The 55,531-nt window shown below is 73.1% G+C and carries 56 protein-coding genes, 3 pseudogenes and 1 riboswitch (2 of these 60 cut by a window edge); of the genes and pseudogenes, 22 read left to right on the top strand and 37 right to left on the bottom strand.

The window, feature by feature from the left end; all coding sequences use genetic code 11:
* The 3 genes in view from GA0070215_RS21305 to GA0070215_RS21295 are tightly spaced (each overlapping or abutting the next) and all read left to right on the top strand, a layout consistent with a single transcriptional unit that may run on beyond the window.
* A protein-coding gene (locus GA0070215_RS21305) for a sensor histidine kinase (RefSeq protein ID WP_091048946.1) crosses the window boundary here: on the top strand, positions 1–1,000 show its 3' end. 1,352 nt of this gene lie to the left of the window's left edge; only the last 1,000 of its 2,352 coding nucleotides appear in the window; its start codon lies beyond the left edge, outside the window; it ends in the stop codon at positions 998–1,000.
* On the top strand, positions 997–1,389 hold the full coding sequence (locus GA0070215_RS21300) for a roadblock/LC7 domain-containing protein (protein ID WP_018787377.1): 393 nt from the start codon (positions 997–999) through the stop codon (positions 1,387–1,389). Before GA0070215_RS21305 ends, GA0070215_RS21300 begins: the two co-directional genes overlap by 4 nt.
* The gene (locus tag GA0070215_RS21295) at positions 1,386–2,354 is read left to right on the top strand and encodes a TAXI family TRAP transporter solute-binding subunit (RefSeq protein WP_091048942.1); all 969 of its coding nucleotides are present in this window, start codon (positions 1,386–1,388) and stop codon (positions 2,352–2,354) included. Before GA0070215_RS21300 ends, GA0070215_RS21295 begins: the two co-directional genes overlap by 4 nt.
* Before the next feature lie 115 nt (positions 2,355–2,469).
* Here the strand turns inward: GA0070215_RS21295 and GA0070215_RS21290 are convergent, their stop codons facing one another.
* From GA0070215_RS21290 to ppdK, 10 genes are all read right to left on the bottom strand, one after another.
* Entirely contained in the window at positions 2,470–3,012 is a 543-nt protein-coding gene (locus tag GA0070215_RS21290; protein ID WP_018787375.1) for a hypothetical protein, read from the bottom strand.
* Positions 3,012–4,901: a DNA primase gene (gene dnaG, locus GA0070215_RS21285; RefSeq protein WP_091048999.1), complete on the bottom strand. Its 1,890-nt coding sequence runs from the start codon at positions 4,899–4,901 to the stop codon at positions 3,012–3,014. Before dnaG ends, GA0070215_RS21290 begins: the two co-directional genes overlap by 1 nt.
* 73 nt (positions 4,902–4,974) lie before the next feature.
* Complete coding sequence (locus tag GA0070215_RS21280; RefSeq protein ID WP_018787373.1) at positions 4,975–5,220, bottom strand: helix-turn-helix transcriptional regulator; 246 nt, start codon at positions 5,218–5,220, stop codon at positions 4,975–4,977.
* A gap of 10 nt (positions 5,221–5,230) precedes the next feature.
* Entirely contained in the window at positions 5,231–6,082 is an 852-nt protein-coding gene (locus GA0070215_RS21275) for an ABC transporter permease (RefSeq protein ID WP_018787372.1), read from the bottom strand.
* Positions 6,079–7,053: an ABC transporter ATP-binding protein gene (locus GA0070215_RS21270; protein ID WP_091048938.1), complete on the bottom strand. Its 975-nt coding sequence runs from the start codon at positions 7,051–7,053 to the stop codon at positions 6,079–6,081. The genes GA0070215_RS21275 and GA0070215_RS21270 overlap by 4 nt, the downstream gene beginning before the upstream one ends.
* A gap of 44 nt (positions 7,054–7,097) precedes the next feature.
* Positions 7,098–8,732 (bottom strand): BCCT family transporter, encoded by a 1,635-nt coding sequence (locus tag GA0070215_RS21265; protein WP_091048934.1) that lies wholly within the window; start codon positions 8,730–8,732, stop codon positions 7,098–7,100.
* 57 nt (positions 8,733–8,789) lie between these two features.
* Positions 8,790–9,626: a siderophore-interacting protein gene (locus tag GA0070215_RS21260; RefSeq protein ID WP_018787369.1), complete on the bottom strand. Its 837-nt coding sequence runs from the start codon at positions 9,624–9,626 to the stop codon at positions 8,790–8,792.
* 39 nt (positions 9,627–9,665) lie between these two features.
* Positions 9,666–10,901, bottom strand: coding sequence for a deoxyguanosinetriphosphate triphosphohydrolase (locus GA0070215_RS21255; RefSeq protein WP_091048931.1), 1,236 nt, complete (start codon positions 10,899–10,901; stop codon positions 9,666–9,668).
* A gap of 57 nt (positions 10,902–10,958) precedes the next feature.
* Positions 10,959–11,312, bottom strand: coding sequence for a VOC family protein (locus tag GA0070215_RS21250; protein WP_091048929.1), 354 nt, complete (start codon positions 11,310–11,312; stop codon positions 10,959–10,961).
* Positions 11,313–11,383: 71 nt separating this feature from the next.
* Positions 11,384–14,092: a pyruvate, phosphate dikinase gene (gene ppdK / locus GA0070215_RS21245; RefSeq protein ID WP_091048925.1), complete on the bottom strand. Its 2,709-nt coding sequence runs from the start codon at positions 14,090–14,092 to the stop codon at positions 11,384–11,386.
* A gap of 310 nt (positions 14,093–14,402) precedes the next feature.
* On the opposite strand from ppdK, the gene GA0070215_RS21240 reads away from it, so the two are divergent.
* Positions 14,403–16,163 (top strand): beta-N-acetylhexosaminidase, encoded by a 1,761-nt coding sequence (locus GA0070215_RS21240; protein ID WP_141708230.1) that lies wholly within the window; start codon positions 14,403–14,405, stop codon positions 16,161–16,163.
* A gap of 299 nt (positions 16,164–16,462) precedes the next feature.
* Positions 16,463–17,110, top strand: a complete 648-nt coding sequence (locus GA0070215_RS21235) for a C39 family peptidase (RefSeq protein ID WP_018787364.1) — start codon at positions 16,463–16,465, stop codon at positions 17,108–17,110.
* Positions 17,111–17,184: 74 nt separating this feature from the next.
* Here the strand turns inward: GA0070215_RS21235 and dusB are convergent, their stop codons facing one another.
* Positions 17,185–18,348, bottom strand: coding sequence for a tRNA dihydrouridine synthase DusB (dusB, locus tag GA0070215_RS21230; RefSeq protein WP_091048922.1), 1,164 nt, complete (start codon positions 18,346–18,348; stop codon positions 17,185–17,187).
* 178 nt (positions 18,349–18,526) lie between these two features.
* Here dusB and GA0070215_RS21225 point away from each other — a divergent pair, with 178 nt between their 5' ends.
* Complete coding sequence (locus GA0070215_RS21225) at positions 18,527–19,498, top strand: type IV toxin-antitoxin system AbiEi family antitoxin domain-containing protein (protein WP_091048918.1); 972 nt, start codon at positions 18,527–18,529, stop codon at positions 19,496–19,498.
* Between the two features lie 55 nt (positions 19,499–19,553).
* On the opposite strand, the gene GA0070215_RS21220 is transcribed toward GA0070215_RS21225, so the two are convergent.
* The 3 genes from GA0070215_RS21220 to GA0070215_RS21210 form a co-directional block, all read right to left on the bottom strand.
* Positions 19,554–20,933 (bottom strand): glycine--tRNA ligase, encoded by a 1,380-nt coding sequence (locus tag GA0070215_RS21220; RefSeq protein WP_018787361.1) that lies wholly within the window; start codon positions 20,931–20,933, stop codon positions 19,554–19,556.
* Positions 20,934–21,046: 113 nt separating this feature from the next.
* Positions 21,047–21,520: an Rv0361 family membrane protein gene (locus GA0070215_RS21215; protein WP_018787360.1), complete on the bottom strand. Its 474-nt coding sequence runs from the start codon at positions 21,518–21,520 to the stop codon at positions 21,047–21,049.
* 94 nt (positions 21,521–21,614) lie between these two features.
* Positions 21,615–21,956 carry an antibiotic biosynthesis monooxygenase family protein gene (locus GA0070215_RS21210; protein WP_018787359.1) on the bottom strand — a complete coding sequence of 114 codons (342 nt, stop codon included), beginning with the start codon at positions 21,954–21,956 and terminating at the stop codon, positions 21,615–21,617.
* A gap of 27 nt (positions 21,957–21,983) precedes the next feature.
* Here GA0070215_RS21210 and GA0070215_RS21205 point away from each other — a divergent pair, with 27 nt between their 5' ends.
* The 6 genes from GA0070215_RS21205 to GA0070215_RS21180 all read left to right on the top strand — a co-directional run bounded on the left by GA0070215_RS21205 (position 21,984) and on the right by GA0070215_RS21180 (position 25,957).
* Positions 21,984–22,247 (top strand): DUF6703 family protein, encoded by a 264-nt coding sequence (locus tag GA0070215_RS21205; RefSeq protein ID WP_018787358.1) that lies wholly within the window; start codon positions 21,984–21,986, stop codon positions 22,245–22,247.
* A gap of 81 nt (positions 22,248–22,328) precedes the next feature.
* Positions 22,329–23,312 (top strand): metal ABC transporter substrate-binding protein, encoded by a 984-nt coding sequence (locus GA0070215_RS21200; RefSeq protein WP_091048915.1) that lies wholly within the window; start codon positions 22,329–22,331, stop codon positions 23,310–23,312.
* Complete coding sequence (locus tag GA0070215_RS21195; protein ID WP_026268353.1) at positions 23,309–24,073, top strand: metal ABC transporter ATP-binding protein; 765 nt, start codon at positions 23,309–23,311, stop codon at positions 24,071–24,073. Before GA0070215_RS21200 ends, GA0070215_RS21195 begins: the two co-directional genes overlap by 4 nt.
* 1 nt (position 24,074) lies before the next feature.
* A complete protein-coding gene (locus tag GA0070215_RS21190) occupies positions 24,075–24,950 on the top strand; it encodes a metal ABC transporter permease (RefSeq protein WP_091048911.1) in 876 nt (291 codons plus the stop codon).
* Positions 24,951–24,993: 43 nt separating this feature from the next.
* On the top strand, positions 24,994–25,299 hold the full coding sequence (locus tag GA0070215_RS21185; protein ID WP_018787354.1) for an ArsR/SmtB family transcription factor: 306 nt from the start codon (positions 24,994–24,996) through the stop codon (positions 25,297–25,299).
* 52 nt (positions 25,300–25,351) lie between these two features.
* Entirely contained in the window at positions 25,352–25,957 is a 606-nt protein-coding gene (locus tag GA0070215_RS21180; protein ID WP_018787353.1) for a hypothetical protein, read from the top strand.
* A 183-nt stretch (positions 25,958–26,140) separates the two neighbouring features.
* On the opposite strand, the gene GA0070215_RS21175 is transcribed toward GA0070215_RS21180, so the two are convergent.
* From GA0070215_RS21175 to GA0070215_RS21160, 4 genes are all read right to left on the bottom strand, one after another.
* Positions 26,141–28,114 carry an acyl-CoA dehydrogenase family protein gene (locus GA0070215_RS21175; protein WP_091048908.1) on the bottom strand — a complete coding sequence of 658 codons (1,974 nt, stop codon included), beginning with the start codon at positions 28,112–28,114 and terminating at the stop codon, positions 26,141–26,143.
* A 108-nt stretch (positions 28,115–28,222) separates the two neighbouring features.
* Positions 28,223–28,726: a DUF6328 family protein gene (locus GA0070215_RS21170; protein ID WP_018787351.1), complete on the bottom strand. Its 504-nt coding sequence runs from the start codon at positions 28,724–28,726 to the stop codon at positions 28,223–28,225.
* A 92-nt stretch (positions 28,727–28,818) separates the two neighbouring features.
* Positions 28,819–29,568 (bottom strand): sugar isomerase domain-containing protein, encoded by a 750-nt coding sequence (locus tag GA0070215_RS21165; RefSeq protein WP_018787350.1) that lies wholly within the window; start codon positions 29,566–29,568, stop codon positions 28,819–28,821.
* Positions 29,565–30,401: an alpha/beta fold hydrolase gene (locus GA0070215_RS21160; RefSeq protein ID WP_208600392.1), complete on the bottom strand. Its 837-nt coding sequence runs from the start codon at positions 30,399–30,401 to the stop codon at positions 29,565–29,567. The genes GA0070215_RS21165 and GA0070215_RS21160 overlap by 4 nt, the downstream gene beginning before the upstream one ends.
* A 76-nt stretch (positions 30,402–30,477) precedes the next feature.
* Positions 30,478–30,584: riboswitch (TPP riboswitch) on the top strand.
* Between the two features lie 75 nt (positions 30,585–30,659).
* Between GA0070215_RS21160 and GA0070215_RS21155 the strand changes: the two genes are divergently transcribed.
* The 3 genes from GA0070215_RS21155 (at position 30,660) to GA0070215_RS21145 (ending at position 33,671) form a co-directional block, all read left to right on the top strand.
* Positions 30,660–31,250 carry an ECF transporter S component gene (locus GA0070215_RS21155; protein WP_091048901.1) on the top strand — a complete coding sequence of 197 codons (591 nt, stop codon included), beginning with the start codon at positions 30,660–30,662 and terminating at the stop codon, positions 31,248–31,250.
* 109 nt (positions 31,251–31,359) lie between these two features.
* Entirely contained in the window at positions 31,360–32,874 is a 1,515-nt protein-coding gene (locus GA0070215_RS21150; protein ID WP_091048898.1) for an ABC transporter ATP-binding protein, read from the top strand.
* A complete protein-coding gene (locus GA0070215_RS21145; protein WP_091048896.1) occupies positions 32,871–33,671 on the top strand; it encodes an energy-coupling factor transporter transmembrane component T family protein in 801 nt (266 codons plus the stop codon). The genes GA0070215_RS21150 and GA0070215_RS21145 overlap by 4 nt, the downstream gene beginning before the upstream one ends.
* A gap of 264 nt (positions 33,672–33,935) precedes the next feature.
* Here GA0070215_RS21145 and GA0070215_RS21140 read toward each other — a convergent pair whose 3' ends face one another.
* Positions 33,936–34,205: a hypothetical protein gene (locus GA0070215_RS21140; protein ID WP_026268351.1), complete on the bottom strand. Its 270-nt coding sequence runs from the start codon at positions 34,203–34,205 to the stop codon at positions 33,936–33,938.
* Positions 34,206–34,490: 285 nt separating this feature from the next.
* Between GA0070215_RS21140 and GA0070215_RS28500 the strand changes: the two genes are divergently transcribed.
* Together GA0070215_RS28500 and gndA are read left to right on the top strand one after the other, a co-directional pair.
* Complete coding sequence (locus tag GA0070215_RS28500) at positions 34,491–34,928, top strand: hypothetical protein (RefSeq protein ID WP_091048894.1); 438 nt, start codon at positions 34,491–34,493, stop codon at positions 34,926–34,928.
* A 224-nt stretch (positions 34,929–35,152) separates the two neighbouring features.
* Positions 35,153–36,595 (top strand): NADP-dependent phosphogluconate dehydrogenase, encoded by a 1,443-nt coding sequence (gene gndA / locus GA0070215_RS21130; RefSeq protein ID WP_091048991.1) that lies wholly within the window; start codon positions 35,153–35,155, stop codon positions 36,593–36,595.
* 60 nt (positions 36,596–36,655) lie between these two features.
* Here gndA and GA0070215_RS21125 read toward each other — a convergent pair whose 3' ends face one another.
* From GA0070215_RS21125 to recO, 4 genes are all read right to left on the bottom strand, one after another.
* Positions 36,656–36,880, bottom strand: coding sequence for a thioredoxin reductase (locus GA0070215_RS21125; RefSeq protein ID WP_091048890.1), 225 nt, complete (start codon positions 36,878–36,880; stop codon positions 36,656–36,658).
* Between the two features lie 147 nt (positions 36,881–37,027).
* Positions 37,028–37,213 carry a hypothetical protein gene (locus GA0070215_RS21120; protein ID WP_026268349.1) on the bottom strand — a complete coding sequence of 62 codons (186 nt, stop codon included), beginning with the start codon at positions 37,211–37,213 and terminating at the stop codon, positions 37,028–37,030.
* Between the two features lie 68 nt (positions 37,214–37,281).
* Positions 37,282–38,058: an isoprenyl transferase gene (locus tag GA0070215_RS21115; protein ID WP_018787341.1), complete on the bottom strand. Its 777-nt coding sequence runs from the start codon at positions 38,056–38,058 to the stop codon at positions 37,282–37,284.
* A gap of 32 nt (positions 38,059–38,090) precedes the next feature.
* Positions 38,091–38,963, bottom strand: coding sequence for a DNA repair protein RecO (recO, locus tag GA0070215_RS21110; protein ID WP_091048887.1), 873 nt, complete (start codon positions 38,961–38,963; stop codon positions 38,091–38,093).
* A 101-nt stretch (positions 38,964–39,064) separates the two neighbouring features.
* Here recO and GA0070215_RS21105 point away from each other — a divergent pair, with 101 nt between their 5' ends.
* Positions 39,065–39,880, top strand: a complete 816-nt coding sequence (locus tag GA0070215_RS21105) for a DUF4097 family beta strand repeat-containing protein (protein WP_244167083.1) — start codon at positions 39,065–39,067, stop codon at positions 39,878–39,880.
* Positions 39,881–39,902: 22 nt separating this feature from the next.
* Here the strand turns inward: GA0070215_RS21105 and GA0070215_RS21100 are convergent, their stop codons facing one another.
* The 10 genes and pseudogenes from GA0070215_RS21100 to GA0070215_RS21065 form a co-directional block, all read right to left on the bottom strand.
* A complete protein-coding gene (locus tag GA0070215_RS21100; protein WP_018787338.1) occupies positions 39,903–41,060 on the bottom strand; it encodes an acyltransferase family protein in 1,158 nt (385 codons plus the stop codon).
* Positions 41,061–41,212: 152 nt separating this feature from the next.
* Positions 41,213–42,109 (bottom strand): GTPase Era, encoded by an 897-nt coding sequence (gene era, locus GA0070215_RS21095; protein WP_091048884.1) that lies wholly within the window; start codon positions 42,107–42,109, stop codon positions 41,213–41,215.
* A complete protein-coding gene (locus tag GA0070215_RS21090; RefSeq protein ID WP_018787336.1) occupies positions 42,106–42,492 on the bottom strand; it encodes a hypothetical protein in 387 nt (128 codons plus the stop codon). Before GA0070215_RS21090 ends, era begins: the two co-directional genes overlap by 4 nt.
* Complete coding sequence (locus tag GA0070215_RS21085) at positions 42,485–43,894, bottom strand: hemolysin family protein (RefSeq protein WP_208600393.1); 1,410 nt, start codon at positions 43,892–43,894, stop codon at positions 42,485–42,487. Before GA0070215_RS21085 ends, GA0070215_RS21090 begins: the two co-directional genes overlap by 8 nt.
* The gene (gene ybeY / locus GA0070215_RS21080; protein WP_018787334.1) at positions 43,870–44,343 is read right to left on the bottom strand and encodes an rRNA maturation RNase YbeY; all 474 of its coding nucleotides are present in this window, start codon (positions 44,341–44,343) and stop codon (positions 43,870–43,872) included. Before ybeY ends, GA0070215_RS21085 begins: the two co-directional genes overlap by 25 nt.
* 39 nt (positions 44,344–44,382) lie before the next feature.
* A pseudogene (locus GA0070215_RS29250) lies at positions 44,383–44,745 on the bottom strand (PhoH family protein); the annotation flags it as partial.
* Between the two features lie 264 nt (positions 44,746–45,009).
* Positions 45,010–45,492: pseudogene (locus tag GA0070215_RS29245) on the bottom strand (LAGLIDADG family homing endonuclease); the annotation flags it as partial.
* Positions 45,493–45,765: 273 nt separating this feature from the next.
* Positions 45,766–46,512: pseudogene (locus GA0070215_RS29240) on the bottom strand (PhoH family protein); the annotation flags it as partial.
* 135 nt (positions 46,513–46,647) lie between these two features.
* Positions 46,648–48,021: a serine hydrolase domain-containing protein gene (locus GA0070215_RS21070; RefSeq protein WP_091048875.1), complete on the bottom strand. Its 1,374-nt coding sequence runs from the start codon at positions 48,019–48,021 to the stop codon at positions 46,648–46,650.
* The gene (locus GA0070215_RS21065; protein ID WP_013475524.1) at positions 48,018–48,362 is read right to left on the bottom strand and encodes a histidine triad nucleotide-binding protein; all 345 of its coding nucleotides are present in this window, start codon (positions 48,360–48,362) and stop codon (positions 48,018–48,020) included. The genes GA0070215_RS21070 and GA0070215_RS21065 overlap by 4 nt, the downstream gene beginning before the upstream one ends.
* A gap of 93 nt (positions 48,363–48,455) precedes the next feature.
* Between GA0070215_RS21065 and GA0070215_RS21060 the strand changes: the two genes are divergently transcribed.
* Entirely contained in the window at positions 48,456–49,217 is a 762-nt protein-coding gene (locus GA0070215_RS21060) for an SDR family NAD(P)-dependent oxidoreductase (RefSeq protein WP_091048983.1), read from the top strand.
* Between the two features lie 117 nt (positions 49,218–49,334).
* Here GA0070215_RS21060 and GA0070215_RS21055 read toward each other — a convergent pair whose 3' ends face one another.
* From GA0070215_RS21055 to hrcA, 3 genes are all read right to left on the bottom strand, one after another.
* A complete protein-coding gene (locus GA0070215_RS21055; protein ID WP_091048872.1) occupies positions 49,335–50,069 on the bottom strand; it encodes a 16S rRNA (uracil(1498)-N(3))-methyltransferase in 735 nt (244 codons plus the stop codon).
* Between the two features lies 1 nt (position 50,070).
* Positions 50,071–51,216: a molecular chaperone DnaJ gene (gene dnaJ / locus GA0070215_RS21050; RefSeq protein WP_018787329.1), complete on the bottom strand. Its 1,146-nt coding sequence runs from the start codon at positions 51,214–51,216 to the stop codon at positions 50,071–50,073.
* A gap of 73 nt (positions 51,217–51,289) precedes the next feature.
* The gene (gene hrcA, locus GA0070215_RS21045) at positions 51,290–52,312 is read right to left on the bottom strand and encodes a heat-inducible transcriptional repressor HrcA (protein WP_018787328.1); all 1,023 of its coding nucleotides are present in this window, start codon (positions 52,310–52,312) and stop codon (positions 51,290–51,292) included.
* Positions 52,313–52,543: 231 nt separating this feature from the next.
* Between hrcA and GA0070215_RS21040 the strand changes: the two genes are divergently transcribed.
* Positions 52,544–53,179, top strand: a complete 636-nt coding sequence (locus GA0070215_RS21040; protein WP_081635977.1) for a DUF4870 domain-containing protein — start codon at positions 52,544–52,546, stop codon at positions 53,177–53,179.
* 39 nt (positions 53,180–53,218) lie between these two features.
* On the opposite strand, the gene hemW is transcribed toward GA0070215_RS21040, so the two are convergent.
* Complete coding sequence (hemW, locus tag GA0070215_RS21035) at positions 53,219–54,442, bottom strand: radical SAM family heme chaperone HemW (RefSeq protein WP_208600391.1); 1,224 nt, start codon at positions 54,440–54,442, stop codon at positions 53,219–53,221.
* 19 nt (positions 54,443–54,461) lie between these two features.
* Between hemW and GA0070215_RS21030 the strand changes: the two genes are divergently transcribed.
* Positions 54,462–55,247 (top strand): enoyl-CoA hydratase-related protein, encoded by a 786-nt coding sequence (locus GA0070215_RS21030; RefSeq protein ID WP_026268344.1) that lies wholly within the window; start codon positions 54,462–54,464, stop codon positions 55,245–55,247.
* Between the two features lie 111 nt (positions 55,248–55,358).
* A protein-coding gene (locus tag GA0070215_RS21025; RefSeq protein WP_208600390.1) for a hypothetical protein crosses the window boundary here: on the top strand, positions 55,359–55,531 show its start. 688 nt of this gene lie beyond the right edge of the window; only the first 173 of its 861 coding nucleotides appear in the window; it begins with the start codon at positions 55,359–55,361; its stop codon lies off the right edge, out of view.

The following is a 55,531-nucleotide window of genomic DNA, read 5'->3' as shown; positions in this document are numbered from 1 at the left end:
CTTCGAGCGCGAGGAGACCGACCCGGACGCGCTGGCCCGGCTGTTCGCCCTGGACCACCTCGCCGCCCGGTTGCGCCGCAACGGGGAGAACCTGCTGGTGCTCGCCGGTGGCGAACCCGGCCGGGGACACGAGGGCGCGTTGCTGCTGGAGGACGTGGTCCGGGCGGCGGCCTCCGAGATCGAGGACTACCCGCGGGTGGAGATCGACGTGCCGACCGCGGCGGTGCACGGCGCGGCGGTGGGCAACCTGGTGCACCTGCTGGCCGAGCTGCTGGAGAACGCCACCGTCTACTCGCCACCGGAGGCCCGGGTGCTCGTCGACGGGCGTCGCACCGTCGACGGGCTGGTGCTGCGCGTCCACGACCAGGGCATCGGCGTCAGCGAGAGCCGGCTGGTCGAGATCAACGAACGGCTGGCCGCGCCGGCCATGCTGTCCAGCGCGGCGGCGGGCAGCATGGGCCTGCACGTGGTGGCCCACCTGGCCGCCCGGCACGGGATCCGGGTGCAGTTGCACGACCTCGGCACCGGCACCGGCACCGTGGCGCAGGTCGACGTACCGGAATCGGTGCTGACCCGGGTCGAGTCGGTGGCGTCCCGGCCGGCCGCCGAGCGGCGACCGCGCGCGGCGGCCTGGTTCAAGTCGGGGCCCGCCGCACGGCCGGCGGCCGGCGCCCGCAACCTCGTCACCAGCGCCTCGACCGTCGGCCCGGTACGCGGCGTCGCCGCCGTCCGCACGCCCGGAGGCGCGTTGCCGGCGCCGAGCGCGGCGCGGATCCGGCCGGTGAGCGTGCCGCCGACGCCGACCACCGCCGCCGGTCTGCCCCGGCGGCAGGTGGGCGGTCACCTGCCCGAGCCGATGCCGGACGCCACCGCGCCGCCGCCGGCTACCGACCTGCTCGACCCCGAAGTGGTACGTGCCCGGCTGTCCGCCCTCGCCGAGGGGGTGGCCAGCGCGACCCGCCGTGCCCCGACCACCACACACCACGGGAGAAGACCATGACCTCACCGTCCTCCACCGGCCTGGACTGGCTGCTGGCGAACTTCGCCGAGCAGGTGCCGGACGTCTCGCACGCACTCGCGGTCTCCGAGGACGGGTTGCGGCTGGCGTCCTCGCCGGACCTCGCCCCCGACCAGGTCGACCAGCTCGCCGCCGTGATCAGCGGGCTGGCCAGCCTGACCGTGGGCGCGGCCCGGCTGATGTCCGCCGGCCGGGTACGGCAGCAGATCGTCGACATGGACGGCGGAGTGATGCTGGTGATGGCCGTGGGTGAGCGGGCGCTGCTCGGCGTGCTGGCCGCACCCGGCTGCGACCTGGGCCAGATCGGCTACGAGACGGCGACGCTGGTGCAGCGGGTGGCGGAGGCGCTGGAACCGGCGGTCCGCCGGTGACCGGCCGCGCGCTGCGGCTGACCGCCGCGCTGATGTCGGCGATGCTGCTGGCCGGGTGCGCGGCCGAGGACTCCGCGCCGGAGGCGTGGCACGGCGGGCGGATCTTCCTGGCCACCGGCAACACCACAGGCGTCTACTACCAGCTCGGCGGCGGGTACGCCGACCTGATCACCCGCCACCTGCCCGGGTACGAGGCGCGGGCCGAGCCGACCGGCGCGTCGGTGGAGAACATCACCCGGGTGGCGAGCGGGGACATGGAGATCGCGTTCAGCCTGGCCGACACGGCGGCGGACGCGGTCGACGGGCGCGGGGCGTTCGACAAGCAGCCGCAGCCGGTACGGGCGCTGGCCCGGGTCTACAGCAACTACACGCACGTGATCGTCCGCACCGACGGCAAGATCGGCAGCTTCGCCGACCTGCGCGGCAAGCGCATCTCCACCGGCTCACCGAAGTCCGGCACCGACACCATCGCCGGACGCCTGCTCACCGCCGGTGGCATCCACCCGGACCGGGACATCCAGCGGTTCAACCTGTCGCTGCCCGAGACGGTCAAGCAGATGCGGGCCAAGGGCCTGGACGCCATGTTCTTCTCCGGCGGCCTGCCGACTCCCGGCGTCAAGGACCTGCTCTCTTCCGCACCCGGCACGTTCCGGCTGCTGCCGCTCGGCGATCTGATCGAACCGTTGAGCGCCCGGTTCGGCGCGGTCTACACCACGGCGACGCTGCCGAAGGAGGTCTACGGCACGCCCCAGCCGACGCCGACCATCACCGTGGCGAACGTGATCCTGGTGGCGGCGGACATGCCGGAGCAGCTCGCGTACGACCTGACCCGGGTGCTGTTCACCTGGCAGGGCGAGTTGATCCAGGTGCACCCGGAGGCGGCGAACTTCAACCGGTCCAGCGCCGCGGCGACCCGGCCGATCCCGCTGCACCCGGGCGCGCAGCGGTTCTACCGCACCGGCTGAGCCGCCGACTTCGGAATCGGCGCGTGACCCTGCTGCTGGACACCCCCGTCGCGCTCTGGGCCACCCGCGACGCCTCCATCCCGCTTACGAGGTAGACGTCCTCAAGGTGCAGGCTTCAGGCGTCGGCGGGGGTGGTGGCGGCCCGCGCCGCCGCGACCAGCCGGGCGGTCTCGGCGGTCACCGCCTCGTCGTCGGCGGGCGTCCCCGGGTCGTAGCGGACCGTCCAGGTCAGACCGTCGACGCCGGGCACCCGCCGGGCCGCGATCCGCCCGGAGCCGCCCGGCACCTCGTGGTGCGAGGTGTACGCCACCGAGCCGGTGACCCGGGCCCGGACCTGGTGCGGCAGGTCTCCCGGGTCGACGAGCAGGCACGTCTCGGGTAGGCCGTCCGCGACCACCAGGTAGCCGTCGTGCTCGGCGACCGGCTCGGCCGGGGTGACCGTGAGTTCGCGGCCGGACCAGACCGCCTTGAGGATGTCGTGCCAGCCGAGGCGGTCGACGCGGCCGGGCAGCCAGAGCCCCCGGTTGCTGGCGACCAGTACGCCGTCGTTGCCGCCCTCACCGGTGCCGGCGGCGGCCCAGGCGAGCACCCGCTCGTCGGCGGCCAGCGGCGGCCGGTCGGCCGAGGGCAGTTTCGGCCGGCGGTTGAACAGACCCATCACAAACCTCCGGCGGCCTGCTCGCGCAGTGCCCGTGCGTGCTGTTCCAGCGAGAGCAGTTCCCCGAACAGGGCGAAGTACTCGTCCTTGTTGCTCACCGGATTGATCCGCTGGATCTTCGACTTCAGGTCACGGATGCGGCCGGTGACCGAACTCCACTGGAGCCGGGCCATGGTGATCGAGACGTACCGCGGGTCGGGCTCGCCGTCGATGCGCAGCGGTTCCACCGCCAGCTCACCGACCAATGCCTGCCCGGCCAGGTCGTCGCAGGCGTCGCGGACCCGCTCGATCCAGACCGCGCCGCCGGTGGCGCCGGACGCCCCGCCGGCCGCGGCCACCGCGGCGCGTACCGCGACGTGCACCGGGTGCTGGTAGTCGGTCGCCTCGACCGCGTCGAACATCGGGCCGGCCAGGACCGGCTCCTGCAACGCCAGCTTCAGCGCCTCCCGCTCCACCATGGACCGGGGGCTGTCCACCGAGGGCACCCCCGGGCGAGCGGGCGCTGCGTGCGCACCGGCCGCCGGCTGCCCGTTCCCGGCGGCGAGCACCGCGCGCTGCACCGGCTCGATCTCCATGCCGAGGTCGCCGGCGAGTTTGCGCACGTACTCCGGGCGCTTCTCCCGGTCCTTGATCTTCGCGACCAGAGGCGCGGCGCGGCGCATGGCCTCGACCCGGCCGTCGACGGTGTCCAGGTCGAACCGGTTGATCACGTGCCGGAGCGCGAAGTCGACGAGCGGCTCACGGCGGGCCACCAGGTCGCGCACGGCCAGGTCGCCCTTTGCCAGGCGCAGGTCACACGGGTCCATGTTGTCGGGGCTGACCGCGATGAAGGTACGCCCCACGAAGCGCTGGTCGTCCTCGAAGGCGCGCAGCGCGGCCTTCTGCCCGGCCGCGTCGCCGTCGAAGGTGAAGATGATCTCCCCGGCCCGCTCGTCGCTGTCGAACAGCACCCGGCGCAGCACCGAGATGTGGTCGCCGCCGAACGCGGTGCCGCAGGTCGCCACCGCTGTCGGCACGTCGGCGAGGTGGCAGGCCATCACGTCGGTGTAGCCCTCGACCACCACCACCTTGCCCTGCTTGGCGATCTCCCGCTTGGCCTGGTCGATGCCGTAGAGCACGTGTGACTTCTTGTAGATCGGCGTCTCGGGGGTGTTCAGGTATTTCGGGCCGTCGTCGTCGTCGAAGAGCTTGCGGGCGCCGAAGCCGATCACGTCGCCGGTGATGTCCCGGATCGGCCACATCAGGCGCCGGCGGAACCGGTCGATCAGCGAGCCGGAGCGGGCCGGGCGGGACAGGCCGGCGGTGACCAGTTCGTCGTGGGTGAAACCCTGCTGGCGCAGGTGCTTGGTGAGCAGGTCCCACCCGTCGGGGGCGAAGCCGCAGGCGTACCGCTCGGCGGCGGCCCGGTCGAAGCCGCGCCCGGCGAGGAACTCCCGGGCCGGGCGGGCGCCGGCGGTGGTGAGCTGGGCCCGGTAGAACTCGACGGCGGCGGCGTGCGCGGCCACCAGGCGCTGCCGCTGCCCCTGCTGCGGCCGGGGACGCGGCGCGGACCTGTCGTCCTCGACGTAGCGCAACTGGATGCCGGCGCGGGCGGCGAGCCGCTCGACGGACTCGACGAAGCTGAGGTGCTCGGCGTCCATCAGGAACTTGATCGCGTCGCCGCCGACCCCGCAGCCGAAGCAGTAGAACACGTTGCGGGCGGGCGAGACGTTGAACGACGGGCTCTTCTCGTCGTGGAACGGGCAGAGCCCCTTGAGGTTGCCGCCGCCGGCCGACTTGAGCGTCACCACCTCGGAGATGACGTCCGCGATGGCGGTGCGCTCGCGGACCAGCGCGATGTCCTCGTCCCGGATCCGCCCCGCCATGACCGCCACCCCCTCGGCGTACATCCTGCCCTGCCGGACCGACGTCGCGGCGGCCGGGGGGACGGGCGTGTGGCCGGCCACGCCCGTCCCCGCCAGCTCAGGCCGAGCGGGCCGTCGCGGGGTCGCCGATGCGCGGGAACGGCTCGATGGAGAAGACCACCTCGACCGGCACCTCGAAGTACGCGGCGATGCGCAGCGCCAGGTGCAGGCTGGGCCGGAACTCGCCGCGCTCCAGGTAGCCGACGGTCTGGTAGTGCACACCGAGCGCGTCGGCCAGTTGCCGCCGGGAGATGCCCCGTTCGGCGCGCAGCACCGCGATGCGGTTGTGCACGGTCTCGCTCATCGACGCCCTCTCATCCGACCCGCTGCATGGCCCGCTCCCGCCGGGCCGCGACCCGCGAGCCGGACTCCCGGCGGGCCATCCGGCGCAGCACCACCGGGGCCAGCACCAGCCCGAGCACCGCCCAGGCACCGAGCACGCCGACCGTCTCCAGGTGCCGCCAGGAGCCGCCCAGTTCGACCGCCGCCAGGTCGCCCGGGAGCAGCGCCGAACGCATGCCCAAGCCTAGCCAGTAGAGCGGGAAGACCTGGGCGACGCCCTGGAGCCAGCCGGGCAGGCCGTTGATCGGGTAGAAGATGCCGGACAGCGCGATCAGACCGAAGATCGGCATCACCACCAGGCCCATGTTGCGCGGGTTCTCCACCAGCGAGCCGATCACCGCGCCCAGCGGCAGCGTCGCCACCAGCCCGAGCGGCACCACCCAGGCCAGCGTGAGCCAGGCGCCGGGGTCGCCGAGCCGCAGGCCGTCGAGGAAGAACAGCCCGGGCGTGAGCTGGATGACCACGCCGATCAGCGCCACCGCCGACACCAGCACGATCTTGCCGACCAGGTAGCCGAGCATGCCGTCCGGGATCGCCTTGGCGCGCAGCAGCGTGCCGTCCTCCCGGTCGATGACGAGCTGGTTGGCCAGGCCGAGCAGCCCGCCGAAGAGCAGGCCCATGCCGAGGGCGCTGGGCAGCGTACGGGCGCCGAGCGAGAAGTCGGTGCCGGGCACCGTCGAGCCGCGCATCCAGAACACGGCGATCAGCAGCACCACGGTGGGGAAGAAGTAGGTCCAGAGATCCTGGCCGTTGGTGAACGTGGCGCGCAGCTCGATCGCGCCGCGCCGCAGCCCGGCCCGCAGCGCGTTGGTGGTCGGGTTCATCGGTTCGCCTCCTGCTGCCACACCCGCTCGGCCCGGCCGGTACGGATGCCGGTCTCCTCCTCGTGCACCAGCGCCAGGTACGCGTCCTCCAGGCTGGCCCGGCGTACCTCCAGCTCGCGTATCCGGTCGCCGTGCTCACGGAGCAGGTCGCGCAGGAAGGCGGTGGCGTCGGCGGTGGCGTGCACGTACCGCTCGCCGTCGCGGGCCCAGCGCACCTCGGCGTCCCCCGCCACACGCCGGGCGAGCTGGTCGGGCGACCCCTCGGCGATGATCCGGCCGCCGGCCAGGATGAGGATGCGGTCGGCCAGCTTCTCCGCCTCGGCCAGGTCGTGCGTGGTCAGCACGATGGTGGTCTCGTCCAGGTCGGCCAGCCGGTGCACCAGCTCGTGGAACTCGCGCCGGGCGGCCGGGTCGAACCCGACTGTGGGCTCGTCGAGGAACAGCAGTTCCGGCCGGCCGACGATGCCGACCGCGACGTCGAGCCGGCGGCGCTGGCCGCCGGAGAGCCGGGCCACCCGGCTGCCGGCGTGCGCGCTCAGCCCCACCGTCTCCAGCAGCTCGTCGACCGGCCACGGGCGCGGGATCCGGTCGGTGGCGTACGGCGCGTAGAAGTCGCCGAGGTGGGCCAGCAGCTCCCGCACCCGCCACTTGCCGTGGTCGCGCCAGGACTGGAGCACCACGCCCAGCCGCGCGCGCCAGCGCTCGTCGCCCCGGGCCGGGTCGGTGCCGAGCACGCGCACCGTGCCGGCCGAGGGCAGCCGGAAGCCTTCGAGGATCTCGATGGTGGTGGTCTTGCCCGCGCCGTTGGGCCCGAGCAGTGCCACCACCTCGCCCCGCCGGGCGGTCAGGTCGACGCCGCGCAGCACGTCGACGGCGCCGTAGCGCATGCGCAGATCCCGCACGTCGAGGACGAGATCCTCGTCGGGAGGCCGGGGGGACGCGGCGGCCCACGGAAGTTCGACCACAGTCATACCGCGAAATGTAGCATCTCTACTACGAAATGAGGTACCCCCGCTCAGGGGCGAGGGCGATGGAACCAGCGCGTGACGGGAGCCGGATCCTCCTCCTCGTACGACCGCGCCGCGTTCACCGCGGCGGCCAGGCCGGAACGGCGGGGCCGGGGCCCGGCGCGCAGCATCGGATCGGCCGCCATCTCCCGGAGCACCGCGACGGCCAGACCCAGCATCACCACGACGAACGGCAGCGCGACCAGGATGGTCGCCTGCTGCAGTGCGGCCAGGCCACCGGCCAGCAGCAGCGCCGCCGCGACCGCGCCGATCAGCACGCCCCAGAGCACCACCACCCCGCGATGTGGCCGCAGCGCGCCGCGCGAGCAGAGCGAGCCGAGCACCAGCGACGCCGAGTCCGCGCTGGTGACGAAGTAGAGCGCGATCAGCACCATGGTGAGCACGCTCGTCAGCGTGGCCAGGGGCAGCGCGTCGAGCAGCCCGAACAGCGCCTGCTCGGAACCGGCGCCCACGTCCGCCACTAGGTCCCGGGTGCCAGTGGTCTGCGTACGCAGGGCGGTCCCGCCCATCACCGCGAACCAGACGGTGCTCGCGCCGCTGGGTATCAGCAGCACCCCGACGAGGAACTGACGGATCGTACGGCCGCGCGAGATGCGGGCGATGAACGTGCCCACGAACGGCGCCCAGGAGATCCACCACGCCCAGTAGAAGACGGTCCACGAGCCCAGCCAGGCCGGGTCGGAGAACGCCCCGGTACGCGTCGACATGCGCACCAGGCCGCTCAGATAGTCACCGACCGAGGCCGGCAGCACCTCCAGCGTGTAGACGGTCGGACCGACCACGAACACGAACAGCATCAGCGCGACGGCGATCAGCACGTTCGTGGTGGACAGCCACTTGACGCCCCGGTGCAGTCCGGAGAAGGCGGACACGACGAAGGCGAGCGTGAGCGCGCCGATGATCGTCAACTCGACGGTCCGGCTGTCCGGCACCCCGACCACCAGGTCGAGACCGGCCGCCACCTGGAGCGCACCCAGCCCCAGACTGGTGGCGGAGCCGAACACGGTGGCGAAGACGGCGAGCAGGTCGATCCCACGGCCGAGCGGGCCGTCGGTCCGGTCCCCGAGCAGCGGCGCGAACGCGGACGAGATCCGGTTGCCCCGCCCCTTGCGGAACGTCGAGTACGCCAGGGCCAGCGCCGCGATCGCATAGATGCCCCACGGGTGCAGCGTCCAGTGGAACAGCGTGTACTGCATGGCCGCCGAGGCGGCGGCGCCGGTCTGCGGCTCGACACCGGAGGCCGGCGGCGGCGTGGCGTAGTGCTGCATCGGTTCGGCGACGGCGAAGAACACCAGGCCGATGCCCATGCCGGCGCTGAACATCATGGCGACCCAGGCCAGGGTGTTGAACTCCGGCCCGTCGTCGTCGGCGCCCAGCCGGATCCGGCCGAACCGGGAGGCGGCCACGACGACCGCCAGCACCAGGAAGGCGTCGGCCGCGACCACGAAGAACCAGCCGAACGTGCTCACGGCCCAGGCCAGGCCGGAGTCGCCGAACCGGGCCAGTGAACCCCGGGCGAACACGCCCCACAGCACCACCGCCAGCACACCGGCGACCCCGGCGCCGAGCACCACCCGGTCGACCTGCTGGGCCACGGCCCGCCGCCCCGATTGTCCCGTCATGCCCCCATCGTCGGCGGGCCGGGCGCACCGCCGGGCCGGAATGCCGCAGGAACCGCGTCAGGACACGACGGCGGCTGCCTCCTCGGCCTCCACCGCGGCGTTCCAGGCCGGCTTGGTGGACCGCCAGCCCTCGTCGTCCATGCCGCGCCGCCAGTAGCCGGAGATGGACAGATCACCCCGAGGCACGCCACGCTCGACGCGCAGCAGCCGCCGCAGTTCCTTCATCGCGCCGGCCTCCCCGTGCACGAACGCGTGCACCCGGCCGGGCGGGAACTCCAGCGCCCGGACCGCCTCGACCAGCGGCTCGCCGAACGGGCGCCCGTCGCGGTGCAGCCAGCACACCTCGACCACACCCGCGCTGGTCAGGGGCAGCTCGTCGGCCGGGCCGCCGACCTCGACGTACACCTTGGCGGGCGCTCCCGCCGGCAGCCGTTCCAGGGCGGCGGCGATGGCCGGCAGCGCGCTCTCGTCGCCCGCCAGCAGGTGCCAGTCGGCAGCCGGGTCCGGCGCGTACGCGCCGCCCGGCCCGGCGAACAACACCCGGTCGCCGGGACGCAGCGCCGCCGCCCACGGCCCGGCCACGCCCTCGTCGCCGTGGTGCACCACGTCCACGGTCATCTCACCGGCAGCGGCGTCCCAGGCCCTGATCGTGTACGCGCGCAGGCGCGGCCACTGCTCCGCCGGGAACTCGAGCTTGATCGTGGCCAGGTCGACCGGGTACGGGTAGGTCACCCCGGCCGGCGGGAAGACGAACTTCACGTAGTGGTCGGTGTACGCGCCCACCGGCAGCCCGGCCAGCTCGGCGCCGCCCAGGACCAGGCGGATCAGGTGTGGGGTGGGCCGCGCGGTCCGGACGACCGTGGCGGCGGTGAACGTCTTCGGGCGATCCGTCATGCCGCTTAGGCTAGCCTAAGCTCCGCACGAGTGATCCGGTCAGTTCGGCGACACCAGCCGGGCGTGCCAGGCCAGCGCGGCCGGATCGGTGAGCGAGGCGACCTGGTCGATCACCACGCGCAGCCGCGTGGCGTCGTCCCCCGCGTCCCGCCACAGCGGCGCGAACACCGGGTCCAGCGCGTCCGGCGCCCGGTCCAGCAGCGCCGCGACCAGCCCGCACAGGACGTCGCGCTGCCGCGCGTACCGGTCCTGGGCGCCGGGGCGGCGCATCACGTACCGCAGCGCGATGCCCTTGAGCAGCGCGCACTGCGCCCGGATCCGGCGCGGCACCACCAGGTCGGCGTCGTAGCGGCGGTGCGGACCGGGACCGTGACGCTGCTCGGTCGCGGCCACCACCCCGGCGGCGAACCGGCCGGTGAGCACGCTCGTGGTGGTCTTCAACGCGGCGAGCGCGCGATGGCTGCCGTCGTACGCGGCCAGCGGAGCGAGCACCGGGTCGGCCAGCAGGTCGGCGAGCACCTCGCCCAGGTCCTCCGGCGCCTCACCCGAGTAGGCGGCGGCCACGTCCGCGCAGAGTGCCCGCCGCTCGTCCGCGTCGACCAGCAGCGGACGCAGGTCGACGTACCCGCCGTGGATGCCGTCCTCGACGTCGTGCACCGAGTACGCCACGTCGTCGGCCCAGTCCATCACCTGGGCCTCCAGGCAGCGCCGGGCACCGGGCGGGGCGCCCGCGCGCAGCCAGTCGAAGACCGGGCGGTCGTCGGCGTACACGCCGAACTTGCGCTCACCGGGCCGGCGCGGCCACGGGTACTTGCTGACCGCGTCCAGCGCGGCCCGGGTCAGGTTCAGCCCGGCCGAGCGCCCGTCCGGGGTGAACACCTTCGCCTCCAGCCGGGTGAGCACCCGCAGCGTCTGCGCGTTGCCCTCGAAACCGCCGCAGTCGGCGGCCAGCTCGTCCAGGGCGTACTCGCCGTTGTGCCCGAACGGCGGGTGCCCCAGGTCGTGGGCCAGCCCGGCGGTGTCCACCACGTCGGGGTCGCAGCCCAGCCGGGCACCCATCTCGCGGGCGATCTGCGCGACCTCCAGCGAGTGGGTCAGCCGGGTACGCAGGAAGTCGTTCGTCCCGGCGGTGTGCACCTGCGTCTTCGCCGCGAGCCGGCGGAACGCCGCCGAGTGCAGGACCCGGGCCCGGTCCCGCTCGAACGGCGACCGGCCGTACCCGGTGTCCTTCGGCGCCTCGTCGACGAGCCGGGCCGCCGCGTCAGCCCCGGTCACCGTTGCCGCGTTGGCGCAATGGCCGGAGGTCACGACTGCGGGGCTCGCAAGACCGGCTCACTCCTCGCGCTCCCGGAGAACGCAGAACTCGTTGCCCTCCGGGTCGGCCAGCACCGTCCACTCCACGTCCCCCTGCCCGATGTCGACGTGCCGGGCGCCCATGTCGACCAGGCGCTCCACCTCGGCCTCCAGGTCGGCCGGGCGCAGGTCGATGTGCAACCGGTTCTTTCCCTTCTTCGGCCCGGCGACCGGGACGAAGACGAGACCGGGCCTCGTGTCGGGGGTCCGGCGGATCTCCACCTCGTCCGGCTTGTCGGTGATCACCTGGTAGCCGAGCGCCTCCGCCCACCAACTGGCGAGCCGGGACGGATCCCGGGCGTCGATGGTCAGGTTCTCCCAGACGGCGGTCATGCGGCCACCCCTCCTGATCGACACGTGGCGGAAGCTCAGGTTACGCCGAGGGGGCCGGAAAGGCGCTCCGGTCAGCGGGAGTCCGAGCCCGTGGTGGTGATCGACGCGCGGCCCGCCTCCAGCCGGGCCACCGGCACCCGGAACGGCGAGCAGGAGACGTAGTCCAGTCCGACGGAGTGGAAGAAGTGCACCGAGTCCGGGTCGCCGCCGTGCTCGCCGCAGACGCCGAGCTTCAGCCCCGGGCGGGCCGCCCGGCCCTCCTCGGCGGCGATGCGGATCAGCCGGCCGACGCCGTCGGTGTCGATCGACTCGAACGGCGAGATGCCGAAGATGCCCAGCTCCAGGTAACGCCAGAAGAACGCACCCTCCACGTCGTCGCGGGAGAAGCCCCAGCCCATCTGGGTCAGGTCGTTGGTGCCGAAGGAGAAGAACTCGGCCGCCTCGGCGATCTGCCCGGCGGTCAGCGCCGCCCGGGGCACCTCGATCATCGTGCCGATCAGCACCTCGACGCCGCTGTCCCCGACCACCTCGGCGATGATCCGCTCGGCCTCGGCGCGTACCGTCTCCAGCTCCTGCACGGCCCCCACCAGCGGCACCATGATCTCCGGGCAGGCGGTGCCGCCGTCGCGGACGACCGCGACGGCGGCCTCCGCGATCGCGCGGACCTGCATGGCGAACAGGCCCGGGATGACCAGGCCGAGCCGGACGCCGCGCAGGCCCAGCATCGGGTTCTCCTCGTGCATCCGCCGAACGGCGGCGAGCAGCGCCTCCTCCTTCGCCACGTCCTCGCCGCGTTCCTGGGCCACCGCGACGTTGACCGCGAGCTGCTCCAGCGGGGGCAGGAACTCGTGCAGCGGCGGGTCGATCAGCCGCACGGTGACCGGCAGGCCGTCCATCTCCCGGAAGATCTCGACGAAGTCGGCCCGCTGCAGCGGCAGCAGCGCGGCGAGCGCGTCCTCCCGCTCCCGTTCGCCGGAGGCGAGGATGAGCCGCTCGACCAGCTCCCGGCGGTCACCGAGGAACATGTGTTCGGTGCGGCACAGGCCGATGCCCTCGGCACCGAAGCGCCGCGCCCGGGCCGCGTCCGCGCCGGTGTCGGCGTTCGTGCGTACCCGCAGCCGCCGCGCCGCGTCGGCGTGCGTCATGATCCGGTGTACGGCCCGGACCAGCGCGTCGTCGGTGGTCTCCGGGTCGAGTTCGCCCTCGAAGTACTGCACCACCTCGGACGGCATGACCGGCACCTCGCCGAGGTAGACCTTGCCGGTGGTGCCGTCGATCGAGACCACGTCGCCCTCGTTCACCACGTGGTCGCCCACGGTGAACCTCTTCGCCGGCACGTTGACGTCCAGCTCGTCGGCGCCGGAGACGCAGGTCTTGCCCATGCCGCGGGCCACCACCGCGGCGTGGCTGGTCTTGCCGCCCCGGGAGGTGAGGATGCCCCTGGCGGCGATCATGCCGTTGAGGTCGTCCGGGTTGGTCTCCCGGCGGACCAGGATCACCGCCTCGCCCTCGGCGGCCAGCTCGACCGCCCGGGCCGAGGTGAAGACGACCTTGCCGGACGCGGCGCCCGGCGAGGCGCCGATGCCCTTGGCCACCGCCTCGAACTCGTGGTCGAGCTGGAAGCGGGGGAACATCAGCTGGGCGAGCTGCGCACCGTTCACCCGGTGCAGCGCCTCGTCGAGGTCGATCAGCCCCTCGTCGACGAGTTGCCCGGCGATGACGAACGCGGCGGCGGCGGTGCGCTTGCCGACGCGGGTCTGCAGCATCCAGAGCTTGCCGCGCTCGATGGTGAACTCGATGTCGCAGAGGTCCTTGTAGTGCTCCTCCAGCCGGGCCATGATGCCGAGCAGCTGGTCGTAGGAGGTCTTGTCGAGCTGCTCCAGCTCCTGCAACGGCACCGTGTTGCGGATGCCCGCGACCACGTCCTCGCCCTGGGCGTTGGCGAGGTAGTCGCCGTAGATGCCCTGCGCGCCGCTGCCCGGGTCGCGGGTGAACGCGACTCCGGTACCGGAGTCGGGCCCGAGGTTGCCGAAGACCATGGCCACCACGTTGACGGCGGTGCCCAGGTCGGCCGGGATGCGCTCCTGGCGGCGGTAGAGCACCGCCCGCTCCGCGTTCCACGAGTCGAAGACCGCGCGGATGGCGAGGTCGAGCTGCTCGCGCGGCTCCTGCGGGAACTCGCGGCCGGTGTGCTTGGCGAAGATCTTCTTGTACGCGCCGACCAGCCCGCGCAGGTCGTCGGCGTCCAGGTCGAGGTCGTCGTGCGTACCCTTGGCGCGCTTGATCTCGTCGAGCGCGTGCTCGAACTCCTCGCCCGGCACCTCGCAGACGGTCTTGCCGAACATCTGGATCAGCCGCCGGTAGGAGTCCCAGGCGAACCGGTCGTTCCGACCGGCCTGGGCGCTCAGGCCGACCACGCTGCGGTCGTTGAGACCCACGTTGAGGACGGTCTCCATCATGCCCGGCATGGAGAACTTGGCGCCGGAGCGCACCGAGACCAGCAGCGGGTCGTCCGGGTCGCCGAGGCGCCGGCCCATCTCGCGCTCCAGGGACTCCAGGTGCGCCTCGATCTGCGCGGCCAGGCCGTCCGGCTCGCGCCCGGTCGTCAGGTATGCCTTGCAGGCCTCCGTGGTGATCGTGAAGCCGGGCGGAACCGGTAGACCGAGATTCGTCATCTCGGCCAGGTTGGCCCCCTTGCCGCCGAGCAGATCCTTGAGATCCTTGTTGCCCTCGGCGAAGTCGTAGACGTACTTCCGCTCGACCGAATCGTGCGCTGCCACCAGAGCCTCCCACGCGCGCCATTGACACTTAACGAAGGTTCAATTCGGACATACCCCGGTAGCGACCACCGGCAATCCCGGCTCGTCAGCGTCGGTGGGCCGAAGGCTAGGCGAACTTCGCGAAACCTGGGAGCGTTCGGTGACTTTCGGCACAACAGCCACCACGATCCGCGTTCGTACGGGTCTCTGGGAACGCTTCCACGAGCACGATCACGCAAGTCCGATTTCCCTCGTACCCTTGACGTCACTGCATCTCGCGGAACCTGACCTTTGCCATATCCCGCGCGAATACACCCCTCGGAGCGTCGCCGTGCCGACCAACCCCGCCGCCCCGGAGACCGGGCCGCAGCCGTCCGACACCCGTTCCACCAGCCCTTCCCGCCACGTACCCGCCGTGCCACTGCCCGGCGTGCCGGCACCCGCCGCCGAACTGGCCCGGGCCGCGGAGGGCCGGGCCGCCGAGACGCTGGCCGGACCGGTGCCGGTCCGGCTGGGCGACGTGGTGCCGGCGCCCGAGCAGGTACGCCCGGACCCGGCCGGTGACTTCACACTGAGCGCGGACGCGGTGCTGCGGGTCAGCCCCACCGGGCGGGACGTGGCCGAACAGCTCGCCGGCTGGCTGCGCCCGGCCACCGGCTTCCCGCTCCCGGTCACCGACACCGCCGAGGACGGCCCGCTGACGCTCACGCTCTCCCCGGCGGACGTCGCCGGGCCGGCGGACGCGGTTCCGGCCGCCACCTCCGGCGCGGCGGACGGTGCGCGCCTCGGGGACGAGGGCTACCGCCTCGACGTGACCACCGGCGGCGTCCGGGTCACCGCCCTCACCCCGGCCGGGCTGTTCCACGGCGCGCAGACGCTGCGGCAGCTGCTGCCCGCGCCGATCGAGAGCCCGACCGCCGTCCCCGCGCGCTGGGCGGTGCCCGGCGGCACGATCGTCGACCGGCCACGCTTCGCCTACCGGGGCGCGATGCTCGACGTCGCCCGCCACTTCTTCGCGGTCGAGGACGTGCTGCGGGTGGTCGACCACCTGGCCCGCTACAAGCTCAACCACCTGCACCTGCACCTCACCGACGACCAGGGCTGGCGGATCGCCGTGGACTCCTGGCCCCGGCTCACCGAGGCCGGTGGCGCGACGGAGGTCGGCGGCGGCCCGGGCGGCTGGTACACCCGTGACGACTACCGCCGCATCGTCACGTACGCCGCCCGCCGCCACGTGACAGTGGTGCCCGAGATCGACCTGCCCGGCCACACCAACGCGGCGCTCGTCGCGTACCCCGAACTGGCACCCACCAAGATCGCGCCGCCGCCCTACACCGGCACCGAGGTCGGGTTCAGCTTCGTCGACCCCGCCGACGAGCGGACGTACGCCTTCGTCGCGGACGTGGTCGGCGAGGTGGCGGCGCTGACCCCCGGACCCTGGCTGCACCTCGGCGGCGACGAGGCGTTCAAGGTGCCGGCCGGCAGCTACCGCGCGTTCGTGGAGCGGGCGCAGCGGCTGGTCGCCGCCACCGGCAAGACCGTCGTCGGCTGGCACCAGCTCGCCCCGGCCGCACACGTCGACGGGCGCGTCCTGCAGTGGTGGGGCACCGACGGTGACGACCCGCAGACCGCCGACGCGGTACGCCGGGGCGCCCGGCTGATCCTCTCCCCCGGCAACCACGCGTACCTGGACATGAAGTACGCCCCGGACACCCCGATCGGGCACGACTGGGCCGGTCTGATCGACGTACGCCGGGCGTACGAGTGGGATCCGGGCAGCCACGTGCGGGGCGTGCCGGCCGAGGCGGTGCTGGGGGTGGAGGCCCCGCTGTGGACCGAATCGGTCACGACGCTCACCGAGGTCGAGTACATGTTCTTCCCGCGCCTGCCCGCCGTCGCCGAACTCGGTTGGTCACCGCGCGAGACGCACGACTGGTCCGGGTTCCGCAGCCGGCTGGCCGCCCACGGCCCGCGCTGGACCACCGCCGGCATCAGCTTCCACCCCTCCCCGGAGATCCCCTGGCCCCACAAGAACCCAGGCATCCCCACCCAGCCCACCCCCCACACGCGCCGTACCACCCCCACCCCCTGACCGTGGTTTGGGTGGGGTCGATGTCCGGAATCGGGGTGGCCGGGGTCACCGGTGGGGTGGAATCGGGGCCGGGCGCGGGGCGTTGTACATGGCAGACCGCGCCGCACCCGCCGACCGCCCGCCCCGTGGGCCGGGAATCAGGCCGCGACGCCGGTCGTTACATCCCCCGGAGCCGCCGGAGCAGGCCAACCCCCTGGCCGCCCGAGCGAGCCGCCGGCCCGACGCACATCCCGGGCCACCTGATCTTTCTCCGCGGCATCCCCCATCGCCGCGAACCCCCGACAGAGAGGCAACTGATCATGGCTACCACTCTGCTGCGCAAGACCGCTCTGACCGTCGCCGGCATCGCCGCCACCGCCGGTGGCATCGCCGGCCCCGCCATCGCCGCCCAGGCCACCCCGGCCGAGCGCGCCGCCCAGGTCGTCACCACCGATCGCGAGCACGGCGAGCGGGAGCTGGACGTGCGCTACGAGGCGCAGCCCAACTTCTACTTCTGCGGCCCGGCCGCGGCCCGTAACGCGCTGAGCGTGCAGGGCAAGAACATCGACGTGCACGCCATGGCCGAGGAGATGGGCACGACCGAGGCCGGCACCAACTCCATCAACGACATCACGCCGGTGCTGAACAAGGAGACCGGCAAGGACGTCTACAAGTCGACCGAGATCCCGGTGGACGAGGTCGGCGACAAGGTGGAGAAGCTGCGCGCCGACGTGGTGCGCACGGTGGACGACGGCCGGGCCGTGGTGGCGAACATCGCCGGCACCGCGACCGACACCGACGGCAACACCCACGCGTTCGAGGGTGGCCACTACATCAGCGTGGTCGGCTACCGCGACGGCGGCAAGGTCGTGACGATCGCCGACTCGGCGAACCCGGACCAGGCCTCCTACCGGATGGACGTGGACGAGCTAGCCCGCTGGATCGCCAGCCGCGGCTACAGCTCCTGACCGAACACCGAAGGGCCCGACCCCACTGCGGGGGTCGGGCCCTTCGGCGTGTCCGGGGTCAGGCGTGTCCGGGATCAGCCGCCGGAGTCGTCCAGTTCGGCGCCGTCGGGCGGGGTGTCGTCGTCGCGGCTGGCCAGCCAGCCGTCGGGCAGGAAGACCTTGCCCGGGGAGTTGGTGCGGCCACGCGGCTGCCCGAGGTTCTCCACCGGGAACGGTACGGCCGGATCCAGCTTGCCGAGCAGGTCGTCGAGCTGCGCCAGGCTCTCGATCATGGCGAGCGAGCGGCGCAGCTCGCTGCCGATCGGGAAGCCCTTCAGATACCAGGCGACGTGCTTGCGGAAGTCGGTGCAGCCGTCCCGCTCCCCCCGGGCCGGGTTGCGGGCACCCGCCACGAACTGCTCCACCAGCAGCTCGGCGTGCCGGCGCATGGTCACCGCCACCTCACCCAGGCTCGGCAGCCGCCGCTCGGGGCTCCCGTTGAACGCGGCCTCCAGGTCGGCGAACAGCCACGGCCGGCCCAGGCAGCCGCGCCCGATCACCACGCCGTCCACGCCGGTGTGCGCGACCATCCGCAGCGCGTCGTCGGCCTCCCAGATGTCGCCGTTGCCGAGCACCGGCACGTCGAGCGCCGACTTGAGCGTGGCGATCGCGTCCCAGTCGGCGGTGCCGGAGTAACGCTGCGCGGCCGTACGCCCGTGCAGGGCGACCGCCGCCACGCCCGCGTCCTGGGCCGCCAGCCCCGCCTCGACGTACGTCAGGTGGTCGTCGTCGATGCCCTTGCGCATCTTGACGGTGACCGGCACCCCGGCGGGCGACGCGGCGTCCACGGCGGCCTTTACCAGCCGGGCGAACAGGCGGCGGCGCCACGGCAGGGCCGAGCCGCCGCCCCGGCGGGTCACCTTGGGCACCGGGCAGCCGAAGTTGAGGTCGATGTGGTCGGCCAGGTCACGCTCGACCACGATCCGCACCGCGGCGGCGGTGATCTCCGGGTCGGTGCCGTAGAGCTGGAGGCTGCGGGGCTGCTCCTCGACGCCGAAGGCGATCATGCGTAGCGTCTTCGGGTTCCGCTCGACGAGCGCCCGGGTGGTGATCATCTCGCACACGTAGATGCCACCGCCCTGCTCACGGCAGAGCCGGCGGAAACCCACGTTGGTGATCCCGGCCATCGGCGCGAGCACCACCGGTGGCCAGACCTGGTGCGGCCCGATGGTCAACGCGGGCAGGGTCGGGGCAGTCACCGCCCAAGTGTAAGGAAGGGCCCCCTCTTAACGTCTCCGGTAGAGCAGGGGCCCCTTTTTAACAGGGCACATATCACAGCCGGCCCGCCACGCGGACGTTCTCCACACCGGGGTCCGCTGTCCACAGACCGGGCCGGCGGGCAGGAAGGGGACGGACCGAGCGCGCAGGCTGCCCGGCATGCGCGAACAACCACCCGAACTCAGCGACCTGGCGGAACGCCAGCAGCAGATCGTCACCCGGACGCAGCTTCTCGGCGTCGGATACGACGACATGTACCTGTACCGGCAGACCCGGCGCGGCCTGTGGCAACGCGTGCTGCCGGCGACGTACGCGCTCGTCACCGGCACCCTCACCGACGAGCAGCGACGCATCTCGGCGGCGCTCTACGCGGGCGCCGACGCGCAGGTCACCGGTCTCGCCGCCTTGATCTGGTACGGCTTCCGGCACAGCCCGCGCACCGCTGACGTACACCTGATCCTGCCGCACCACGTGCGGCGCCGATCGGCCGGTCACGCGGTGATCGCGCGGGCCCTGGAGCTTGATCCGCGGGCCCGGCGGACCGCGCTGTACCCGGTGTGCTCGCCGGCCCGGGCGGTGGTGGACGCCGCTCGCGACCTGCGCCGGCTACGGCCGGTACGGGCGACGGTGGCCGAGGCCGTGCAGCGCGGGTTCACCGACCTGGACGCCCTGGACGCGGAGATCCGCCGGGCCCGGCGTAGCCGCACCGCCCTGATCCGGAAGGCGTTCGCGGAGATCACCGACGGGGTCCGCTCGGCGCCGGAGACGGAGCTGCGGGAGTGTCTGAGCAGCAGCGGGGTGCTCGGCGGAATCCTGTGGAACCCACGGCTGTCGGCGGCCGACGGCGCCCGGCTGCCGACGCCGGACGGCTACCTCGCCGACTGCGCGGTGGCGCTGGAGGTCGACTCGCGGGAGTACCACCTCAGCCCGGACGACTGGGCGCGGACGCTGGACCGGCACAACGAGCTGAGCCGGCACGGGGTGCTCATCCTGCACTTCACGCCGGCGCAGATCCGCCGGGAGCCGGGCCGCGTGCGGCGCACGGTGGAGGACGCGTACGAGGCCCGGCGCGGGCTGGGCGCCGCGACCGGCGTACGGGCGGAGCCGATCTCCCCCGGCGACGGGTGTTAATAAGGGGCCCCTTCTCTACGCGAGACGTTAAGAAGGGGCCCTTCCTTACATCAAGTCAGCAGCCGGGGAGGCGCTCGATAAGGTAGCGCTCGACCTGGTCCAGCGAGACGCGCTCCTGGGCCATCGTGTCCCGGTTCCGGACCGTGACGGCGTTGTCGTCGAGCGTGTCGAAGTCGACGGTGACGCAGAACGGCGTGCCGATCTCGTCCTGCCGGCGGTAGCGGCGGCCGATCGCCTGCGAGTCGTCGAACTCGACCACCCAGCGCTTACGCAGGTCGGCGGCGAGCTGCTTGGCCTTCGGCGACAGCGCCTCGTTGCGCGACAGCGGCAGCACGGCGACCTTGACCGGGGCCAGCCGCGGGTCGAAGCGCATCACGGTGCGCTTGTCCACGCCGCCCTTTGTGTTCGGCGCCTCGTCCTCGTCGTACGCCTCGAGCAGGAACGCCAGCACCGCGCGGGTGAGGCCGGCGGCCGGCTCGATCACGTACGGGATCCAGCGCTCGCCCTTGCCCTGGTCGAAGTACGACAGGTCGACGCCGGAGTGCTTGCTGTGCGTGGACAGGTCGAAGTCGGTGCGGTTGGCGATGCCCTCCAGCTCGGCGAACTCGCTGCCACCGAACCGGAACCGGTACTCGATGTCGACGGTGCGCTTCGAGTAGTGGGAGAGCTTCTCCTTGGGGTGCTCGTAGAAGCGCAGGTTCTCCTCGGACAGGCCCAGGTCGAGGTACCAGTTCCAGCGCTCGGAGAGCCAGTACTCGTGCCACTGCTCGTCGGTGCCCGGCTCGACGAAGAACTCCATCTCCATCTGCTCGAACTCACGGGTCCGGAAGATGAAGTTGCCCGGGGTGATCTCGTTGCGGAACGACTTGCCGGTCTGCGCGATGCCGAACGGCGGCTTCTTCCGGGCGACCGTCTCCACGTTCTTGTAGTTGACGAAGATGCCCTGGGCGGTCTCCGGGCGCAGGTAGTGCATGCCCTCGTCGCTCTCCACCGGGCCCAGGTAGGTCTTCATCAGGCCGTTGAACATCTTCGGCTCGGTGAAGGTGCCCTTGTTGCCGCAGTTGGTGCAGTTCAGTTCCGTCAGCGACGTCAGCGGCTTGCCGTGCTTGGCCTCGTACGCCTCTTCCAGGTGGTCGGCCCGGAACCGCTTGTGGCAGGACTGGCACTCGGTGAGCGGGTCGACGAACTCGGCGATGTGGCCGCTGGCCTCCCAGACCTTGCGGGCCAGGATGACCGCCGAGTCGAGGCCGACGACGTCGTCGCGCTGCTGCACCATGGTCCGCCACCACTGCCGGCGGACGTTCTCCTTCAGCTCGACGCCGAGCGGACCGTAGTCCCACGCCGACCGGGTGCCCCCGTAGATCTCGCTGGAGGGAAAGACGAAACCCCGGCGCTTGGCGAGGCTGGTGACGGCGTCGATACGGTCGGCTGGCATGTTTCCTCCTACGCCGGCTGGCGGTCGGCGCGGTCGAGATGGATGGGACCGGGCTGTTCGGGACAACGGTACGGTCGTGTCCGTCCCGAGCCCAGCAGAATACCGGGGCCCGGTCAGCTCACCCCGCAGACCTCCACGCCGCCCGTCTGCTGGTCCGGCGCGAGCGTCACGGTCTGCGCCTCCCGCCGGCCGCCGGCGAGCGTGACGTCCACCGGCACGGTGAGCGTGGCGAGGTCGACATCGCCCACCCGGTAGCCGGAGACCTGCGGCTCGGTGGCCACCCGCCGCTCGAACTCCCGCCGGGGCTCACGCCGGCGGAGGTCGTCGCAGAGCGTGTCGTACGCCTTTGACCACTCCCGGGCCACGAGCGCCTGGTAGTAGTCGTTCGTGACCGCCCGGCCCTGCTCGCCGATCGCCTGGGCGTTGCTCACCGCCAGGCCGACCACCGCCGTGCCGCCCCCGCCGCAGCAGATCAGCACGGCGAGCGCACCCGCGCCGAGGCCGAGCCAGAGCCGGGTCCGCCCACCCTCGGTGGGTGGGGCGGCGAACGGCGGCGCGGCGCCGGGCCCCTGCGGCGGCGCGGGCACCCCGGGTTCCGCCGGCAGCGCGGGCGGAACTGATGACGGGGGCGGCGCGGCCGGTCCGGGAGCGGTCATACGCGCCAGGGTAGTGCCCCGGCACTCAGCGGTACGGACCTGCGGCACGATCGCTGGCGGCGACGACGATCTCACCGTCGGGGGCGGCGCTGGCGAGTGTCTCGTACGCCGACGGCTCGTCCATCGATCGGGCGAGCAGCGGCACGGCGGTGACCTTGACGTCGAACCCGCCGAGTGCCCGCCGGTACGCCCCGACCGACTCCCACTCGGTGACCAGGAGCCAGTGGTCCGGGTCGTCGAGCGCCCGCAGCAGTTCACCGCGCAGGTAGCCGGGGCGGGCGGCGAGCGCGGCCAGCGCGTCGTGCGCCGCACGGGTGAACTCGTCCACCGTTTCGGCTTCCACCACGAAGCGGTTGGTGACCAGCACGGGGTTCCTCCTCGTAGAGTTTGTGGCATGCAGCGTACGCAGAGTCCCGGGCTGGCCCGGTTGGCACGGCTCAACCCGACGGTGGTGTTCCTGGCCGCGCTGGCCCTGGTGCTCGTCGGCCTGTTCGCGCCCGGCCCGGCGGGTGGCGGCCTGCTGCTCGTGCTGGCCGGCGGGCTGGTCTGGCTGATGTCGGTCACCTGGCCGGTGCAGGCCCCGGCGACCCGGATGCTCCGGCTGGTGATGCTCACCTTGTTGGTCGCGGTGGCGCTGGCGAAGCTCACGGTCGGCTGAGGCGCGGACGGATCTCATCTGCGCTGACATGCAATCATGCGTTTTTGACAATAATTTTCGTTGTCACGGACAGTTGAGTCCATGACCGTACGCACATCCCGCCGCATCCTGACCACCACAGCCGCCGCCCTACTCGCCGCCGCCGGCCTGACCGCCTGTGCGGACGACTCAGGCGACGTGAGCCAGCCGGGCGAGGTCGGCGTGGTGGCCGCGTTCTACCCGCTCCAGTTCCTCGCCGAGCGGATCGGCGGCGACGCGGTCACGGTCAGCAACCTGACCAAACCCGGCGCCGAGCCGCACGACCTGGAACTCAACCCACGACAGGTCGGCGAGGTCGTCGACGCCGACCTGGTCGTCTACCTCAGCGGCTTCCAGCCGGCGGTGGACGAGGCGGTGGAGCAGAACGGCGGCGACCACGCGTTCGACGTGGCGGGCGTGACGCCGCTGCGGGACGCCGCCGCCGGTGACCACGACCACGACCATGAGGGCGAGGGCGAGGACGAGCACGCCGAGGACGAGCACGCCGAGGACGAGCACGCCGAGGAGGGCGGCGGCAAGGACCCGCACGTCTGGCTCGATCCGACCCGGCTGGCCACGATCGGCGACAAGCTCGCCGAACGCCTGGGCAAGGCCGACCCGGACCACGCCGCCGACTACACCGCGCGGGCCGGCGCGCTGCGCACCGAGCTGACGAAGCTGGACACCGAGTACGCCGACGGCCTGCGCACCTGCCAGCGCCGGGAGATCGTCACCAGCCACGCCGCGTTCGGCTACCTGACCGACCGCTACAAGCTGGAGCAGATCGGCATCAGCGGGCTCACCCCGGAGGCCGAGCCGTCTCCGCAGCGGCTCGCCGAGGTCGCCGAGGAGGCCCGGGAACACCAGGCCGGCACGATCTTCTTCGAGACGCTGGTCAGCCCGAAGGTCGCCGAGACCATCGCGCGTGAGGTCGGGGCGAAGACGGCCGTCCTGGACCCGCTGGAGGGCCCGCCCGCCGACGGCGACTACCTCTCCGCGATGCGCACCAACCTGCAGACCCTGCGAACCGCGCTGGGCTGTTCGTGACCCCACCCGTGATCGAGATCGCGCACGCCACCGTCGGCTACGACGGCCGCCCGGTGCTGCGTGACGTCTCGTTGACGGTGACCGCTGCGGAGGTGGTCGCCGTGCTCGGCGCCAACGGCTCCGGCAAGTCGACCCTCGTGCGCGCCGCACTCGGCCTGGTGCCGGTCGGCGCCGGGTCGGTCGCCCTGTTCGGCACGCCGCAGCGCCGCTTCCGGCAGTGGCACCGCATCGGGTACGTGCCGCAGCGGCTCGGCGCGGGCAGCGGGGTGCCCGCCACGGTGCGCGAGGTGGTGGCGTCCGGGCGGCTGGCCCGCCGGGGCGTGCTGCGGCCCGCCGGCCGGGCGGACCGGGAGGCGGTGGCGGCGGCGCTGGACGCGGTCGGGCTCACCGACCGTGCCGGTGACCCGGTGTCGACGCTCTCCGGCGGCCAGCAGCAGCGCACCCTGATCGCCCGCGCGCTGGCCGGCGGGCCGGAGCTGCTGGTGCTCGACGAGCCGACCGCCGGGGTGGACGCGGCCAGCCAGGAGGCGTTCTCCTCGGCGCTGCGCGCGTTCCGCGACGGCGGGGGCACGGTGCTGCTCGTCGCGCACGAGCTGGGCCCGCTGCGCCCGCTGATCAGCCGGGCCGTGGTGGTGCACCAGGGCGGGATCGCCCACGACGGTGCGGTGCCCGAACCGGCCGGCCACCACGCCGACCCGGGCCACGAGCACGTGCACCCGCACTGCGACGAGGAGCCGGCCCGGCTCTGGACAGGCATCTGAGATGGACCTCTTCCAGTACGACTTCATGCTCCGCGCCCTGGTCGGCGCGCTGATCATCGGGCTGGCCGCCCCGGCGCTCGGCATCTACCTGGTGCAGCGCCGGCTGGCGTTGATCGGCGACGGGCTCGGGCACGTGGCGCTCACCGGCGTCGGCGCGGGACTGCTGCTCAACCACTCCCCCGTGCTGGTGGCGGTGATCGCCGCGACGCTCGGCGCGGTGCTTATCGAGTTGGTCCGCGCGTACGGGCGCACCTCCGGTGACCTGGCGCTGGCGTTGCTGTTCTACGGCGGCATCGCCGGTGGCGTGACGCTGGTCGGGCTCTCCGACGCCAGCACCGGGTCGCTCAACGCGTACCTGTTCGGGTCGCTGACCACCACCTCCCGCACCGACCTGATCACCATCGGCGTGCTCGGCGTGGTGCTGCTGGTGACCATGCTGGTGCTGCGCCCGGCCCTGTTCGCGGTGTGCCACGACGAGGAGTACGCCCGGGTGTCCGGCCTGCCGGTGCGGGCGCTGAACCTGCTCATCGCGGTCGGCACCGCGGTCACGGTGACCATCGCCATGCGGGCCGTCGGGGTGCTGCTGATCAGCGCGCTGATGGTGGTGCCGGTGGCCACCGCGCAGCAGGTGACCCGGGGCTTCCGGTCGACCATGACGGCGGCCATGGCGCTGGGCCTGTTCGCCGCCGGCACCGGGGTCTGGGTGGCCGCCACCGCCGACACCGCGCCCGGCGCGTCGGTGGTGCTCGTGGCGATCGGCTCGTTCCTGCTGGTCGCGCTCGCGGCGGCGGGTCTGCGGGCGCTGCGGCGGCGGACCCGGACCGACCGGGCGACGTCGCCGGCCGAGCCGGCCGAGCACGAGGTGCTGCTGCGATGAGGCCCTAGCCGCCGACGCGCCTGGGATTGGTTACCGTTACGGGGTGACGACCGGCACGAACGGGTACGACGCCTTCGAGGGCGCGGGCGACCTGCTGCGCGCGCTCTCGGCCCCGATCCGGCTCGCGATCGTGAGCGAGCTGGCCGCGGGGGAACGCTGCGTACACGAACTGGTCGAGAAGCTCGGCGCGCCGCAGCCGCTGGTCTCCCAGCACCTGCGGGTGCTGCGCGGCGCCGGCGTGGTGCGCGGGTCGCGGCGCGGCCGGGAGATCGCGTACGCCCTGGTCGACGACCACGTCGCGCACATCGTGGCGGATGCGGTCAGTCACGCCGACGAAGGGTCGCACTGAGCGGGAAATCGGCCAGGTGCCGACGCGCCCGTGCCGTGGGACGCTGTCCGGCGTGAAGATCTACGCCGACCGTTTTCCCGTCGCCGTCCGCCAGTTCCTCACCGACCTGCTCGTGGTCGTCTGGGTGTACGCGGCGATCCGCTTCGCGCTGTGGCTGCACGACCTGGTCGAGAAGCTCGCCGTACCCGGGCAGAAGCTGGAGGGGGCCGGCGGCGGACTCGCCGACAACCTGGCCGACGCGGGCGGCAAGGTCGGTCGGGTCCCGATCGTCGGCGACGAGTTGACCGCGCCGTTCACCCGGGCCGCCGAGGCCGCCCGCTCGGTAGCCGAGGCGGGCCGCGACCAGCAGGAACTGGTCGGGCAGCTCGCGCTCGGGCTGACCATCGCGGTGCTGGTGTTCCCGCTCGGCCTGGTGCTGTTCGGCTGGCTGCCGCTGCGCCTGCGCTGGATGCGCCGGGCCGGCGCGGCGAAGGCCCTGGCCGGCGTGCCGGCCGGCCGGGATCTGCTGGCGCTGCGCGCGCTGGCCGGCCAGCCGCTGTCGAAGCTGACCCGGATCGCGCCCGACGTCGCCGAGGCGTGGCGGCGCGGCGACGACGCGACCGTCGACGCGCTCGCCGCGCTGGAGCTGCGCGAACTGGGGCTTCGCGGAGGCCGCTGACGTCCCGGTTCCCGGAAGATGACGCACTCCCCGCGTTATGACTCCCAGTCCTATTCATGACCGAGGGTCATAACGCGGAGAAGAGTGTCCTTCCTCCACGCACCGACACACGACCGCCACCCGGACGGCGGCCGTCCGGGCGGGACGACCGCCGCGCGGGCACAGCGCGGGAGCGGCGGATGGTCAGCCGGTGGGCGGGATGCGACGGCGGACGTCCTGCTCGGTGGACGGCCCCGGTTCCCAGCGGGCGACCCAGGGGAGGTCGGCGGGTGGCGTGACGACACCCTCCTCCACCGAGGCGTACCGGCCGGCGACGATGCGCTTGGCGGCGGCCACGTCGACCGAGTCGGTGTTCGACCACAGCCCGGTGAACAGGCCGTCGACGCGCAGCCGCGCCTGCCGGCAGAACAGGTCGGCCAGCTCGACGTTCTCCGGGTGCGCGTCCCGCTCGGCGTAGGCCCGGACGCAGACCGCGCTCATCGCGAACAGCTCCGCGCCGATGTCCACCACCCGGCCGAGGAACGCCTGCTTGCGCTCCATCTTTCCCTGCCACCGCGACATCGCGTAGAACGTCGACCGGGCCAGCTTGCGGGAGGTCCGTTCGACGTGGCGCAGGTGCCCGGCCAGCGGCCCGAACTCCTGGTACGCCCCGGGCGTCTGTCCCTTGCCGACGGCGAGCGTGGGCAGCCACTTCGCGTAGAAGGCGCCGGCCCGCGCGCCCGCCCTGGCCTTGCGGCCCAGCCCGGCGTCGGGGTCGATGATGTCGCCCGCGACGGACAGGTGGGCGTCGACCGCCTCGCGGGCGATCAGCAGGTGCATGATCTCGGTGGAGCCCTCGAAGATCCGGTTGATCCGCAGGTCGCGCAGGAGTTGCTCGACGGCGGCCGGCCGTTCCCCCCGGGCGGCGAGCGAGTCGGCCGTCTCGTAGCCGCGGCCACCGCGGATCTGGATCAGCTCGTCGGCGATCCGCCAGGCCATCTCGCTGGCGTAGAGCTTGACCAGCGCCGCCTCGATCCGGATGTCGTTGCGGTCGTCGTCGGCGAGCATGCAGGACAGGTCGAGCATCGACTCCATGCCGTACGTGGTGGCGGCGATGAACGACAGCTTCTTCGCCACCGCCTCGTGCTCGCCCACCGGGCGGCCCCACTGGACCCGGTCCGCCGCCCACTCGCGAGCCACGTTGAGCGCCCACTTTCCGGCACCGACGCACATGGCCGGAAGCGAGAGCCGCCCGGTGTTCAATGTGGTCAGCGCGATCTTGAGGCCCTTGCCCTCGCCGCCGATCACGTTCTCCTTGGGCACGAACACGTCGTGGAACCGGGTGAGGCTGTTCTCCAGGCCACGCAGCCCGACGAAGGAGTTGCGCCGCTCCACGGTGATGCCGTCGCTGTCGCCCTCCACCACGAACGCGGTGATGCCGCCGCGCCGCCCCTCGCCGGCCGGCACCCGGGCCATCACCACCAGCAGCGTGGCGAGCGTGCCGTTGGTGGCCCAGAGCTTCAGCCCGTTGAGCCGGTAGCCGGTGCCGTCCGCCGTCGGCTCGGCGGTGGTGGCGAGCCGGGCCGGGTCGGAGCCGACGTCCGGCTCGGTGAGCAGGAACGCGGAGACCTCACCGGCGGCAAGCCGGGGCAGGAACCGTTCCTTCTGCTCGGGCGTGCCGAACATCTTCAGCGGCTGCGGCACGCCGATCGACTGGTGCGCCGAGAGCAGCGCGCTGACCGCCGGGTTCACCGAGCCGACGAGCATCAGCGCCCGGCAGTAGTGCAGGTTGCTCAGCCCCAGCCCGCCGTACTTCCGGTCGATCTTCATGCCGAACGTGCCGAGCCCGGCCAGGCCGTGGAACACCTCGTCGGGGATGCGCGCGTCCCGCTCGATCGCCTCGCCGTCCACCTCGGACGTCAGGTACGCGCGCAGCGCGCCGAGGAACTCGTCGGCGCGGGCCACCTCGGCCGGGTCGGGGCGGGGCCACGGGTCGATCAGGTCGAGCCGGAAGCGGCCGAGGAACAGTTCCTTGCCGAAGCTCGGCCGGTCCCAGGCCGACTCGCGGGCCGCCTCGGCGACCTGCCGGGCCTCCTTTTCGGAGACCTGGCCCGCCTCGGTGGGCAGCGGCCCCGCACCGTCTGGTGACTCGGGCCGGCTGTTCTGTGTCGTGGTCACGGCTGCCTCCTCGTCGGTCCGGCTGCGTCGACGCGTGCGACGAAAACGACGCTACCCCCGGGTGTTACCCAGGGGTAGCGTCGCGTGCACGTCCGATTTGGCGGACCGTCAGTCGCCGGACAGCGTCTGCGGGTCATCGTCCTCGTCGTCGATGTCGTCCTCGCCCCAGTTGCGGCGGCTGAACGGCAGGATCGCCCAGAAGGTCAGGAACCAGATCCCGGTAGCAGCGCTGAGCACGAACGCGACCGGCCGGGGCAGCACGAAGTCGGTGACCAGCAGGACCGCGCTGACCATCGCGATCAGCATGAAGAACAGGCCACCCGAGGCCATCCGGTGGGCGAAGCGGACCAGCTCCGGCTTGCGCCCCTGACGGAACAGAGCCCGGTGGAACGCGACCGGCGAGATGATCATCGCGGCCGCGGCGGCAGCGGCCAGCAACGCCACGATGTAGACGTCGCGCTGGAAGTTGGTGGTCCGGGTGAAGGCGTTGCTGAACGGCATCGTCAGCAGGAAGGCGAACAGGATCTGCACGCCGGTCTGCGCGACCCGCAGCTCCTGCAAGAGGTCGGCGAAGTTGCGCTGCCAGCGCTGCTTCTCGGATTCCTTGGACACCTCGTGAACCTCCGGTGAAGACGGCACGACCGGTGGGGAAACGCCCACCGGCAGGACCGCCTGTGCCCCGCAGGAGCGATCACGAAACCGGTTCAGGAACCGCGGCGGATCCGGCCCGCGTACCGTGCCTCCAGCTCGGCGTTGTGCTCGTCGCCGCCGGTGATGTTCGCGGACAGGTAGACCGGCGGGCGCCGCCCCGCCGCGACCAGCCGGGCCACCACCTCGGCCACGATCTGCTGGGCGAGCAGCGCCGCGGTGATGGAGGAGACCGCGCCGACCGCGCCGCCGCCCGGCAGCGGCAGCGTGGCGTCGCCGTACGGGGCGCCGTTGTCCAGCACCACGTCGGCGAAGTCGGCGAGCTTGCGGCCGGACGGGTGCCGCGAGGTCATCCGGCCCGAGTGCTGCGCCGACGTGATCGCCACCAGGCCGTGCCCGCGTTCCTTCACCACGGACGCGAACTCGACCATCGCCCCGTTCACGCCCGAGTTCGAGGCCAGCACGAACACGTCCTGCGGCCGGATCGGCGCCAACTCGTACAGGCGGTGCGCCACGGCCGGGTCGCGTTCCAGCTTCGGGCCGAGCACGTCGGCCGGGTCGCCGCCGATCAGCACCAGGTCACGCAACGCGATCCGGTTGGTGGGCACCAGACCGCCGGCCCGACCGGCGATCTCCATGGCCAGCGCCTCGGAGTGCCCGGTGCCGAACGCGTGCACCACACCGTCGGCGCGCAGCGCCGCCGCGATCAGGTCGGCCGCGTCGGCCACGTTCTGCCGCTGCTCGGCCGCGACCCGGCCGATCGTCTCGGTCACCACCGCCAGGTACGCGTCGGCGCTCACCGTCATGCCTCCTCCGTTCCTGCGCACCGGGCGAGGATCGCCTCGGCCAGCGGGCCGGGTGCCTCGTCCGGGATCCAGTGGCTGACCCCTGGCAGCACCACGAACCGGTAGTCACCCGTGACGTGCGCGGCGCACGCGTGCGCGGCCGTCCGGCCGATCGCCACGTCCTTGTCGCTCCACACGAACGTGGTCGGCACCCCGACCGGGGCGACCCCCTTCATGTCCGCCCCGGTCATCGCGCGGTACCAGTTCAGTGCCGCCGTCAACGCCCCCGGCTCGCGCATCGGCTCGGCGTACCGGGCGACCGTACCGGCGTCGCCCACGCCGCTCAGCAGCTTGCGCAGCGTGGCGCCGTGCCACGCCAGCAGCACCTTCTCCGCCGTACCGGGCTTGCGGAACAACGCGATGTAGGCGGACTTGACCTTCTGCCGCGGGTCGGTGGCCAGCGCATGACCCATCGCCGAGGGGTGCGGCACCGACACCGCGGTGAGCGTCCGGACCCGCTCCGGGTGGGCCGCCGCCAGGCCCCACGCCACGATCGCGCCCCAGTCGTGACCGACCACGTGTGCGCGTGCCACCCCGAGCGCGTCGAGCACCGCCGCCGCGTCGGCCACCAGCTCGGGGATCCGGTACGCCCCGACGTCCGCCGGACGCGCGCCGGGCGAGTAGCCGCGCTGGTCGAGCGCGTACGTGCGCAGCCCGGCGGCGTGCAGCGCGGGCGTGACCGCGTCCCACTCGCCGGAGTGCTGCGGGAAGCCGTGCAGCAACAGGACGGGGTCACCCCCCTCGGGGCCACCGGCGCGCACCTCGAACGTCAGTCCCCGCGCATCCACCTGCATGATCGCCACCATACCGACACTCGCCCTGCTGGGCCGGAGACCGTCGTCGGTGCTAGCGTCTGCGACGAGACAACTTCACATCCGACAGGGGAGCGCACAGCGCTGAGAGTGCGGGCCGGTGCCCGCAGACCCTCGAACCTGATCTGGGTAATGCCAGCGCAGGGAGTTCGGTCGACCTTCAGCCGCGTCGCCGTCCGGTGACCACCGGGCGCGGCGTGCGTCTTCTCCTGGTTCACCTAGACGAACTGGGAGCCATCCGTGAACCACACCGACAGCAACCGCTGGCGTACCGTCGACATCGTCGTCGCCTCGGTCATCGCCGTCGCCTTCGGCGTCGTGTTCCAGCTCTGGAACATCCTCTGGAAGGGCAGCGACGGGCCGTTCGCCTTCTTCGCCCCGCTCCAGTCGGTCATGTACGGCGTCTGGCTCATCCCCGCCGTGCTGAGCGCGCTCATCGTCCGCAAGCCGGGCGCGGCGCTGCTCACCGAGACCGTCGCCTCGACCGTCTCGGTGCTGCTCGGCTCCCCGTACGGCGCGATGGCGATCCTTCAGGGCGCGGTGCAGGGCCTGGGAGTGGAGAGCGTCTTCGCGGCCACCCGGTACCGCAGCTACCGGCCGGTCACGGCGGCGCTGGCCGGGGCGGCGGGCGGCCTCTTCGCCACCGTGTTCGACGTCCTCTACTGGTACCCGGCCACGAGCTGGACCACGTTCCGGCTGCCGTACATCGCGTTCGGTGTGCTCAGCTGCCTGCTGGTGGCGGGCCTGGGCGCGGTGGCCCTCACCCGCGCGCTGGCGAACACCGGCGTCCTGGACCGCTTCCCCGCCGGCCGCGACCGGGCCCTGGTCTGACGGCTCGCCCCGCCCCGGTGATCAAGGAGTTCGCGTCCGCCGGGCACGGTTTCCCGGACGCGAACTCCTTGATCACACAAGCTGGGCCGGGAGAGGGGGTGGGTGGTTCGTGAGCGCTGTGGTGCTGCGGGGGTTCGGGTGGCGGCACGGGGGACGTCGGCGGTGGGCTCTGCGCGGCGTGGATCTGCGCGTGGAGAGCGGCGAGCGGGTGCTGCTGCTCGGGCCCTCCGGGGCCGGTAAGAGCACGCTGCTGGCCGCGCTGGCCGGGCTGCTGCCGGAGGACTCCGGCGAGCAGGAGGGTGCCGTCGAGATCGACGGGCTGGACCCGCGCAAGGCGCGTGAGCGCGTCGGCATCCTGTTCCAGGATCCGCAGACCCAGCTCGTCATGGCCCGCTCCGGCGACGACGTGGCGTTCGGGCTGGAGAACCGCGGCGTACCGGCCGGCGAGATCTGGCCCCGCGTCGACGAGGCGCTGCGGCGGGTCGGCTTCCCGTACGACAGGGACCGCCCGACCGCCGCGCTCAGCGGCGGCGAGCAGCAGCGGCTGGCGCTGGCCGGCACGCTCGCGCTGCGCCCCGGACTGCTGTTGCTGGACGAGCCCACCGCGAACCTCGACCCGGCCGGTGCCGCCCTGATCCGCCGGGCCGTCGCGAACGCGCTCGACCCGGACACCACGATGATCCTGGTCGAGCACCGGGTCACCGAGGCCCTGCCGCTGGTCGACCGCGTCGTGGTGCTCGAACCCGGCGGCGGGGTCCGCGCCGACGGGCCGCCCGAGACGGTCTTCGCCGCGCACGGCGACGCGCTGGCCGCCGCCGGAGTCTGGGTACCCGGGCACGTCGCGCCACCCCGGCACGCCGCCGCGCCGCCCGGCGACGTGCTGCTCACCGCCGGCCGGCTCGGCCTCCCACCCCGGCTGGCCCCGACCGACCTTCGGGTACGCGCCGGCGAGGCGCTCGCCGTCCTCGGCCCGAACGGGGCCGGGAAGTCCACGCTGGCGCTGCTCCTGGGCGGCCTGCTGAAACCCGGCACCGGCACCGTGACTGCGTCGGCGGAACTCGCCGGGCGGGACGCGCGCACTCCCCCGCACCGCTGGCGTGCACCGGCGCTGGTCCGCCGGATCGGCTCGGTGTTCCAGGACCCGGAGCACCAGTTCGTCACCGCCACGGTCCGCGACGAGCTGGCGCTCGGCCCCCGCCGCACCGGTCAGCCCGACACGGCGGTGACCGCCACTGTCGACGGGTTGCTGGAGCGGCTGCGGCTGGACAAGCTGGCGGGCGCCAACCCGTACACCCTTTCCGGTGGCGAGGCGCGGCGGCTGAGCGTGGCGACGGCGCTGGCCACCGCGCCCCGCCTGCTGATCTGCGACGAGCCCACGTACGGCCAGGACCGGCGCACCTGGCTGGAGCTGGTCGACCTGCTCGCCGAGCTGCGCGACGCCGGTCACGGCGTCGTGGCGGTGACCCACGACGAGGACTTCGTCGCCGCGCTGGCCGACCGGACACTCACCCTGGACCGGTCACCGTCCGGCGCGGAGCGCTCCCCCGACGGGCGGTCCTCGACCGGCGTGGCCGAGGCCGCGCGCGCGGGCGACGACGGCCCGGCTGCCGGAGGTGTGCCGTGATCGGCCTCGAACCGGTCGCCGTACCCGGCGCCCCGCTGGCCCGCCGCAACCCGGTGGCGAAGCTGGCCGCCGCGCTGGTCTTCACGGTGATCCTGGTGGCGACGCTCGACCCGGTGGCACCGGCCATCGCCATCGCCGTCGAACTCGCGGCGCTGCCGCTGTTCGGTGTCCGCTACCGGGTGCTGGCCCGGCGGGCCTGGCCGCTGCTGGCCGGCGCCGTCGGCATCCTCGTCACACTCGTGCTCTTCGCGGCCGACCGCTCCGGCCCGGTACTGCTCCAGGCCGGGCCGATCCTGGTCACCGAGGGCGTGCTGACGACAGCGCTCGGGCTGGTGCTGCGGATGGTCGCGGTGGCCCTGCCCGGCATCGTCGTGTTCGCCACCACCGATCCGACCGACCTGGCCGACGCGTTGATCCAGAACGCGAAGGCGCCGGCCCGGTTCGCCATCGGGGCGCTCGCCGCGTTCCGGATGGTGCCGCTGCTGGAACAGGAGTGGCGGATGATCAGCATGGCCCGCCGGGCGCGCGGCGTGGACGCCGGACGCAACCCGGTGGCGAAGCTGCGGCTGTTCGCGTCCACCGCGTTCACGCTGCTGGTGGGCGCGATCCGGCGGGGCACCCGGCTCGCGGTGGCGATGGACGCCCGGGGGTTCGACGCGGGCACCCCGCGCACTGTCGCCCGCCCCCAGCGCTTCACCCGCGCCGACACCCTGCTGGTCGCCGGAGCCGCCCTCCTGGCCGGAGCCGCCTTGGCGACAAGCATCGCCCTGGGCACCTTCCGCCCCTTGATCGGCTGACCCGGCCCACCCCCGCCAGCCCAGCGCCCACCCTCGCCCCGTTGACCATGAGGTTGACGGCAAAGAGTGCCCGATTTGTCGCCGCCAACCTCATGGTCAACCACGACCGGGCGAGACCTTGGTACGGAGTGGCCCCCATAGGGTCGCCGGGGACCGCGGAAGGCGCAGGGCTGGCCCGCGGTGGGAAGGAGCGGGTGGCGCCCGCCGGGGCAGGCTCCGGGGTCGGGCCCGCCCGGCGAGCAACCGCAGGGATCGGACTGTCGGTCAGCTGCGGCGGAAGGCGTAGAACCGGGTCTGGCCGGCCCGCTGACTACGCCCGGTCAGCCGCGGCTGCCGTCCGGCCGGTGGACCGGAGCGGGGCGGCGTCGTGGACGCGCCGGGCGGGACCGCGATCTCCGGGGAACCGACCGGCGACCCGGGCTCGGTGGGAAGCACCACCGCGGGCGGCGTCGCTGTGAGCACGTCGAGGTTCGGCGCGGTCACCTGCGGCGCGGACTGCTTGCGGGATTTCTTTGGGTTACGCTTCGCTGGCATGCGCGGGCCTCCTGTCATACGGGCGCGCCGATCGGGACGCGCCGAGCGAGGGCTCCGGTGCGATCCGATCGCGACAGACACCGCTACCGACGGTGGCGGAAAGGGATGCGGACGCCCGGAGCAGGACGGATCCACCGCACTGGCGGCAGTGGACCGGGCTCGGAGATGTGGCGTCACTTACGCATGCCGTCACGCTATCCCGCGGCCTGAGCGCCCCGCATCCGAATTAACGCGAGAAGACGCACTGCCCCACCCACCGGCGTCGTCGCATGAGGAGGGCGAGCTGTGGCACGCACCATCACCGGGCACGTTCATTTCGAGCCGGACCGTTCCATGCGCCTCGTGCTCGCGGGGCCGGACGGCCCGGTCGACGCGGGCACCACCCGGCGCTCGACGGAACTCGGCCGGATGGCCCAGGACGCCGCTGCCCGCATCGGATCCGGTCCGGCTGACGTCTCGCTTCTGGTGGACCGGCCGCCATGGCTACGACTGGGAATGATCGTACGGATGCCCGCCTCAGCCGACACTGGGGAAAGGCCTCGGCACCCCTACGGTCAGGTGATCGGCTTCCTGCCGGTCGGCGGCGTGGTCGTGTGGCATCCCGAGAGCAGCGCGGGTGTGCACGCTCCGGAGGATCTCGTCGTCTGCGACCCCGCTTCCGTGGATCCACGCATCGTCGGGGAGATATCCGGCCGGACCGGTGTTGCCGCCACCTTCGAGTGACCACGCCGGCGTTCGTCAGGCGGGCCGCGGAACCGATCAGGGCGGCCGGCGGCAGCACCCTTGATCGGTTGCCGGACCGCAGCGACGGAACCGCCGGAGCCGAGGTACCGGACGCGCACCCGCAGCCACCGGGAACTCACCGCCCGTCGACGACCCGGTCCACCGCGTCGCCGATCGCGATACGGTCGCAGGCACAGCAGCACGAACGAGAGGTGGCGGTACGCATGGCAGAGCAGGCGACGGCGCAGATCGGAGTCACCGGTCTGGCGGTGATGGGCCGCAACCTGGCCCGGAACCTGGCCCGCAACGGTTTCGCCGTGGCGGTGCACAACCGGTCGCCGGAACGTACCCGCAGCCTCGTCGCCGAGCACGGCGACGAGGGCACGTTCGTGCCGTCGGAGTCGCTCGCGGACTTCGTCGGCTCGCTGGAGCGGCCCCGCGCGGTGATCGTGATGGTGAAGGCCGGCGCGCCCACCGACGCCGTGATCGACGAGCTGGTCCCGCTGCTGGAGGAGGGGGACATCGTCGTCGACTGCGGCAACGCGCACTTCGCCGACACCCGCCGCCGGGAGGAGGCGCTGCGGGGGCACGGGCTGCACTTCGTCGGCACGGGCGTGTCCGGCGGCGAGGAGGGCGCGCTTCTCGGCCCGAGCATCATGCCCGGCGGGTCGGCCGAGTCGTACCGCAAGCTGGGGCCGATCTTCGAGCGGATCGCCGCGCAGGTGGAGGGTGAGCCCTGCTGCCGGCACATCGGGCCGGACGGCGCTGGTCACTTCGTGAAGATGGTGCACAACGGCATCGAGTACGCCGACATGCAGCTCATCGCCGAGGCGTACGACCTGTTGCGGGCCGGGCTGTCGGCGAGCCCGGCGGAGATCGCGGAGATCTTCCGGGAGTGGAACGGCGGCGAACTGGGGTCGTTCCTCATCGAGATCACCGCCGACGTGCTCGGCCACACCGACGCGGCCACCGGGCAGGCGTTCGTGGACGTGGTGCTCGACCAGGCGGAGCAGAAGGGCACCGGCCGCTGGACCGTGCAGAGCGCGCTCGATCTCGGCATCCCGATCACCGGCATCGCCGAGGCCACGTTCGCCCGGTCGCTGTCCGGGCACGCCGACCAGCGGGAGGCCGCCCGCCGCGTGTTCGCCGACGCGGGCGACGAGTGGCAGGTGGACGACCGGGAGGCGTTCGTCGAGGACGTGCGCCGCGCGCTGCTGGCCAGCAAGATCGTCGCGTACGCGCAGGGGTTCGACCACATCCGGGCCGGCAGCCGCGAGTACGACTGGGACATCGACCTGGGCGGCACGGCCACCATCTGGCGGGGTGGCTGCATCATCCGGGCCGGTTTCCTGGACCGGATCCGGGAGGCGTACGACGCGGAGCCGGACCTGTCGACGCTGCTCGTCGCGCCCTGGTTCGCCGAGCGGGTCAGCGACGGCGTACCGGCCTGGCGACGGGTGGTGGCCGACGCGGCCCGGGCGGGCGTGCCGGCCCCGGCCTTCGGGTCGTCGCTGGCCTACTTCGACGCGCTGCGGGCGCAGCGGCTGCCGGCCGCGCTGATCCAGGGGCTGCGGGACAACTTCGGCGCGCACACCTACCACCGGGTGGACCGGGACGGCTCGTTCCACACCCTCTGGGCGGGCGACCGCTCCGAAGTGGAGGCGTGAGCCGCACCGACGTGGGCCGCATCGACACCGGCCCGGGCCGCCCCAGCCCAGCCGGACGGCTCACCAGGCCCGCTGACCGTCCGGCTCGGGCGTCCAGCCGGCGGCCGGCTCCCCGGCCGCCAGTTCGCCGATCTCACCGGAGCGGACCGCCGGGGTGTGCCCGAGGTCGGCGCACCACCGCTGCGCGACGTCGGCGCACAGTGCGGCGACCGCGTCCCGGCGGGCCGGCTCCACCAGGTCGGCGACGGCCAGGGCAGCAGTCATCTCGTACCGGAGATCGCGCATCCTCCACCCCCGTGGCGGGCGCGCACCCGGCGGCGCGCCCTGCGCCGATCGTAGAGCGCGACGCTCCGCGCCCGGCGGGAAAGCCGGATGCGGGGCGTCATGCTCGGGCCGGACGGTGGCCGCGGCCACCTCGGCCGGACGTCGCGGTCAGAAGAACCGGCGACGCTTGGCCTTCTGCGGCCGGATCAGGTCGGCGCCCTTGGTCAGCAGACGGCTCACCCCGGACGGGCCGCGACGGGCCTCCAGGGTGTGGCTGAGCCGGCGCGCGCCGGCCGCCGCCAGCGGCACGGCGACCGCCATGACCGCCCACTGCGCGATCCGCTTCTGAATCATGTGGTTCACCTCCGCGTTTGCTGTCTACCCGTATCGGTACCCAGCGCGGCGCGTCGCTAAGCGTGACCTCAGGCGCCCGGGGCGACCGGGTTGGGCAGGGCACCGCCGAAGCGGCGGTCGCGCTGGGCGTACAGCTCGCAGGCGTACCACAGGTGGCGGCGGTCGAAGTCCGGCCAGAGCGTGTCCAGGTAGACCAGCTCGGCGTACGCGGTCTGCCAGAGCAGGAAGTTCGAGATGCGCTGTTCGCCGGAGGGACGCAGGAACAGGTCGACCTCGGGCACCTCGGGATGGTAGAGGTAACGCGCGATCGTCTTCTCGTTCACCTTGGCCGGGTCGAGCTTGCCGGCCGCGACGTCCCGGGCGATCCCGGCGGCGGCGTCGGCGATCTCGGCCTGACCGCCGTAGTTGACGCAGAACTGCAGCGTCAGCGTCGAGTTGCCGCGCGACATCTCCTCGGCGGTCTGCAACTCGGAGATGACGCTCTTCCACAGCCGGCCGGCGCGGCCCGACCAGACCACCCGGACGCCCAGGTCGACGAGCTGGTCGCGGCGGCGGCGGATGACGTCGCGGTTGAAGCCCATCAGGAAGCGGACCTCGTCCGGTGAGCGCCGCCAGTTCTCGGTGGAGAACGCGTACGCCGACAGGTAGGGGATCCCCATCTCGATCGCGCCCTCGACGGCGTCGAACAGGCTGTGCTCGCCCTGCTCGTGCCCCTTGGTGCGGGGCAGGCCGCGCTCCTTGGCCCAGCGGCCGTTGCCGTCCATCACGATGGCGACGTGCCGGGGCACAGCGGCGGGCGGCAGCGCCGGCGGACGGGCTCCGGAGGGGTGCGGGGTCGGCGGCACCGGCTCGCGGCGGGTCGCCCTCGTCGATCGGATCACTCGGTCATCTCCCTGTTCACACCGGCGACGGGCCCGGCGCCGGAGCGCGGCGGGACCACATCCGGCCCCGCACCGCCGGGCGGCGGGACCGCGCCGGACGCCGGGGCACCCCGGTCGACCAGCGGCAGCGAGCGTAGCGCGCGCTCCAGATGCCATTGGAGGTGCGCCGCGACCAGCCCGCTGCACTCGCGGCGCACGCCGGTCTCGGCGGCGTCGGCGTACCCCCAGTCGCCGGAGGTCAGCGCGGACATCAGCTCCAGCGTGGCGGGCGCGGGGTGGGCGGCGCCGGGGGGTCGGCAGTCCGGGCAGACCGCGCCGCCGGCCGGTACGGAGAACGCGCGGTGCCGGCCCGGCTCGCCGCAGACCGCGCAGGCGGCGAACGCGGGCGCCCAGCCGGCGAACGCCATGCCGCGCAGCAGGTACGCGTCGAGCACGAGCGTGGTGGCGTGCTCGCCCCGGGCCAGCGACTTCATCGCGCCGAGGGTGAGCTGGAACAGCCGCAGCGACGGTTCCCGCTCGACCGGGGTGAGCCGCTCGGCGGTCTCGGCTATCGCGCTGGCCGCCGTGTAGCGGGGGTAGTCGCCGAGGAACCGCTTGCCGTACAGCTCGATCGCCTCGACCTGGCTGACGGTGTGCAGCGAGCTGCCCTGGTTGCCCTTGGGGTCACCGGCGAGCTGGAGGTCGACGTGCCCGAACGGTTCCAGCCGCGCGCCGAACCGGCTCGTGGTGCGCCGGACGCCCCGGGCCACCGCGCGCAACCGGCCGTGCCGGCGGGTGAACAGCGTGATGATGCGGTCCGACTCGCCCAGCTTCTGCACACGCAGCACCACCGCGTCGTCGCGGTAGAGCTGACGGCGGTACCCGGCCATCAGGCCATTCTCCCTCCGGGTGCGATCTCAGGGTCGGCTCGGGGTGCACGGTCGGGCGATCCCCGATGTGCCGGGCGCCGGGCCGGACCTAGTGTGCTGGCATGGCTTCGCTCCGCACCGCTCCCCGGCCGCGCAATGTCTTCCGGGCACGTGGCGTGCTGGCCGCCGCCACGGCCACCGCCCTCATCGTCCTCGCCGGGTGTGACACCCTCTCGTTCCGCCGCCTCGACTTCGACCAGACCGAGCGGACGAAGATCACGAAGATCACCGTGGACGACGACGGCGCCGGCGACGTCGTGGTCCGGGCCAACGGCCCCGCCGACCAGGTACGCGTCAAGCGCGTGGTCCGCTACCAGGGCGATGAGCCGAACAGCCGGTACGAGATCACCGGCGACGAACTCGTCCTGCCCACCGACTGCGGGCAACGGTGCAGCATCTCCTGGGAGGTGACCGCGCCACCCGGCGTGGTGGTCCGCGGCGGGACCGGCTCGGGCAACGTCGACCTCAGCGACGTGGGCGCGGTGGAGTTCACGCTCAGCTCCGGCGACCTGACCATCCGGGGCGTCACCGGCGAGGTCCGGGCGTCCACCACGTCGGGCAACATCCGGGTGGTCGAGGCGGCCGGCCCGGTGCGGCTACGGGCCCGCTCCGGCGACATCGAGGCTCGCCGGCTCGAGTCCGCGATCGACGTCGAGACCACCTCCGGCGATATCGTCGTCGAGCTGGACGAGCCGGCTCCGGCCCGGGTGCACGCCACCAGCGGAGACGTCGACCTGGCCGTACCGGCGGGCCGCTACCGGGTGCGCGCCACCGCGACCTCCGGCGACACCGACGTGCGCGTCACCGACGACCCGGCCGCCTCGGTGCAGCTCGAAGCATCAGCCACCAGCGGCAACGTCACGGTCAGCACCCGCTGAGCGGGCCGCCCCCGGTGGTCGCTCAGTCGCCGCCGGGCGGCCGGGACGCCGTCGCCCCGGCCGGGTCCTCGGCCGGGCGGCGCGGCGCCGGCACCCCGGCACCGACGCTCACCAGCGCGTCCCCCGCCCCCGCGGGGGCCGGACTCGCCGGGGCCGCCGCCCGGCCGGCCACGGTCCGCCGCGGTTTGCCCGGAAGCAGTTCGGGGCTACGCCGGGCCGCCACGTCCTCGACCCAGCCGACCATGAGCGTCACCACGCCGACGAGGGCGAAGACCAGCCCCACCCGCAGCCACAGGCCGACCGGATCGCGCGGGGACCAGCCGACCAGGCCGACGAGCGGGGTGAGGAGCACCACGAACGGCATGTGCCAGAGGTAGACGGTCAGCGCGCGCCGGTTCACCACGGTGACCGCCCGGCCGAGCACCGGCACGCGGTCGACCCAGGTCACCCCGGCCGGCGCGCGGCCGATCGCCACCAGGATGAACGCGGCGGACCAGAGCGCGTTGCCGAGCGGGATGTCGTTGATGTCGTACCCGCGCGGGCCCGGGTGGGTGACGATCCAGGCCAGCCCGGCGGCGCCGACCACAGCGGCCACCGGCAGCAGCACCCGGTTGCGCATCCGGCGCAGCATCCCGTCGTGGTGGGCGAAGCCCAGCAGCCAGGCGCCGAAGTAGAGCCCGAACTCGCGCAGCACCCTCGGCGGGTTCGCCAGGACACCGGCCTCGATCGCGACCAGCAGCAGGTACGGGGCGACGAGCGTGGGCAGCGGCGCCCGGCGGAACAGCCGGAGCACGAGCGGCGAGGCCAGCACGAACCACAGGTAGTCCCGCAGGTACCAGATCGGGCTGAGCGCCAACCCACCCCAGTAGTTGGCCGGCGGGTCGCTGATCGGAAAGAGCCAGAGCAGCACCTTCGGGCCGAACGCCAGCCCGGTGAGCAGCATGGCCGGCACGAAGACCGCGGCGACCACCCACAGCGACGGCAGGAGGCGGCGCAGCCGGCGCCCGACCGCGCGTACGCCACTGCGGTCCAGCGACGCCGCCATCAGCGACCCGGCCAGGGCGAACATCACCGACATCGCCGGGAACACCAGCGTGAGCGTGGCGTAGCCGGTGACGTGGTAGATGACCACGCGCAGGATGGCCAAGAAGCGGAGCAGGTCCAGATAGCGGTTTCGCATCAGCTCGCGGCGGGGTCCGGGGACAGAGACAACGATCCCTACCCTGCTCCCGGTCGCTGTGAAACAGCCGAGAATGCCTGTGGAAAGTGAGATGTTCCATAGGCCTGGCTGATCCTGATCAGCCGTCGCCGGGAGCCCGCCCGGCCGCCCGGTCAGAAGCCCAGCTTGCGCAACTGCTTCGGGTCGCGCTGCCAGTCCTTCGCCACGCGTACGTGCAGGTCGAGGTAGACCCGGGTGCCGAGCAGCTCCTCGATCTGCCGCCGGGCGGTGGTGCCCACGTGCTTGAGGCGACTGCCCCGATGGCCGATGACGATGGCCTTCTGGCTCGGGCGCTCCACGTACACGTCGGCGTAGATCTTGGTGAGGTTGCCCTCCGGGATCATCTCCTCGACCACCACGGCGATGGAGTGCGGCAGCTCGTCGCGTACGCCCTCCAGCGCCGCCTCACGGACCAGCTCCGCCACGAGCACCTGCTCCGGGTCGTCGGTGAGCATGTCGTCCGGGTAGAGCTGCGGCGACTCGGGCAGGTAGCCGGTCATCACGTCCACGAGCGTGTCCACCTGGTGGCCGGAGACCGCGCTGACCGGCACCACGTCGGCGAACTCGCCCAGCTCGCTCACCGCGAGCAGCTGCTCGGCCAGCCGCTTCCGGTCGACCAGGTCGGTCTTGGTGACCACCGCCAGCACCGTGGCCTTGAGGCTGGCCAGCTCGCCGGTGATGAAGCGGTCCCCCCGGCCGATCGGCTCGTTCGCCGGGACGCACAGGCCGATCACGTCGACCTCGCTCCAGGTCTCCCGGACCAGGTCGTTGAGGCGCTCGCCGAGCAGCGTGCGGGGCCGGTGCAGACCCGGGGTGTCGACGAGCACGAGCTGTGAGTCCGGCCGGTGCAGCACCGCCCGGATGATGTGCCGGGTGGTCTGCGGCTTGTTCGAGGTGATCGCGATCTTGGTGCCGACGATCGCGTTCGTCAGCGTCGACTTACCGGCGTTCGGCCGCCCGACGAAACAGGCGAAACCGGCCCGATACGGGTGCGGCTCGGGCGTGGTCACTCGACCACCGTGCCGAGGACGGTGCCGTCCGGCGCGGCCACGTGGACCGGCGCGTCGGCGGACAGGTCACGCACCGCGGCGTGCCCGGCCCCGTCCAGCGTCGACGCCTCGGTCACCACCACGGCGGCCTCCAGCCGGCTCGCGCCCGCCGCCACCGCCGAGGCGACAGCGAGCTGGAGCGCGGTCAACGTCAGCGACGGCATCGCCACGCTCGCCGCCGCGTACGTCCGGCCGTCCTGGTCGCGGACCGCGGCGCCCTCCACGGCCGCCACCCGGCTCCGCGCGCCCCGGGCCAGGACGACCAGCTTGGCGTCCTCGGCGCTCAGCTCGGCCGGGTCGGCGGGGGTGGGCAGGGCGGCCGGTACGGCGGGTGACTCAGGCATCGGCGGGTTGCCTCTCCTCGGAACGGTTGTTGTCGCCACGGGAATCGGGCGGATCGCTTCGGTTGGTGCCCTCCGGCGCGTCGCCCCGGCCGACCCGGCTCACCAGAACCGTGTCGATCCGGTTGCGCCGGCCGGTCGTGCCCTCGGCCACCAGCCGCAGGCCGGCCACCTCGGCCTCGGCGCCCGGGATGGGCACCCGGCCGAGCGCCTGGGCGAGCAGACCACCGACCGTCTCCACCTCGTCGGTGGGCAGCTCGGTGTCGAACAGCTCGCCCAGATTTTCCACCGGCAGCCGCGCGGTCACCCGCACGGCCCCGTCCGGCAGGTGCTCGACCGGCGGACGCTCGACATCGTACTCGTCGGTGATCTCCCCGACGATCTCCTCCAGGATGTCCTCGATGGTGACCAGCCCGCCGGTGCCGCCGTACTCGTCGACCACGATGACCAGGTGGTTACGGGCCGCCTGCATCTCCGAGAGGAGGTCGTCCACCGGCTTGGACTCCGGCACGAACGTGGCCGGGCGCATCAGCTCGGCCACCGGCATCTGCCGGGCGGCCTGGTCGCCCTGCACCCGCCGGATCAGATCCTTGAGGTAGAGCACACCGAGCACGTCGTCGACGTTCTCGCCGATCACCGGGATCCGGGAGAACCCGGAGCGCAGGAACAACGCCAGCGCCTGCGCGAGCGTCTTGCGTTCCTCGATCCACACCATCTCGGTACGCGGCACCATCACCTCGCGGGCGATGGTGTCGCCGAGTGCGAAGACCGAGTGGATCATCTGGCGCTCGCCGTGCTCCACCACACCGCGCTGCTCGGCCAGATCGACCAGCTCCCGCAGCTCCACCTGGGTCGCGAACGGCCCCTCGCGGAAGCCCTTGCCCGGAGTGACCGCGTTGCCGATCAGGATCAGCAGCGACGCCAGCGGGTTGAGCGCGCGGCCCAGCCAACGCACCAGCGGCGCGACCGCGCGGCCGACCGCGTACGCGTGCTGGCGGCCGATCGTCCGCGGACCGACGCCGACGACGACGAAGCTCACCACCGTCATCGCGCCGGCGGTCACCAGTGCCGCCCGCCAGCCCGCGCCGAACGTGTCCACAGCCACCAGCGCGACGAGCGTGGTGGCGGTCAGCTCGGCCAGCAGACGCAGCAGGAGCAGCAGGTTCAGATGGCGGACCACGTCACCGGCGACCGCCTGGAGGGCACGCCCGCCGCGCGCGCCGTCCCGGGTCAGCTCGGCGGCGCGAGCCGGGGAGACCGCGGCCAGCGCCGCCTCGGTCATCGCGATCAGGCCGGCGAGCACCACCAGCCCGGCGGCGAAGACCAGGAGTTGGAGATCAGGCAGACCGGCGGGGGCACGGACCGCCGCCAAGGCGTCCATCACCGCGACCGGGTCGACCGCCAGCTGGCCAGCAGCCGGGCCTGGAGACCGAACATCTCCCGCTCCTCCTCGGGCTCAGCGTGGTCGTAGCCGAGCAGGTGCAGCACGCCGTGCACGGTGAGCAGGTGCAGCTCGTCGGCGGCCGCGTGCCCGGCGGCGGCGGCCTGCTTGGCCGCCACCTCCGGGCAGAGCACGATGTCGCCCAGCAGGGCCGGTTCACCGCCGGCCGGGGCACTCTCCCCCGGGCCGTGGTCGACGCTGCCCTCGTCCATGGGGAAGGCGAGCACGTCGGTCGGGCCGTCGCCACCCATCCAGCGGTGGTTCAGCTCCGACATGTACTCGATGTCGACGAGCAGCACGGACAGCTCGGCGAGGGGGTTGACCCCCATCTCGTCGAGGGCGTGCCGCGCGACGGCGAGCACGGCGTCGGTGTCGACGTCGACACCGGACTCGTTGGCGATCTCGATGGACAACTGTCTTCCTCTGATGATGTGACGGCTTCCGCCGGTGGGTCAGCGGCGCCGGCCGGCCCGGCCGCCCTGGGCGGTCCGCCCCGGTACGGCGTGCACGCTCTGCGCCTGCTGGTTCTCCCGCTCGGCGTCCCAGCGGGCGTACGCGTCGACGATCTCGCCCACCAGCTTGTGGCGCACCACGTCGGAGCTGGACAGCTGGGCGAAGTGCACGTCCTCGACGTTGTTCAGGATCTCCCGGACCACCCGCAGGCCACTCGTCGTCCCACCGGGAAGGTCCACCTGGGTGACGTCACCGGTGACGACGATCTTGGACCCGAAGCCGAGCCGGGTGAGGAACATCTTCATCTGCTCGGGCGTGGTGTTCTGCGCCTCGTCCAGGATGATGAACGCATCGTTGAGCGTGTTGTGAGTCACCAGGAAGTCGTCGGTGACGTAGAGCGAGTCCTCCGCCGCGACCTGGATGCACATCGTCTCCCGCACCCCGGCCGGGATGATCGAGTCGATGAATCGCATCGGCCGGCCACCGCCGTGCTCGTCGTAGAGCCGGCGCTTACGCGACAGGCGGAACGGCGCGACACCGGCGGGTAGCCGGATCTCCACGATGTAGGCGTCGGACCGGTACGGAACCGGCCGCCCCTTCGCCAGACCGGGCTTGCGTCCCTCGGCCGGACGAACCCGCGCCGTGGCCACCCCTCCGAGCGACTCGACCAGGTGGACCACGTCGTCGCACAACCGGGGGGAAGTGGTCGAATACTGCACACGGCACGTGCGCCCGGCCTGGGTGACCGGCCCGCCGTCGGTGTCCAGCAGCCCTTGCAGGACCGCCAGCCGGACGCCGACGCTGTTGTTCTTGTAGACCTCGGGGACGAACTTCGTGCCCGAGGTGGCCCCGGCCAGCCCCAGTTCGCGGACGGCCACAGTCACCGGGTTCGCCACGATCACGCCGCCGCGGTGCCCGTTGACGTGCCGGAGGACGTAGTCGTCGTCACCCTTGCCGACCAGTCGGATGTCGACGAGCGCCTCCTCCAGCGCGGTCGCCAGCTCCGGGTCGGCGGTGCAGAAGGCCGGCGTGGCGCGGGACGAGATCGCGCCGTCGCCGAGCAGCAGCCCGAGCGCGTACGGGTCGAGCGGAACCGCGCGCGGCTCCATCTGCACCGGCGCGACGAGCGGGAGTTCGTAGCGACGGGTGTGGCCCCGCCACTCCTTGCCGATCATCTCCTGCGTCTCGATCGTGCGCCGGCGCCCACGCCGCTTGTCGTCCGGCGTGGCGACGGTCCACAGGTGCTCACCACAGCAGAGCGTGGACGCGCCGTCCTGCGTGGTGACCCGGTAGGTCTGCTTCGGCCCCTGCGGGTAGATGCCGATCACCGGTGTGGGCGTCCCGTTCGAGCCGATGACCAGGTCGCCGACCTGGAGCGAGCCGAACGACCGGAAGCCCTCCGGCGTCAACACCCGGGCGTCGTACGGCTGGGCCCGCCCGCGCATGTAGGCCAGCGGCGCGACCTCGATCGTGCCGGCGGCCATCAGCTTGGGGATGGTCTCCGGGTCGAGCATGTCGTGCAGCGCGTCGTAGAGCGGGCGCAGGTAGGGGTCGATCTTCTCGTTCAGGGTGCCGGGCAGGAAGCCCAGCCGCTCCCCCGCCTCGACCGCCGGCCGGGTCAGGATGATCCGGTTGACCTGCTTGGCCTGCAGCGCCTGCACGGCCTTCGCCATGGCCAGGTACGTCTTGCCGGTACCCGCCGGGCCGATGCCGAAGACGATGGTGTGGGCGTCGATCGCGTCGACGTACTTCTTCTGCCCCAGCGTCTTGGGACGGATGGTGCGGCCGCGACGGGAGAGGATGTTGAGCGTCAGGACCTCGGCGGGCCGCTCGGCGCCGCCCTGTTCGAGCATGCCGACGGTACGCCGTACCGCGTCTGTGGTCAGGGTCTCGCCTTTCTCGATCAGTTCGAGCAGCTCACTGAAGAGGCGCTCGGCGAGGGCGTTGTCGGCGGGAGCGCCGGTGATGGTGATCTCGTTGCCGCGGACGTGGACGTCGCTGTCGATCGAGCGCTCGACGAGGCGCAGGATTTCGTCGCCCGCGCCGAGCAGGTTCACCATGATCTTCTGGTCGGGAACCGTGATCCTGGTCTGCACACGCGGCGTGCCGGGAGGTGGGGTGCCGGTCATAGGTCGGGCCCTCGGGCCCTGCGCCACCTGCTCTCCGCTTCTCGGGCGCCGGGCCCTGCCGGCACGGCGTTCGGTTACCTCCATCGTATCGGGTCGGCACCGTACGCACCGCGCCCATTTCCCGTGCCCCGGCGCTCAACCACCGACGCGGAAGTCGTACCCGTCGAAGGTCTCCTGGGCGCGGGTGAAGCGGTAGGTCGCCCAGTGCATCCGGACCACCACGCCGCGCTCGTCGCGGGTCAGCCGCAGCAGCTCACCCACCTCGCGGCCGGAGACCGTGCGGAACACGTCCGGCCGGTCCGGCAGTGGCGCGAAGACGGCGGGCGGCTTCCCGGCCGGGTCGTCCGCGCCGCGTGCCCGCAGCGTCCCGTCGTGCCAGGAGAAGACGTACTCGAAGCCCTCGCCCCACCATCGGCCCGGCACGCCGCGCAGGTGGTCCGGAGCGGGCGGGCCGGGACGCCACGGCTCGATCTCCGCCGGGTCGTGCTCGGCGGCGGCGAGCAGCCGGTGGGGCAGGTCCAGCACCTCCACCCCGGTGCCGGACGAGCCGAGCACCGAGCAGCCCATCGCCCCGGCGGTGCCCTGTCCGCCGCGCCGTCCGTAGACGGCGGCGAGGAATCCGGGCATCGCGCCGTCGTGGCCCACGTGGGTCACCCGGTCCGGCTGCGGGATCAGGATCAGCCCCAGCCCGAAGCCGGCCGACCAGACCGACTCGTCGGTGGGCGTGAGCGGCCAGCGCATCTCCTCGACCGTCGCCGCGGCGAGCACCGCGCCGTCCGGGTCCACCGCCGCCGGGTCGGCCAGGAACGCGGCCCAGCGGGCCATGTCCGTCGCGGTGCTCCAGAGCTGCGCGGCGGGGGCCACCGCGCCGAAGTCGGCGGGTGGTTCCGGGTGGGCCTCGTCGGAGTACGCGTCGACCAGGAACCCGGTCGCCGCGCGCCCGGTCGGGTACGGCCCGGTGGCGGTCAGCCCGAGCGGGGTGAGGACCCGGTCGGCCAGCACCTCGGCCCAGGTGCCGCCGCGCAGCCGGGCGACCGCCTCGCCGAGCAGTGCCAGGCCGAGGTTGGAGTAGTGGAAGCGTCGGCCGGTGGGCAGCACCCGCTCGACCCGGGCCAGGTCGGCCAGCATCTCGCCGACGGCCGGGGCGCGCAGGCTGTCCCACACGTCGCGGTGCGGCTCGCGTTGCAGGCCGGCGGTGTGCGACAGCAGCCGGCGTACTGTCGCGTCGCCGTGCGCGGGCAGGTCGAGGTGCCGCCCGATCGGGTCGTCCAGGTCGAGCAGGCCGTCGTCGCGGCACTGCATGACGAGCGCCGCGGTGAACGTCTTGGTGACCGAACCGATCCGGAACACCGTCTCCGGCCCCAGCGGGGTGTCGTTGCCGGTGTCCCCCACGGTGCAGGTCCAGAGCGGCCGATCGGCCCGGTGCAGGGCGGCGGACACCGCCGGGATCCGCCCGGTGGCCTGTGCCTGGCGCACCATCCGGCCGAGCCGGTCGGAGACGTCGGTCATCGGCAGAGCATCGGGCCGAGCGGCGCGCCGCCGAGCAGGTGGGCGTGCACGTGGAAGACCTCCTGGCCGCCGTACGGGCCGGTGTTGAACATCAGCCGGAACCCGTCCACGGTCAGGCCCTCCTCCTCCGCGACCACGGCGGCGGTCTGGAGCACCTCGCCGGCCAGTTCGGGCGCGCCCTGGGCCAGCGTGGCCACGTCCGCGTAGTGCTCCTTCGGGATCACCAGCACGTGGGTCGGCGCCTTCGGGTCGATGTCCCGGAAGGCCAGGGTGGTGGCGGTCTCGCGGACGATGGTGGCCGGAATCTCCCCGGCGACGATCCGGCAGAAGAGGCAGTCCATCGCAGCAGTGTAAGGAAGGGCCCCCGCTTAACGCCTCGGGTAGGTGAAGGGGCCCTTCTTAACACCGGGCCCCGATGCGGCAGGATGGCCGCCATGTCGGGACGGGCGGTGCTGGTGACGGGGGGCTCGCGGGGCATCGGGCGGGCGGTGGCGCGGGCGTTCGCCGCCGGTGGGGACCGGGTGGCGATCCACCACCGGGACTCGGCCGGGCTGGCGGAGCGGCTGCGCGCCGAACTGCCCGGCGAGGGGCACGCGGTGGTACGCGCCGACCTGGCCGACGCCGACGCGGTGCGCGCGATGGTGGACGAGGCGGCCCAGCGGCTCGGCGGGCTCGACGTCCTGGTGAACAACGCCGGTGTGTTCGGACCGGCCGATCCCCCGCACCCGGTCTTCGAGAGCAGTTACGAGCAGTGGCGGGCGCGGTGGCGGGAGGTCCTGGACACCAACCTGGTCGGCGCCGCGAACGCCGCCTGGTGCGCCGCGCAGCACATGCGCGAACGCGGGGGCCGGATCGTGAACGTGTCGTCCCGTGGGGCGTTCCGGGGCGAGCCGGCCAACCCGGCGTACGGGGCCAGCAAGGCCGGGATGAACGCGATGGCCCAGTCGCTGGCGGTGGCCCTGGCGCCGTACGGCATCGCTGTGGCGTGCGTGGCGCCCGGCTTCGTCGAGACCGACATGACGAACGAGCACCTGAAGAGCGAGCGGGGCGAGGCGGTACGTGCCCAGTCCCCGTTCCACCGGGTGGCCCGGCCGGAGGAGATCGCCGCGGCGGTGCACTGGCTGGCGAGCCCCGAGGCCGAGTGGGCGGCGGGAACTATCATCGACCTCAACGGCGCTTCCTACCTCCGCTCCTGACCCCCGCTCCCCGCCCTTGACTCCCGGCGATCTTGCATTCTCGGCCCCGGCCAAGCATCACGAAAGCGGCACAACATGGGCCGAAACTGCAAGATCAGCGCGGAAGGGGCCGGCGGGCTACCAGTGGGTCAGGCGGGTGGCCAGGACTGTCAGGGCGGCCACTCCTGCCGTCGACGTGCGCAGGACCGACGGGCCCAGGCGGACCGTCCGGGCTCCGGCGTCGGCGAAGGTGGCCAGCTCGTGGTCGGCGATGCCGCCCTCCGGGCCGACCACCAGCACGATCTCCCCGGCGGCCGGCAGGTCGACTGTGGTCAGCCGGTCCTGTGCGCCCTCGTGCAGCACGAACGCGCCGGCCGACCCGGCGATCCGGCGGGCCACCGAGGCGGTGGACTCGTCCGGCGCGCCGGCCACCACGGGCAGCCACGGGCGGCGGGCCTGCTTGGCCGCCTCCCGGGCGGTGGCCACCCACTTCTGCCGGGCGCGTTCGCCCCGCTCGCCACGCCACTGCGCCACCGAGCGGGACGCCGCCCAGGGCACGATCTCGTCCACGCCGACCTCGGTCACCGCCTGCACGGCGAGTTCGCCCCGGTCGCCCTTGGCGATGCCCTGCACCACGACCAGCCGGGGCACCGGCGCGTCCGCGTACCCCCGGCTGGTGACCCGCAGGTCGAGCGTGCCGCGGCCGGCGGCGGTGACCACGGCGGCGGCCGTGCCGCCCCGGCCGTCGGCGAGCACCAGTTCCTCGCCGACGCGCAGCCGCTGCACGGTGGCCGCGTGGTGGCCCTCCGGGCCGTCGAGCGTCAGCGTGTCACCGGTGGGCAGCGCTTCGACCAGGAACAGCGGCGCGGACACCTCAGGCGTGCCCGTTGAAGGCGTCGCGCATCCGGGAGAAGAAGCCGCCCTGCTTGGTCAGCTCGGCGACCTCCTCGCCGCGCGTCTTGGCGAAGTCGCGCAGCATCCGCTCCTGGTCGGCGTCGAGCTTGGTCGGGGTACGCACGTCCAGGTGCACGTAGAGGTCGCCCCGTCCGGTGCCGCGCAGGTGCGGTACGCCCCGGGCGCGCAGCCGCAGCGTGCTGCCGGGCTGGGTGCCGGGCTTGACGTCGACCACCTCCTCGCTGTCGAGCGCCTTGATGGTCAGCCGGGTGCCGAGCGCGGCGGCGGTCATCGGCACCGTCACCCGGCAGTGCAGGTCGTCGCCCTTGCGGGAGTAGACGTCGTGCGGCCGCTCGTGGATCTCGACGTAGAGGTCACCGGCGGTGCCGCCACCCGGGCCGACCTCACCCTGCTGGGCCAGGCGGATCCGCATGCCGTCCTCGACCCCGGCCGGGATCTTGACGGTCAGCGAACGGCGGGTGCGCACCCGGCCGTCACCGGCGCAGGTCGGGCAGGGGTGCGGGATGGTGGTGCCGAAGCCCTGGCAGACGGTGCACGGCCGGGCGGAGACCACCTGACCGAGGAACGTCCGCTGCACCGACTGCACCTCGCCCCGGCCGCCGCACGCCTCGCAGGTGGCCAGGTGGGTGCCGGCGGCGGTGCCGGCGCCGGAGCAGGTGGTGCAGAGCACTGCGGTGTCGACGGTGATCGGCGCCTCGACGCCGAACGCGGTCTCGTTGAGGTCCAGTTCCAGGCGCAGGATCGCGTCCGCGCCGGGGCGGGTGCGCGGGCGCGGCCCACGGCTGCCGCCGGCGGCGCCGCCGAAGAACGCGTCCATGATGTCCTGGAAGCCGACGAACGGACCGGCGCCGCCCGGGCCCCCGGGACCGCCCATGCCACCGCCGCCCGGGGCGAGCGGGTCGCCGCCGAGGTCGACGATCTGCCGCTTCCGGTCGTCCGAGAGGACCTCGTACGCGGCGTTGATGTCCTTGAACTTCTCCTGGGCCTCCGGGTCCGGATTGACGTCCGGGTGGAACTGCCGCGCCAGCTTGCGGTAGGCGCGCTTGATCTCGTCGTCGGAGGCGTCCCGGCTCACGCCGAGAATGCCGTAGTAGTCCCTGGCCACTGGGTTAGGTGTCCTCATGTTCGTCTCGCGTCGCTCCGGTCGTCGGCCGGAACCGGCCGTCGGCCCTGACTGGTCAGTTCTGGGCCAGCAGTTCGCCCACGTAGCGTGCCACGGCCCTCACCATGGCGATATTGCCGGGGTAGTCCATCCGGGTCGGCCCGAGCACGCCGAGACCGCCGACGATGGTGCTGCCCGGTCCGTAGCCGGTGCTGACCACCGAGGCGGCCCGCAGGTTGTCGACTTCGTTCTCGTCGCCGATGAGCACCCGGGTGGTGCTCGGCTCGGTCTCGCCGATCAGCTTGAGCAGCACGACCTCTTCTTCGAGCGCCTCCAGGACGGGGCGCAGCGAACCCTGGAAGTCGAGCAGGCCACCCCGGGTGAGGTTGGCCTGCCCGGCCAGCGCGAGGCGCTCCTCGTGCCGTTCCACGAGCGTCTCCAGCAGCACGGTGGAGAGCGTGGTCATGGCCGGGCGCAGGCGCGGCGCCGACTCGTCGACGAGCGCCTGCACCAGCGGCGGCGTCTCGGCGAGCTGACTGCCGACGAGCTTCTCGTTCACCAGCCGGCGCAGGTCGGTCACGTCGTCGGCGGGCACCGGGGCGGGCAGCTCGACCAGCCGCTGCTCGACCCGGCCGGTGTCGGCGATCATCACGACCATGAGCCGGGTGGTGGAGATCGGCACCAGCTCCAGGTGACGCACCTTGGAGCGGGCCAGGCTCGGGTACTGCACGACCGCCACCTGCCGGGTGAGCTGGGCGAGCAGCCGGACCGTACGGTGCACCACGTCGTCCAGGTCGACGGCGCCGACCAGGAAGCGCTCGATCGCCCGGCGCTCGGCCGGGCTGAGCGGCTTGATCCGGGACAGCCGGTCGACGAAGAGGCGGTAGCCGCGGTCGGTGGGCACCCGGCCGGCGCTGGTGTGCGGCTGCCGGATGTAGCCCTCCTCCTCCAGCACCGCCATGTCGTTGCGCACGGTGGCCGGCGAGACGCCGAGCTGGTGCCGCTCGACCAGCGTCTTGCTGCCGACCGGCTCCTGCGTGGCGACGTAGTCCTCGACGATCGCGCGCAGCACGGCGAGTTTGCGGTCGTCGAGACCCATTCCCCACCTCCTGACGCACCTCGGTCGGCCGGCACGCGGCATCCGCCGGGCGGCTGGCACTCGACTGTAGCGAGTGCCAGTCTACGTCGGCACCCCCGCCGACGCGATGATCGCCCGACGGACCTGCGGTGCGGCCCACCACACACCGCGCCCCACCAGGGCCGAACAGCCGGTCATCGTCGGCCTGTGTCGCTCTGGTGCGAGTTGACCGGTGCACCTACCGTGGCGACCATGACTGAACCTCCTCGCCCTCCCGGGTCGGGGGACTCCGGCCCCCAGCCCGACCCGTCGGCCCCCTACGGCTCGTCGCCGGGCGACGAACCACCCACCGCTCCACTGTCCGGGGCGCCGGGCCCCGGCGGCTATCCCCCGCCCGGTGACTATCCGCCCCCGGGCGGCTACCCGCCCCCGGGCGGACAACCTCCGCCGGGCGGCTACCCGCCCCCCGGTGGTTACCCCCCGCCGGGCGGCACGCCGGGCTACGGCGCCGGTGGCGGGTACGGTCCCGCCGCGTACGCCAACAACGACGAGAAGACGTGGGCCCTGGTGGCGCACTTCGGCGGCGCCGCGGGTGTCATCGTCGGCGGCGGCCTGCTCGGCTGGGTCGCTCCGCTCATCGCGCTGATGACCCGCGGTCAGCAGTCGCCGACGGTCCGCGCGCACGCGGTCGCGGCGCTGAACTTCCAGATCACCTGGACCGTCGCCAGCGTGCTCGCCTGGGTGATCACGGTCATCAGCTGCGGGATCCTGTTCTTCGTCCCGATGCTGGTCTGGCTGGTGCCGCTGATCTTCGGGATCATCGGCGGGATCAAGGCCAACGAGGGTGTGCTGTACCGCTACCCGTTGACCTACAACTTCGTCAAGTGACACCGCCGGCCGGCCGAGGGGGCGGCCGGCCGGCCCCGGTCACGGCAGCAGGTCGCGTACCACCGCGTCGGCCAGCAGCCGGCCGCGCAGCGTCAGCACCACCAGCCCCCGCGCGTACGCCCCGGCGTCGAGCAGCCCGGCGTCGCGGGCCCGCTCGGCGCCCGCCCGGCCGGCGGCGTCCAGCACGTCCAGCGGCAGCCCGGAGGCGAGCCGCACCCGCAGCATCACGTCCTCCATGTGCTGCTCGTCCGGGGTGAGCTGCTCCCGGGCCAGCGCGGGCGAGGCGCCCTCGGCCAGCCGCGCCGCGTACGCGCTCGGGTGCTTCACGTTCCACCACCGCACGCCGCCGACGTGGCTGTGCGCCCCCGGGCCCAGACCCCACCAGTCGGCGCCGGTCCAGTAGAGCAGGTTGTGCCGGCACGCCGCCGCCGCCGAACGGGCCCAGTTCGACACCTCGTACCAGGAGAACCCGGCCGCGCCGAGCACGGCCTCCGCGGCCAGGTAGCGGTCCGCCGCCACGTCGTCGGAGGGGTACGGCAGCTCCCCCCGGCGCATCCGCGCGGCCAGCCGGGTGCCGTCCTCCACGATCAGGGCGTACGCGCTGACGTGGTCCACGCCCGCGTCGACCACCTGGGCCAGCGAGGCGGCGAAGTCCTCAGCCGTCTCGCCCGGCGTGCCGTAGATCAGGTCCAGGTTCACGTGCGCGAACCCGGCGTCACGCGCCTCCAGGGCGGCGGCGGTGGCCCGGCCCGCGCTGTGCCGCCGGTCGAGCACCGCGAGCACCCCCGGCGCGGCGGACTGCATGCCCAGCGAGATCCGGGTGTAGCCGGCCGCCCGCAGCGTCTTGAGCGACTCCGGGCTCACCGACTCGGGGTTGGCCTCGGTGGTCACCTCGGCGTCGGCGGCCAGCCCCCAGACGCGGTCGATGCCGTCGAGGATCCGGGCCAGATCGTCGGCGGGCAGCAGGGTGGGCGTGCCACCGCCGACGAAGACGGTGTCGACCCGGGGCGGCGGCGAGTCGCCCAGCACCCGGGCGGCCAGCGCCAGCTCCGCCAGCACCGAGTCGGCGTACGTCTCCCGGCTCGCCCCGCCACCCAGTTCCGAAGCGGTGTAAGTGTTGAAGTCGCAGTAACCGCACCGGCTGGCACAGAACGGCACGTGGACGTACACGCCGAAGCCGCGGGCACCGACGGCGCGAGTGGCGGTGGCGGGCAGCGATCCGTCGCGCGGGACGGGTTCGCCTTCTGGAAGGACGCCGGGCATGGCCACTAGTGTGCCCGGCATGACCTCTCCGGACGCTCTCGTGCGAGTCGCCACGGCCCGTGGGGTGACCACCCTCACCCTGGACAGCCCGCACAACCGCAACGCGCTCTCCACGCCCCTGATGACCGAGCTGCTGGCCGGGCTGGCCGACGCGGTCGCCGACGACGCCGTCCGCGCGATCGTGCTCGACCACACCGGCCCGGTCTTCTGCTCCGGCGCCGACCTGAAGGAGACCGCCGCCGCGTACGCCAGCGGCACCGTGCCCGCCGGGATGCTCGGCGACGTGCTGGTGGCGGTGCGGGAGTGCCCGAAGCCGGTGGTCGCGAAGATCGCCGGGCCGGCCCGGGCCGGCGGGCTGGGCCTGATCGCCGCCGCCGACCTGGCGGTCTGCGCGCAGGAGGCGACGTTCGCGTTCACCGAGGTGCGGATCGGGGTGATCCCGGCGGTGATCTCGGCGACCGTGCTGCCCCGGCTGGGCCAGCGGGCCGCCGCCGAGCTGTACCTGACCGGCGACACGTTCGACGGCCGCCGGGCCGCCGAGATCGGCCTGGTCACCGCCGCGGTGCCCGGCGACGAGCTGGACGCCGCCGTCGGGCGCTACTGCGCCTCGCTGGTCAAGGGCGCGCCGGGGGCGCTGGCCGGGGCGAAGGAGCTGCTGCGCCGGCCCGCCGGTACCGACCTGCGGGGCGAGATCGGCGAGTTGGCCGCGCTGTCCACCGGGTACTTCCTCTCCGACGAGGGGCGCGAGGGCGTGCTGGCGTTCCGGGAGAAGCGTCCCGCCGCCTGGGTGCCCGCCGGGGAATGAGGTGCGCGGCCGGCCCCGCCGGAGCCGCTCCGGCCGACGTGGGGCCCGCCGGTCGGCCGAGACCCGCCGGTGCGGGTGGGAAGTACGCTTGTCGGACTGTCGGGACAGGGGGTGCGGGTGCGGACGCGAGCGGCGATCGTGGCATCTGGGGTGGCGGTGTGCGTGCTGGCACTGCTCGCGGTCTACGTCGTGACCAAACAGTTCGGTGAGCACCTGCGGCTCCCCCTGTCCAGCCGGACCTGCACCGTGCAGGCGGACGGCGAGGTGGTGCTCGGTGCCGACCA

Source organism: Micromonospora marina, from assembly GCF_900091565.1.
GTDB lineage: Bacteria > Actinomycetota > Actinomycetes > Mycobacteriales > Micromonosporaceae > Micromonospora > Micromonospora marina.
Note: the sequence above shows the minus strand (reverse complement) of the source record. Positions and strands in the feature narration are given on the sequence as shown.

What these genes read in the sequence shown, in the direction of transcription:
- GA0070215_RS21190 (WP_091048911.1), top strand. Translation starts at nt 24,075, where the DNA reads ATGGACCTCTTCCAGTACGACTTCATGCTCCGCGCCCTGGTCGGCGCG.
- GA0070215_RS21270 (WP_091048938.1), bottom strand. Translation starts at nt 7,053, where the DNA reads ATGACTGTGGTCGAACTTCCGTGGGCCGCCGCGTCCCCCCGGCCTCCC.
- GA0070215_RS21100 (WP_018787338.1), bottom strand. Translation starts at nt 41,060, where the DNA reads ATGCGAAACCGCTATCTGGACCTGCTCCGCTTCTTGGCCATCCTGCGC.
- GA0070215_RS21220 (WP_018787361.1), bottom strand. Translation starts at nt 20,933, where the DNA reads ATGCCAGCCGACCGTATCGACGCCGTCACCAGCCTCGCCAAGCGCCGG.
- GA0070215_RS21065 (WP_013475524.1), bottom strand. Translation starts at nt 48,362, where the DNA reads ATGGACTGCCTCTTCTGCCGGATCGTCGCCGGGGAGATTCCGGCCACC.
- GA0070215_RS21275 (WP_018787372.1), bottom strand. Translation starts at nt 6,082, where the DNA reads ATGAACCCGACCACCAACGCGCTGCGGGCCGGGCTGCGGCGCGGCGCG.
- recO (WP_091048887.1), bottom strand. Translation starts at nt 38,963, where the DNA reads ATGGCCGGGTACCGCCGTCAGCTCTACCGCGACGACGCGGTGGTGCTG.
- hemW (WP_208600391.1), bottom strand. Translation starts at nt 54,442, where the DNA reads ATGCCCGGCGTCCTTCCAGAAGGCGAACCCGTCCCGCGCGACGGATCG.
- GA0070215_RS21300 (WP_018787377.1), top strand. Translation starts at nt 997, where the DNA reads ATGACCTCACCGTCCTCCACCGGCCTGGACTGGCTGCTGGCGAACTTC.
- GA0070215_RS21030 (WP_026268344.1), top strand. Translation starts at nt 54,462, where the DNA reads ATGACCTCTCCGGACGCTCTCGTGCGAGTCGCCACGGCCCGTGGGGTG.
- GA0070215_RS21060 (WP_091048983.1), top strand. Translation starts at nt 48,456, where the DNA reads ATGTCGGGACGGGCGGTGCTGGTGACGGGGGGCTCGCGGGGCATCGGG.
- GA0070215_RS21090 (WP_018787336.1), bottom strand. Translation starts at nt 42,492, where the DNA reads ATGCCTGAGTCACCCGCCGTACCGGCCGCCCTGCCCACCCCCGCCGAC.
- GA0070215_RS21205 (WP_018787358.1), top strand. Translation starts at nt 21,984, where the DNA reads ATGCAGCGTACGCAGAGTCCCGGGCTGGCCCGGTTGGCACGGCTCAAC.
- GA0070215_RS21260 (WP_018787369.1), bottom strand. Translation starts at nt 9,626, where the DNA reads ATGACGGATCGCCCGAAGACGTTCACCGCCGCCACGGTCGTCCGGACC.
- GA0070215_RS21125 (WP_091048890.1), bottom strand. Translation starts at nt 36,880, where the DNA reads ATGCGCGATCTCCGGTACGAGATGACTGCTGCCCTGGCCGTCGCCGAC.
- GA0070215_RS21160 (WP_208600392.1), bottom strand. Translation starts at nt 30,401, where the DNA reads ATGCAGGTGGATGCGCGGGGACTGACGTTCGAGGTGCGCGCCGGTGGC.
- GA0070215_RS21225 (WP_091048918.1), top strand. Translation starts at nt 18,527, where the DNA reads ATGCGCGAACAACCACCCGAACTCAGCGACCTGGCGGAACGCCAGCAG.
- GA0070215_RS21040 (WP_081635977.1), top strand. Translation starts at nt 52,544, where the DNA reads ATGACTGAACCTCCTCGCCCTCCCGGGTCGGGGGACTCCGGCCCCCAG.
- GA0070215_RS21200 (WP_091048915.1), top strand. Translation starts at nt 22,329, where the DNA reads ATGACCGTACGCACATCCCGCCGCATCCTGACCACCACAGCCGCCGCC.
- GA0070215_RS21280 (WP_018787373.1), bottom strand. Translation starts at nt 5,220, where the DNA reads ATGAGCGAGACCGTGCACAACCGCATCGCGGTGCTGCGCGCCGAACGG.
- GA0070215_RS21290 (WP_018787375.1), bottom strand. Translation starts at nt 3,012, where the DNA reads ATGGGTCTGTTCAACCGCCGGCCGAAACTGCCCTCGGCCGACCGGCCG.
- GA0070215_RS21265 (WP_091048934.1), bottom strand. Translation starts at nt 8,732, where the DNA reads ATGACGGGACAATCGGGGCGGCGGGCCGTGGCCCAGCAGGTCGACCGG.
- GA0070215_RS21235 (WP_018787364.1), top strand. Translation starts at nt 16,463, where the DNA reads ATGGCTACCACTCTGCTGCGCAAGACCGCTCTGACCGTCGCCGGCATC.
- GA0070215_RS21165 (WP_018787350.1), bottom strand. Translation starts at nt 29,568, where the DNA reads ATGACGGTGAGCGCCGACGCGTACCTGGCGGTGGTGACCGAGACGATC.
- GA0070215_RS21140 (WP_026268351.1), bottom strand. Translation starts at nt 34,205, where the DNA reads ATGCCAGCGAAGCGTAACCCAAAGAAATCCCGCAAGCAGTCCGCGCCG.
- GA0070215_RS21070 (WP_091048875.1), bottom strand. Translation starts at nt 48,021, where the DNA reads ATGACCGACGTCTCCGACCGGCTCGGCCGGATGGTGCGCCAGGCACAG.
- hrcA (WP_018787328.1), bottom strand. Translation starts at nt 52,312, where the DNA reads ATGGGTCTCGACGACCGCAAACTCGCCGTGCTGCGCGCGATCGTCGAG.
- GA0070215_RS21250 (WP_091048929.1), bottom strand. Translation starts at nt 11,312, where the DNA reads ATGACCGCCGTCTGGGAGAACCTGACCATCGACGCCCGGGATCCGTCC.
- gndA (WP_091048991.1), top strand. Translation starts at nt 35,153, where the DNA reads ATGGCAGAGCAGGCGACGGCGCAGATCGGAGTCACCGGTCTGGCGGTG.
- GA0070215_RS21105 (WP_244167083.1), top strand. Translation starts at nt 39,065, where the DNA reads ATGGCTTCGCTCCGCACCGCTCCCCGGCCGCGCAATGTCTTCCGGGCA.
- dnaG (WP_091048999.1), bottom strand. Translation starts at nt 4,901, where the DNA reads ATGTACGCCGAGGGGGTGGCGGTCATGGCGGGGCGGATCCGGGACGAG.
- GA0070215_RS21120 (WP_026268349.1), bottom strand. Translation starts at nt 37,213, where the DNA reads ATGATTCAGAAGCGGATCGCGCAGTGGGCGGTCATGGCGGTCGCCGTG.